The following is a 53,311-nucleotide window of genomic DNA, read 5'->3' as shown; positions in this document are numbered from 1 at the left end:
TCCTTGCAAAGGGCCGAAAGTGTAACCCATCTATCCGGAATGAACTGTCACCCATCTCTCGGGAAGGGCAGCGCTCTTCGAGCTTCGCAGGACAAGCCCAGACCTCCCCGCGAAGCAGGATGTCACCTTGCGCCAGCGCGGCAACAGCAACGCAACCATCAATCGAAAGATGGCTGCCCTCAGCAAACTGCTGCGCAAGGCTTACAAGATGGGGGATATTCACAGCCTGCCCGAGTTCCGTCGCCAGAAGGAACGGGCGGGGCGGATTCGTTTCGTGGATCGGGACGAAGAGGCGCGGCTATTCACCGCTATCAAGAGCCGCAGCGAGGATGCCTACAGGCTTTCCGTCTTCCTGGTCGATAGCGGCTGCCGTCTCGGCGAGGCGCTGGGGCTGATCTGGAACGACATCCAGGAGCATCGCGTCTCCTTCTGGATCACCAAATCCGGCCGCAGCCGCACCATCCCGATGACTGAGCGGGTCAAGGAGGTGATCAAGCTGCCTCCGGCCGAAGGCCGTCGGCCGAAAGGCCCATTCACCAAGCTCAGCCAGGCACGGTTCCGTGCCGTCTGGAACGAGGCGAAAGCCGAGGTCGGACTTGGCGCCGACGACCAGGTCGTGCCGCACATCCTGCGTCACACCTGCGCCTCGCGACTTGTCCAGGGCAGGCATCGACATCACGCGCGTGCAGATGTGGCTCGGCCGTCAGACCCTGTCGATGACCATGCGTTACGCGCATCTCGCCACCAACGATCTCGACGGCTGCGTCACTGTGCTGGAGACGCCTCGGTGCAATGGGGCGGGCGGCCGCAATTCATGGGGTCAAGATTTGACCCTAGGCTTCTTGCTTCGAGCCTCCCTGCCTTTCCGCACGGGCGAGAAAAGCCTCGATGTCGTCGGGCAAGCTGCCGGTTTCGAGAAAAGGGGCGTGACCCTGGCCCTCGACCGTGATCGTATCCATCATCGGATGGCGCTCTCGCATCCGCCGCAGCGTGTCCACCGACAGCAATCTCGAATTGGCGCCGCGTATGGCGAGCAAGGGGATCGCCGCCAACGCATCGAACTGCGGCCACAGGTCCGGCAATGGCTGAGACAGGTCGAGACTGGCGACCGTGTCGACCAGTTTCGGATCAAAGTCCGGCAACAGCCCTTGATCCGTCTCGCGGTAGAGCGCCCCTACCATCCGGGTCCAGTCGGCGTCGGTGAGCAGGGGGAAATCCTTGCCGTGAACGCTGCGCTGCGCATTCGTTACCTCGGCGACGGTATTCGGCTTCGGCGCGCGCTCGAGATAGGACTGGATATGCGCGAGGCCTGCCGGCTCGATCACCGGCCCGATGTCGTTTAGAACAATGGCTTTCAGCGCGGCTGGCCGCAGGGCGCCGAGCACATGGATGATCAGCCCGCCGCGCGAGGTGCCGATGAAGGCGGCCTCCTCGATGCCGAGCGCTGCCAGCCCGGCAAGCACGTCGCCGGCCTCGACGCCGACATTATAGTGGCTGAGATCGGGATCGTAGGCCGACTGCCCACGTCCGCGATAGTCGAAGGCAACCACCTTGCGTGGATTGGGTCCTGTCGACAGACGCAGCGCCAGCTCGTGAAAATCCCGCGCGTTGCGGGTCAGGCCAGGCAGGCAGACGACCGGCCAGTGTCCGGAATTCGCTTCGCCATAGACGCGCGCATGAAGTCTGAGCCCATCGGACGCGGCGTAGAAGAAGTCGGAAAAGCCTTCGTGGTTCGACATCGGAAAAAGACTCCTGGCCGGCTTGTTTCCGACTGCTACAGATGAGTGCAGGAGCGGTCAAATAGAAGGCGCGACGCCGAAGCTGCCAATCTCCCCCCTTGCGGGGGAGATGGCCGGCAGGCCAGAGGGGGGNCCCCCCTCTGCCTTGCCAGGCATCTCCCCCGCAAGGGGGGAGATCGGCAACTTTGGCGACGGTGTGCTTGCCGTCAACTCCGTCCGTTCACCAGATCGCCTACAATGTCGTATTTACCGGAAATACGCATCTTGTAGACCTCGTAATTCTCCATCACGCGCTGCACGTAACTTCTTGTTTCCGTGTAAGGAATCCGCTCGATCCAGTCCACCACGGCATCGATGTCCTTGCCGCGCGGGTCACCGTATTTCGCCACCCATTGGCTGGCCCGGGCCGGACCGGCATTGTAGCCGGCGAAGGTCAGCACATAGGAGCCGTTGAAGCGGTTGAGCTGTTCGCCAAGGAAGGCCGAGCCAAGCGTGGCGTTGTAGCCGGCATCGGTGGTCAGCCGTGTCTGCGAAAACTGCAATCCGGCCTTCTTCGCCAATTGCCTGGCGGTTCCCGGCATCAGCTGCAGCAGCCCGCGTGCTCCCGCGCTGGAGACGGCGCCGACGTTGAATTCGCTTTCCTGGCGAGCGATCGCATAGGCCAGCGCCTTGCCCGAACCGGAAATATTGGCCGAATCGGGAATGACGCCGAGCGGATGCGACAGCGCGCCGACATCGATGCCGCGGGCGCCGGCGATCTTGCCGACCTTCAACGCCATGAAATGGTTGTCCTGCTTCTCGGCAAGGACAGCGAGCAGTGCCAGTTCGCCGGGGCTGGTCAACTGTCCGGCAAGATCGCGATAGAGCGTTTCGGCATAGCGATCATAGCCTGCCTCCTGCAGGCGCTTGATGGCGCTCACCGCTTCACGGCCGGCAAAACTCTGCCGGTCGGCCGCACTTGGCGAGGGATAGACGATATTCAGCGCCTGCCGGCCGACACGCTCGGCGGCAAGCTGGCCGTAAAAAGTCGTGCCATAGTCAGCTGCGCGCCCAAAATAGTCCTTGGCATTGCCGGGGCCGCCGACTTCCGCGGCACGGCCGAGCCAGTAATAAGCGCGCGACAGGGTCATCGGCCCCTGGGCAAGGTCGGCGATGCGCGTGAAATGCGTTGCGGCAAGCTTGGGGTCGTTCAGGCCGCGCAACGCATACCAGCCGGCATGGAATTCGGCTTCCGCCGCATTAGCAGCACTTTCTGCGGCATGCATGGCGACGATCCGATAGGCCATCTTCATGTCGCCCTGGTCGACCAGTTCGCGCGACAGCACCCGGCGCTCGACCCACCAGGCATCCGGATCGACAAGTGCCTCGCGGTCCGTCGGCGCCTTCATGACAATGGCGGCGGCGCCGGCAAGATCCTCCTGCTTGCGCAAATACTCGGCCTGGGCGAAGAAATAACCGGCCGAACGCTGCGCCACCGGCACTGCCTTGAGCAGTTTCGGCGTGTTCTTGTCGCCCCTGTCGGCGGCGGCCCAGGCGTCCGCCAGCTGCTGGGCGCCGGCAAGGCCGGCGACGCGCAGGGCGGAATTCACCCTGTCGGCATAGAACATGCGCTCCATGCGAAAGCGATGGTCGGCGGCAGGGATCAGGCCGCCGAACTCCTTGATCAGCGCCGTCTCGTCCTTGGCTTCCAGGACTGCCGTGCGCCAGAACGGCGACAGCACCGAGCGCGCCGCCTTGATATCGCCGGATGCCACGTAGGCACGGGCTAAAACCATCACGCCTTCGAATGTCTGCGGCTGGCTGCCATCGAACGCCCGGACGACGATGTCGGGGGCGGGGTTTTCGCGATAAAGAGCGCGCTCGCTGTTCTTGCGCAGGGCAGCCGTGCCCGGCCAGTTGGGCAGCACCTTCGCGGCGTTGGCGATATCGCCGCTCGGTACCTTGTCGCCGCCATAAAGCGCGATTGCCCAGGCCAGAATGTGCTGGTCGAGTGCGTGAGCGGGCAGGGCGTCACGCACGCCGCGAGCGCGGGGAATATCACCGGCCGCCAGCGCATCCAGCCCTCTTTTCAGCAGGGCGACGCTGGGGGAGGGATCCTGCTGCGCCTCGTCTTGCCGGTTCGGGTCTTGCAGGTTCTGGTCTTGCAGATCCGGCATGGGGATGGCCGAGGTGACCCGCACATCGACGCTGCCGCCGATCGCCACGCCGGGCACCAGCACGGCAATGGCGCCAAGCAGCGCGAAGAAATGGGGCCGATTGGCCGGCATGATCTATGTCTTTCCTTGCTCTGGCATTTGCCAGCAGGCGAAGATGCCTCGAAGCCTAAACTTAGGTCGTGAAGGGCTCGTAAACAAAAGCTTATCGAGGCCGTTCGAATTGCGCTTGCTGGCACCACGGCAATGCTTGCCGCGCAACCATGTCGAGACTATGGTGCGCCGCTTCGCTTTCGGCTAGAAGGCGCGCACGACAAACCGATCGACAAAACACCGATGCATGTCGCCCAAAAGTGGTTACCGGTTTTGGGACAACGACATGCACAAACAAAGAAGTCCCAAGGAGTTGGACGATATGCTGAGAGGCTCGCTTACTGCGCTCGTGACACCGTTCGAAAAGAGCGGGCGTTTCGACGAGAAAGCCTTTCGCGCGTTTGTCGAATGGCAGCTCGGCGAGGGGACGGCGGGCCTTGTCCCGGTCGGCACCACGGGCGAGTCGCCGACGCTGTCGCATGACGAGCATCGCCACGTCGTCAAGGTCTGCATCGAGGTGGCCAAGGGCCGCGCTCCGGTCGTCGCAGGCGCCGGTTCCAACAACACCGAAGAGGCCGTCGGCCTCGTGCAATATGCCGAGAAGGCCGGCGCCGATGCCGCTTTGGTGGTCACGCCCTATTACAACAAGCCGACGCAGCGCGGGCTCTACGAGCACTTCGCCGCCGTCGCCAGGGCGACCAAGCTGCCGATCATCATCTACAACATCCCGCCGCGCTCGGTCATCGACATGATGCCGGAGACGATGGGACGGCTGGCGCATGACTTCAAGAACATCGTCGGCGTCAAGGATGCCACCGGCAAGGTCGAGCGTGTTTCCGAGCAGCGCATGACTTGCGGCAAGGATTTCATTCAGCTTTCGGGCGAGGATGCCTCCGCGCTCGGCTTCAACGCGCATGGCGGCGTCGGCTGCATCTCGGTGACGTCCAATGTCGCGCCGCGGCTCTGTGCCGAGTTCCAGGAAGCGACGCTTTCCGGCGACAGCGCCAAGGCGCTGGAATTGCAGGACCGTCTGTTGCCGCTGCACAAGGCCATTTTCATCGAGCCCGGCGTTTCCGGCGCCAAATACGCGCTGTCGAAGCTCGGCAAGGTCGAGAACGTGTTGCGTTCGCCGTTGGTTACGATCGAGCCTTCGACAGCCGAAAAGATCGATGCGGCCATGAAGCACGCCGGCTTGATTAATTAGGGATGAGGCGCCACCTCTCCGCATCATGAATCAAGTCAGAAAAGCCGATCCCAACAACAAGACCGTTGCGGAAAACCGCAAGGCGCGGTTTTCCTATGAGGTGCTCGACACGATCGAGGCCGGCCTTGTGCTGACCGGCACCGAGGTCAAGTCGTTGCGCCAGGGCCAGGCCAACATCCAGGACAGCTACGCTTCGGTCGAGGGCGGCGAGATCTGGCTGATCAACTCCTACCTGCCGGAATATCTGCAGGCCAACCGCTTCAACCACGAGCCCAGGCGGCGCCGCAAACTCCTGCTCAACAAGCGCGAGATGGCAAAGCTGGCGCAGAGTGTCGACCGCGAAGGCATGACCTTGGTGCCGCTGAAAATCTATTTCAACGACCAGGGCCGCGCCAAGCTGCTGCTTGCCGTCGGTCGCGGCAAGAAGCTGCACGACAAGCGCGAGACCGAGAAACAGCGCGACTGGTCGCGTGAAAAGGGCCGGCTCTTGAAGGAGCGCGGGTGAGAAACATCGGGCGATAGCCCTGGAAAAGCCAAGCGTTTGGCCTTCAGGTGCGAGCAGTGGAGCCAAGCTGATACCGGAGGAGACAGTCTTGAAGAACCGGATCATCCTCTGGGGATCGGTTAGCCTGGTTCTTGCAACCCTCATTGTCGCCGGCGGCTTCTTCTACTTTCAGAGCTATTCTCCCGACCGCGGCAAATATCCGCTCAGGGGCATCGATGTTTCCCATCATCAGGGCCAGATCGACTGGCGGCGCGTTGCCGCCGACGATGTCACCTTTGCCGTCATCAAGGCGACCGAGGGCGGCGATCATGTCGATGATGCCTTTGATCGGAATCTGCGGGAGGCTCGCGCGGCCGGCCTAGTCGTCGGCGCCTATCATTTCTTCACCTTCTGCCGGCCCGGCGCCGATCAGGCGAAGAACTTCATCTCGGTCGTGCCACGCGATCAGCCCTTGCTGCCGCCGGTCGTCGACGTCGAGTTCGGCGGCAATTGTCCGCAGCGCCCGTCGCCCGAACAGTTGAATGCCGAACTCCAGGCCTTCCTCGGACCTGTCGAGGCAGCGTTCGGCAAGCCGGCGATCGTCTATCTGACGGATGAGGCCGAGGCAGCCTATGCCGGGCAGATCGCGGCTCGTCCGCTCTGGCTTCGCTCGCTGCTCGTCGAGCCGGACCGCCACGACTGGGTCTATTGGCAGTATCACAACAGGGGCCGCGTCGACGGGATCGCGGGCGATGTCGACCTGAACGTTCTCCAAGGCGGGCAGGAGAGATTGGCGGCGCTGCTTGCATCCGCGCATTGAGGTGTTGGCGCGCGCCCGAATCTGTTTCTTCACAAGCCGAGCCATGTCATTGAATCCAATGACGATTGCGGTGGCACTTACCTATGCCTCGATCGGCGACGTGGAACCGGACGCACTGCTGCCGGTGTGAGCTTTGCCGGTCGCTGCCGCCACCGCCTCAAGCCGCACTGGGTGAGACGTTCGGTCCCATCAATGCCGCCAATCTAAAGCGTGCTCACGCGCTGATCGAGAGGGGCAGGCAAAGGGCAAGATCGTGCTGGAGGGTTCTGACGCAATTCCAGAAAAATTGTGAAACGGTTTCCCGTCCGGAATCGCGCTATTCCCGCAGGAATTCCGCGATCTCGCTGAAAACCTTGACGAACATCGCTTCCGTCAACACACCCGTATTGGTGTTGTAGCGCGAGCAGTGATAGCTGGAAAACAGCGTGATGCCGCCGGCCGGCAATTGCCCGCCATGCTTGAACGGGTAGGCGGCGACACGCTCGCCCAGCGCGCGCACTGTCGACTGGTGCGCGATCGATCCCAGCGCGAGCACGGCGCGCAAATTGGGGAAGCGGGCGATCGTCGGCACCAGGAACGTCCGGCAAGTGGCGATCTCGGCGCCCACGGGTTTGTTCTCCGGCGGCACACAGCGCACCGCGTTGGTGATCGCCGTGCCGACAAGCTCCAGACCGTCATCGGGCCGGGCCTTGAACTCGCCACGTGCAAAACCGTGCGCGATCAGCGTCGAGTAGAGCAGGTCGCCGGCATAGTCGCCGGTGAAGGGACGCCCGGTGCGGTTGGCGCCGCGCAGGCCGGGCGCCAGCCCGACGATCAGTAATCGAACCGCGGCGTCACCTTCCGGCGGCAAGAAAGTCGGTACCGGCGCGTTGAACCAGGACGGCTCGCGCTGCCGCCATTCGGCGATGAAGTCGTGCAGCCGTGGACAGAGCGGGCAGTCGCGGTCCGGCTCGGAAGCGGAAAGGGCCGTCAAGGCGACCGGCCTCAGTAGTCGTCCTCGTCGACTTCGGCCGGCTCGGGCCGGCGCACGGGCCTCTCCGAGGGATCGCGGCCGACCTCGTTCTTCAGCGTCACAAGGTCGATGAAATGGTCGGCCTGGCGGCGCAGGTCGTCCGATATCATCGGCGGCTGCGAGGCCATGGTCGAGACGATCGACACCTTCCGGCCACGCCGCTGCAGCGCCTCGACCAGCGTGCGGAAGTCGCCGTCGCCGGAAAAGATGACATAGTGGTCGACGACATCGGCGAGCTCCAGCGCGTCGACCGTGAGCTCGATGTCCATATTGCCCTTGATCTTGCGGCGGCCGGTCGAGTCCGTGAATTCCTTGGCGGGTTTGGTGACCACCTTGAAGCCGTTATAGTCGAGCCAATCGATCAAAGGGCGGATCGACGAGTATTCCTGATCCTCCACCAGCGCCGTGTAATAATAGGCGCGCAGGAGATAGCCGCGCTTCTGGAAGCTCGACAAGAGCTTGCGATAGTCGATGTCGAAGCCGAGCGCCCGCGACGTGGCGTAGAGATTGGCACCGTCGATGAATAGGGCGATCTTTTCACGAGGGTCGAACATGGAAAATATTCCTTTTCGAAAATGCGGGCCGTCTAAACGAAATGCGGTAGCGACTACCGGTCAGGCTCATAATAAACCGGCTGACCTTGTCCATCCGAGATAACGCCAGTTTGGTGGCAATCCAAGGCGTGATGGAGCACTGCAAGCAATTGTGATCGCTGCACCGAACGAAGGAGGCGGCCCGACTTTGCCAAATCCCCCGACTTTGCCAAATCCAATGTCTAAACAGGGGATTGAGCACCCAACAGCGCCGCCATTGCCAAGAAGCTTGTATTTCGGCGGCGTTCGGGTTATGGACCGCGCCTGTTTTCCGTCAAATCCAGGCATGAAAGGGGCAATCCATGGCCCGCGTAACCGTTGAAGATTGCATCGACAAGGTCGACAACCGCTTCGAGCTGGTGCTGCTTGCTGGCCACCGCGCTCGCCAGATCAGCCAGGGCGCGCAGATCACCGTGCCGCGCGACAACGACAAGAACCCGGTCATCGCCTTGCGCGAGATCGCCGACGAGACGCTGTCGCCCGACGATCTCAAGGAAGATCTGATCCACTCGCTGCAGAAGCATGTCGAGGTCGATGAGCCCGAGGCCGATGGCGAAGTGATTGCCGACCAGACCGGTGGTGCCGTTGCGGCCGCAGACACCGACGACGCCGAGGAGAATGTCACGTTCGACCGGATGACCGAGGAAGACCTGCTGGCCGGCATCGAGGGTCTGGTGCCGCCGGAAAAGAGCGACGACTACTAAGAGCGAGCTTCTGTTCCGGGGGGTGCTGGAATAATCTTCCGCACTTCCGTCCTGGCAGTTTCGTGGTTATCTATGACATGCGCCGTACAGCAGTGCGGCGCATGATTCATTTCATCGCCGAGAGATTCCGCCCATGATGCGTCAGTATGAGCTTGTCGAGCGCGTCCAGCGCTACAAGCCTGACGTCAACGAGGCATTGCTCAACAAGGCCTATGTCTATGCTATGCAGAAGCATGGCCACCAGAAGCGCGCTTCCGGCGATCCCTATTTTTCGCATCCGCTCGAAGTCGCGGCCATCCTCACCGAAATGCACATGGACGAGGCGACCATCGCGGTCGCCCTGCTGCATGACACAATCGAGGACACCACGGCGACGCGGGCCGAGATCGACGACCTGTTCGGCCCCGAAATGGGCAAGCTGGTCGAGGGCCTGACCAAGCTTAAGAAGCTGGACCTCGTGTCGAAGAAGGCCGAGCAGGCGGAAAACCTGCGCAAGCTGCTGCTGGCCATCTCGGAGGATGTCCGCGTGCTTCTGGTCAAGCTCGCCGACCGCCTGCACAACATGCGCACCCTCGACCATATGCCGGAGGCCAAGCGCCTGCGCATTGCCGAGGAGACCATGGACATCTATGCGCCGCTGGCTGGGCGCATGGGCATGCAAGGTATGCGCGAGGAATTGGAGGAGATCGCCTTCCGCTTCATCAATCCGGAAGCCTACCGCGCCGTCACCGCGCGGCTTGCCGAGATCTTCGAGCGCAACAAGGGCGTGCTGACCGACATTGAAAAGGCACTGTCTACGCTGTTCGAGAAGCATGCGATCAATGCCGGCGTCAAAAGCCGCCAGAAAAAGCCGTGGTCTGTGTTCCGCAAGATGGAGGCCAAGGCGCTGTCTTTCGAGCAGCTGTCCGACATTTTCGGCTTCCGCGTCGTCGTCGATACGGTCGAGGATTGCTATCGTGCGCTCGGCGCCATCCACACCACATGGTCGATGGTTCCCGGCCGCTTCAAGGATTACATCTCGACGCCGAAGCAGAACGACTACCGCTCGATCCACACCACCATCGTCGGCCCTTCGCGCCAGCGTGTCGAACTGCAGATACGCACCCGCGAGATGAACAAGATCGCCGAATATGGCGTCGCCGCCCATTCCATCTACAAGGATACCGGCGGCAAGGTGAACGGTGCCGCCCCCGCGATCTCGAAGGAAACCAACGCCTATGCCTGGCTGCGGCGCACCATCGAACAACTCGCCGAAGGCGACAATCCCGAGGATTTCCTCGAAAACACCAAGCTGGAGCTGTTCCAGGACCAGGTGTTCTGTTTCACGCCGAAGGGGATGCTGATTGCGTTGCCGCGCGGCGCCACGCCCATCGACTTCGCCTATGCGGTGCACACCGATGTCGGCGACACTTGTGTCGGCGCCAAGGTCAACGGCCGCATCATGCCGTTGATGACGGAACTGAAGAATGGCGACGAGGTCGAGATCATCCGCTCCAAGGCGCAGGTGCCCCCTGCCGCCTGGGAATCGGTCGTCGTCACCGGCAAGGCGCGCGCCGCCATCCGCCGGGCCACCAAGAACGCCATCCGCAAGCAGTATTCGGGCCTTGGCGCGCGCATTCTGGAGCGGGCCTTCGAACGGGCCGGCAAGACTTTCACCAAGGATAGCCTGAAGCCGGTGCTGCACAGGCTGGCGCGCAAGGACATCGAGGATGTCCTGGCCTCGGTCGGTCGCGGCGAACTGGCCTCGACCGACGTCATGAAGGCGGTGTTCCCCGACTACAAGGACGAGCGCGTCACGCCGGCCGCGCCCAAACAGCGCGAGGAGGGCTGGTCGAAGATCCGCAATGCCGCCGGCATGCTGTTCCAGATACCGGGCCGCGCCGCGCGCAAGGACAAGGACCAGCCGCGCGACGGTGCAGTTCCCATCCGCGGCGTGCGCGGCGATCTTCCGGTGCGCTTCGCGCCGGAAGGCGCCGTGCCTGGCGACCGCATCGTCGGCATCGTCCAGCCGGGCACCGGCATCACCATCTATCCGATCCAGTCGCCGGCGCTGCAGGCCTTCGACGACCAGCCCGAGCGCTGGATCGACGTGCGCTGGGACATTGACGAACGCACCAAGGAGCGGTTTCCCGCGCGTGTCTCGGTCACCGCCATCAACGCGCCGGGATCGCTCGCCGACATCGCCCAGGTCGTTGCCTCCAACGACGCCAACATCCATACGCTGTCGATGGTGCGCACGGCACCCGACTTCACCGAAATGCTGATCGATCTCGAGGTCTGGGATCTGAAGCATCTCAACCGGCTGCTGTCGCAGCTCAAGGACAATTCGAGCGTCAGCGACGCACGGCGTGTGAATGGGTGATAGTGAGTAGTGAATGGTGAAGGAAGTGCATTACCCTCTACCCTACCCTCTACTCACTACTCACTACTCACTACTCACTGGAGCGAACAATGAACACCGATGAAGTGCTGGGCATTTTCCGCGAGGCAGGTGCTGTTCTGGAGGGGCATTTCATCTTGACGTCCGGCTTGCGCAGCCCGGTTTTCCTGCAGAAGGCGCGCGTGTTCATGCATGCCGACAAGACCGAGCGGCTGTGCGAGGCGCTGGCGACAAAGATCCGCGCGGCGGTGCCGGGCAAGATCGACTATGTCGTCGGCCCGGCGATCGGTGGCCTGATCCCGGCTTACGAGACCTCGCGCCATCTTGGCGTGCCGGCGATCTGGGTCGAGCGGGAAGGGGGCGAGTTCCGCTTGCGTCGCTTCGAGATCGCGCGCGGGGCGCGTGTCGTCATTGTCGAGGACATCGTCACCACCGGCCTGTCGATCCGCGAAACCATCGACTGCCTGCGCGAGCTTGGCGCCGAAGTGGTCGCCGCCGCCTGCATCATCGACCGTTCGGCCGGCAAGACCCATGTCGGTGTGCCGCTGATCGCGCTGGCCGAGTATGAGGTCCCGGCCTATCCTGCGGACCGGTTGCCGCCGGAGCTTGCCGCCATACCGGCAATCAAGCCCGGCAGCCGCAACATCTGACGACGGGAGGTCGAGATGATCGTCGGGATCGATCATTTTGTTTTGACGGTGGCGTCGCTCGACGCGACCTGCGCCTTTTATCAGCGCGTACTGGGTTTTGAGCGCATCGATACGCCGGGCCAGCCGACAGCGCTGGCTTTTGGCAACCAGAAGATCAATGTCCACGAGATCGGTCGCACTTTCGAACCGAAGGCTAGGTTGCCGAGGGCCGGATCCGGCGATTTCTGCCTGATCACCGATCGCCCGCTCGGCGAAATCATCGCCAGTCTCGAGGCAAACACTGTGGTGGTGGAGCTGGGGCCGGTCGAACGCACCGGCGCCCGCGGCCCGATGATGTCGGTCTATTTCCGCGACCCCGACGGCAATCTTGTCGAGGTCAGCGAATACCTGCGGTAGGATTGCAAGCGTTGGGCTGCGACAAAAAGCCGACGCCCCTTCTCAAATTCGCCGTGATTGTCCGGTGTTGGAGGAGGCGAACCTTACCAGGATTATAGGCTGTATGGCCGCAGTTCGGATGGCATTTGGTTGTTGTCGGGGGTGCGCATGGCTATATCAAAGTCGCGATTGCCTTTAGGCGGCCGCAAAGCGCAAGATATGGCGGTCGAAGCCGGGCTGGAAGCAGCCGGTATGTAAGCTGTACGTTACCGGGAATAGGAAAGAGTGCTTTTTCGTCGCCGCAAGCCGGATGGTCTTCTCGAGCGGGTGCGTACCTATCTGTGGCCGCGCCGCTCGTTTTCACGCTCGCTGCAGTATTTCTCCAAGCGTATCCTGCGGCTGAAGGCCACGCCGCACGCTGTGGCGGCCGGGGTCGCCGCCGGCGTCTTTGCATCGTTTTTCCCGGTGGGCTTCCATTTCGCCATTGCCGCTATCGTGTGCTGGCTGATCGCCGGCAATCTGGTGGCGGCTGCCCTCGGCGCGGTTTTCTTCGGCAATCCGTTGACCTTTCCCCTGTTGTGGGGTGCCTCCTGGGAAACCGGCAAGCTGATCCTGCATGAGCGCCTGCCCAAGCACGGGCCGCCCGCGCAACTGGGCGACATGATGCATACGCTTTCGTTTGCGAAGCTGTGGCACCCCGTGCTGGAACCCATGCTGATCGGCGCCGTGCCGCTCGGGCTGGTGTTTGGCCTCTTGTTCTACGGCATCACGCGCTGGGGCATGAACGCTTTCCGCGAACAGCGTCGCAAGCGCCTTGCCGAGCGCGCACGCCGTCATGGCCAATCGTCCCATCCCACGGGAAGCATCGGCTCCGCCGCACGATGATCATTGGCATCGGCAGTGACCTGATCGATATCAGGCGCATCGAGAAGTCGCTGGAGCGCCACGGCCAGCGCTTCGTCCAGAGAATCTACACCGAGGTCGAACAGGCGCGTTCGGAAAACCGGCGCGCCCGCGCGGCCTCCTACGCCAAGCGCTTCGCTGCCAAGGAGGCTTGCGCCAAGGCCTTGGGAACGGGTCTGGCGCAAGGCGTCTTCTGGCGCGACATGGGTGTCGTCAACCTGCCCAGCGGGGCGCCGACGATGGCGCTGACTGGCGGCGCACTGGCGCGGCTGGAAAAGATCCTGCCCCGGGGACATCGCGCGGCGATCCACCTCACCATCACGGATGATTTCCCGCTCGCTCAAGCCTTTGTGATCATCGAAGCGTTGCCCGTCGAAGAAGCGCCACATTGATTGCCTCTGACGACCGGCATTGACGTTGCCCAGCGCGCGCCGAGACTCTATACCATCCAACGCACAATCGAGGACGACATGAGCGTGGCTGATAAATCCCAGAAGAAATCCGGCGGGCTTGGCGAAACCGTCAGCGTCGTCGTCCAGGCGCTTTTGCTCGCCCTGGTCATCCGCACGCTCTTGTTCCAGCCCTTTTCGATCCCATCGGGATCGATGCGGCCGACGCTCCTGGAAGGCGACTATCTGTTCGTCACCAAATGGTCCTACGGCTACTCGCGCTATTCGCTGCCTTTCGGCCCCGATATTTTTTCTGGCCGCATCTGGGGCTCCGAGCCCAAGCGCGGCGATGTCGTGGTGTTCAAGTTCCCGCCGGACCCTTCCGTCGACTATATCAAGCGCGTGGTCGGCCTGCCCGGCGACAAGATCCAGATGAAGGACGGCCAGTTGTTCATCAATGGCGTGGGCGTGCCGCGTGTGAAGACCGGCCAGATCGATAATCCCGACGTCACGGAAAAGGATTATCCGATCGACGTCTATCGTGAGACCCTGCCTAATGGTGTCAGCTACGACACGCTGGACCTGTCGCCGAATTCGATCGGCGACAACACCCGCGAATTCGACGTGCCGCCCGGCCATTATTTCATGATGGGCGACAACCGGGACAACTCCGCCGACAGTCGTTTCACGGTCGGCTATGTTCCGGCGGAAAACCTGGTTGGCCGCGCCAATCTCGTTTTCTTCTCGATCGCCGGCAAGGCAAGCCCACTCGAAATCTGGAAATGGCCGTCGCTGATGCGCGCGTCGCGCCTGTTCCACTTCGTCAATTAGGGATGGCAGCGGCAAAACGCCTGACCGCCGATGCGCTCGCCGAAGCGCTTGTGGAACGCACGGGCCATGCCTTTGCCGACCGCCAGCGCCTGCAGCGCGCGCTCACGCATGCCAGTGCCCGTGGGGCCAATGCCGGCATCGATTACGAGCGCTTCGAGTTTCTCGGCGACCGCGTTCTCGGCCTGGTCGTCGCCGACATGCTGCTGGCCGCGTTTCCCGATGCGGCGGAAGGCGAGCTGTCACTGCGGCTCAACGCGCTGGTCAACGCCGAGGCGCTTTCGGACATTGCTGAACATATCGGGCTGCCGGACTTGATCCGCGCCGGATCGGATATACGCGGGCTCGATGGGCGCAAGCGCGTCAATCTGCGCGCCGACGCCTTGGAATCGCTGATCGCCGTGCTCTATCTCGACGGTGGCCTGGAGGCGGCGCGGGCTTTCATCCACAAATACTGGCTGCCGCGTTCGCAGGCTTCGGGCGCGGCGCGCCGCGACGCCAAGACCGAATTGCAGGAATGGGCGCATCAGGCGGCGAGTGCGGTTCCCGCCTACCAGATCGACAGCCGCGAGGGGCCGGACCACGACCCGCTGTTCACGGTCAGCGTCAGGGTCGGCGCGTTTCAGCCGGCAGTCGGCAGCGGCCGTTCCAAGCGCGAGGCGGAGCAGGCGGCCGCGGCTGCCCTTCTGCTGCGCGAAGGTGTATGGAACGCGGCATGACCGATATCGAAACTGCTGAACCCCCCGCCACGCACTCCGGTTTTGTCGCGCTGATCGGCGCGCCCAATGCTGGCAAGTCGACGCTCGTCAACCAGTTGGTCGGCGCGAAGGTGTCGATCGTCACCCACAAGGTGCAGACGACACGTGCCATCGTGCGCGGCATCGCCACGCATGACAATGCGCAGATCGTCTTCGTCGACACGCCCGGCATCTTCAAGCCCAAGCGGCGGCTCGACACGGCAATGGTCACCACCGCCTGGGGCGGCGCCAAGGACGCCGACATCGTCTTGCTGCTGATCGATGCCGAGCGCGGCATCCGGGGGGATGCCGACGCCATCTTGGAACGGTTGAAGGACGTGCGCCAGCCGATGGCGCTGATCCTCAACAAGGTCGACCGGGTCAAGCACGAGACGCTTCTGGCCCTGTCCGCGGCGGCGAATGAGAAAGTGCCGTTCAAGCGCACCTTCATGGTCTCGGCGTTGACCGGTTCCGGCTGCAAGGACCTGCTCGACTATCTGGCGCAGGCGCTGCCGGCCGGCCCCTGGTACTNGTTGACCGGTTCCGGCTGCAAGGACCTGCTCGACTATCTGGCGCAGGCGCTGCCGGCCGGCCCCTGGTACTATCCGGAAGACCAGATTTCGGACCTGCCGATGCGCCAGCTCGCAGCTGAGATCACGCGCGAAAAGCTGTATCTGCGGCTCCATCAGGAATTGCCCTATTCCTCCCATATCGAGACCGAGAAATGGGAAGAGAAGCCGGACGGTTCGGTGCGCATCGACCAGACCATCTATGTCGAGCGCGACAGCCAGAAGAAGATCGTGCTCGGCCACAAGGGCGAGACCATCCGCGCCATCGGCCAGGCGGCGCGCATGGAAATCGCGGGCATTCTCGAGCAGAAGGTGCACCTCTTCCTGTTCGTGAAGGTGCGCGAAAACTGGGGTGACGATCCCGAGCGCTACCGCGAGATGGGACTGGAGTTCCCGCATTAAGGTCGAAATCGACACAGCGCTCGTCAGCTGGTTGGTCGCCACGCCATATAAGCTGTGAGATAACGGCACCGGATCTAACGTCGCCGTCCCAGCGCCAGCAATACGCCATTGACAAGATGCTCCGCGTCGACGGCGTTTTCGAACGGGACCACTGTTGTCGCATAGTCGACCGGCGAAAAATCGAAGCCACCGGCATTGATCAACGCCGCCTGGCGTGTTGCCGCCTCCATATTGCCGAGTTGCGCATAGCAGGCGGCCAGGCGCGTGCGGATCCACGGCGTTGGCCGCGTCGCCAGTTCCAATGCCTCCGCGGCCGGCCGGTATTCGCCCAGCATGTAGAGCGCCAGCGATCGATCGTATTGGTACCAGTGAGGATTGAGCGGGTCGATCCTGATGGCGCGCGCCAGCCAGCTGAGCGCCTCGAGCGGTCGGCCGCGCATCGTCAGAAGATGGCCCATCTGCTCGATGCATTCGGCGTCGCCAGGATTAAGCTCGAGCGCGATCCGCAAATGATGCTCGGCGGCCGGATGGTCGCGCATGCTGAGCCGGACCAGCGACTGAATGCGGTGCGCCGTCGCCTGGTCGGGAGACAGCGCGATACCCCTTTCCGCAAGATCGCGGGCTTTTGCCAGCACGGAACTGCTGGTGGGTCCGAATTCGCTGTTCAGCACATGGGACAGCGCCAAATACGTGTGGGCGAGCCCATAGGAAGGATCCTTCGAAATCGCCGCCTCGAACAGTGCCGCAGCTGCCTTCAGGTCGCTTTGCGCCGGGTCGCGCATCAAGGCGACGCCTCGCAATACCAACTCATAGGAGGCGAGGCTGGTCACCGGCCGCCGCGAGGCGCGCGTCAGTCCGGCATTGCTGACCTTGACCACCAGCCGACCGACGATCTGCTCGACGATGTCCTGCTGGATCGCGAACAGCCCGGCAGCCTCGGCCTGGTAGCGATCGCCCCAGAGCTGCGCTGAATTGGCGGCATCGACCAGACTGACCGCGGCGATGATGCGCTCCGCTTGTCGCCGCACCGAGCCTTCAACGAGATAATCGGCGCCGATGCGCGAGCGGATGGCTGGCCACTCGGCGGGCGAATGAGAGGCGAACGAAAAGCTCGAATTGCGCGCCAGCACTGTCACCGTGCCGAAGCGGGCAAGGCCATTGATGATGTCTTCTGCAAAACCGTCGACAATCTCCTGATTGGCTGGGACCGCGCCGTCGTTGCGAAATCTCAGCACCGCCACGATTGGCTGTGCACCGGATTCGGGTACTGCTTCCGTCTCCGGCACCAACATGTAGCCGCGTTTCGACACCGTCCGCACCCGTTCCTCACCCAGCACCTTACGAATTTCGCGCACCGACTGCGTCAGCGAATCCTCGGTGACGAAAACTCCAGGCCAGACCGTATCCATCAGCTCCGATTTCGGCACCACGCGGCCGATGTGGCAGGCAAGGTGGGTCAGCAACGCGTAGGCTTTCGGGCGCAGGAAGGCCGGCTGGTCGGCCCGGCTGAGCGTGCCTTTGCCCAGATCGAGCGTAAAACCGCCGAATTGAAAAACCTGACCGGTGGCCGAGACCGCCATCAAAGGCCCGCTCCTGAAGCCATGCCGGCATTGGGCTACGGCGAGCGGGCTGGGTCAAGGGCCAGTGCACTTTCATCGCCAGAAAGACGCAGCGCCTGGCTTCGGTCGCCGCGACAATTGCGTTTGCGTTAGACTGTGCCGGCGACGGCAAACCGCATCTTTGGCCTGCGCACGAAACTTTCCGTGCCATAGTGGGCGACAATGATGACCGCGATGACTGCCCAAATGCCGACACCGAGCCATTGCTGCTGTACGTAGTCGCCGCCCGTGAACACCTGGCCCAGGAAGCGCACGCTGTTCTGGTGGGTGAGGTGCATGATGAAGGCGAGAAGCACGCTGCCGGTATTCTGGTAGAGCCATGTGAAGACCACGGCAGCCAGCAAGACATTGATCGTGCCGTACAGGCTGAGGTCGCCGACCAGCCCAAGCGGAAAGTGCCAGACTGCCCAGATCACGCCGAGGATCAGGCTGCCGGCCAGCGCCGAATGACTGGCGAGCAGACGTGATGTCGCAAAGCCCCGCCAACCGGGCTCCTCTCCGAGCGGGCCGCTGAAGATGGCGTAGAGCGCGATGATCGGCACCATCTCGGAAAAGGCTGGAATATTGGCCCAGGCTGGTGCTGCGGCGCCAAATAGCGGATTGATCATGATGGAAGTCAGCTGTGTTGCGAACGGCAGGCCGAAGGCCACCAGGTACCATGTCGGATTCACCCGCCACTTTACCATCGAGGCGAGGATCGCCTTGACTGAAGTCCAACCTCCGGAAAGAGAGGCGACGATGAAGCCGGCGGCCATCGGGCCAAACGTAAACCAGGGAATACTGTCGCCATTCGACAGCCAGAACGGGATGAAGCCCAGCCAGGTCAGGCCAAGCGCCAGTGAAAAGAAGGTGGTCAGTTGGTGCCTTCGCACCGTGCTCAGGAGGGAAATCATGTCAGGTCCTCTCGACGGGCAGATTGGTCAGGAGAAGTCGCCGGGCTGCCCGATCGGTCGACCTGCATGTGGAAACGAGCCTAATGTGTCCGGCCGTTGATCGACCGCTCTGGCCGACCTGCCCTTATTGCTTCTTGTGCCGCCAAAAATCCCGAGCAGTTTCTGAAATATTTCCGACATTTCTGAAGGGCTGGCCTATTGCTCGGCAGCCGGGGCGGAGCCGATGTGGAATCCGGCCACGGACTGCTACCGGGCACCGCGTCCCGATTGGCGCCATCTCACAGTCTTGCCGGACGGCCTCCCGACCGTATCGCCGCAGATGCCAGGGCCGTCGGCGTTGCCGAAGGGACGAATGTCGCCTGGCGATGCGTGGGGCAAAAAAACAGCTGCGTATTAGTAATTTGGAACAGGCATGGCCTCACGAGTTCCGGTGTTTTGTGGCGGTACCATGCGTATACAGCTATTTAGCCAGGAAATTATCCGAATATATATTGAATATATGACGTTGTTCCGATTGTGCCATTCGCTAAAATGGCAAGTGTTATTTGTGCAACACAGGATTATTCTGTTAATGGAATCGACGTTATTTACGAAACCGTCATTGAAGGCGGACGATTGATGGGTATGTTCGCCGCGAAAAGGGGACGCGGTGCGAGCCTTTTTCGTTGTGGGGATGAGGCGGGAAAACATATCCGCCAGCCACAAATCCGAAGCCATTTTTAACTTTGACTGGAGAGGTCAGAAAATGAACATCAAGAGCCTCCTTCTCGGCTCAGCCGCGGCACTGATCGCGGTATCCGGCGCGCGCGCCGCGGACGCTGTCGTCGTCGCCGAGCCGGAACCGGCCGAATACGTCAAGATCTGCGACGTCTACGGCGCCGGCTACTTCTACATCCCGGGCACCGAGACCTGCCTGCGCATCGGCGGCTATGTCCGTTATGACATTGGCGTCGGCGACGCCGGCACGTTCGATGGTGTCAACCATGTCCCTGACCATCAGAGCGTCGGCGACACGCATTCGACCTATTACAAGAACACCCGCTTCACGCTGAAGACCTGGACCGGTCAGGAGACCGAACTCGGTACCCTGAAGACCTACACCGAGACCCGCTTCAACTACGGCAACAGCTCAGGTGATTATCTCAATCAAAAAGCCAGCAATGCCGACGACTGGCAAGGCCGCAACAAGTCTCTCTCGCTGCGTTTCGCCTGGATTCAGCTCGGCGGCCTGCGCGTCGGCAAGGACGACACGGCTTTCGATACGTTCATCGGCTATGCCGGGAACGTCATCCAAGACACGATCGTGCCCTATGGCGGGCAGGAGAGCAACGTCGTTCAGTACTACTTCGATGCAGGCAACGGGCTGACCGGGCTGGTCTCGCTCGAAGAAGGCGCCGGCAAGATCGGAACCATCGACAGCTATGTTCCGCATGTCGTCGGCGGCTTGAAGTACAAGGGCGACTGGGGTGCGATCACTGGCGTCGTCGCGTATGACAGCAACTACGAAGAAGTTGCCGGCAAGGTTCGTTTGGACGTGAACGTCAGCAAGGAATTTTCGCTGTTCGTCATGGGTGGTTACGGCACCGATGACAACCTCACCGATCCGACCAACGCCATCGATGCCAAAGGTCGCGGCTTCTACAAGCAGTGGGGCGGCAACTGGGCAATCTGGGGCGGCGGCACCTACAAATTCGACGCCAAGACCTCGTTCAACGCTCAGGTCTCTTACGACGACTGGAAAAACCTCGGCATCGCCGCTAACGTTGCCTATACCGTTGTGCCCGGCTTCACGGTCACGGCCGAAGTCGACTACCAGAATGTCGGCAATGACACCCCGGCGAACTCCATATGGGCCGGTGCCACCAAAAAGAGCAATGTCGGCGGCATTCTCCGCTTCCAGCGCAACTTCTAAAGGGTAGACTGACCTCACCACCCGCCCGCAGCACATATCGCTGCGGGCGGTTTTTTATGCGTTGTTGCGAAAGCCGGCTCCGGCGCAAGCCCATATCTTGATTTCGCCACCCGATCGGTGAAAAGCTCTAGAAATGGAATGGCGCGACGAGGGAATCATTCTCGGCACCCGCAAGCATGGCGAAACCAGCGCCATTCTCGAGGTGATGACGCGCACGCATGGCCGCCATCTCGGTCTCGTTCGCGGCGGCCGTTCGCGCAAGCAGCAGCCTGTCCTGCAGCCAGGCAATCGCGTCGATCTCTTGTGGCGGGCACGTCTTGACGAGCATCTCGGCACCTTCCAGGCCGAGCCGATCGAGATGAACGCCGCGCGGCTGATGGACAGCGCCATCGCCGTCTACGGATTGCAGACGATGGCGGCACATCTGCGTCTGCTGCCGGAGCGCGACGCCCATGGCGGCCTTTACGAGGCGCTTTCGGTGATGATCGTCCATCTCGACGACGCCGATGCCGCCGGCGAACTGGTGGCACGCTTCGAGCTTCTGATCCTCGATGAACTCGGCTTCGGCCTCGATCTCAGCCGCTGCGCCGCCACCGGCACGCAACAGGACCTCGCCTATGTCTCGCCGAAGTCGGGGCGCGCGGTGTCGCGTGAAGCAGGCTTGCCGTGGCGCGACAAGATGCTGGCGCTGCCGGCCTTTCTGCAGCGCGGTTCCGGCCTGCGCGCGGATCCCGGAGCTGTCGAGGACGCCTTCCGGCTCACCGGCTTCTTCTTCACCCGCCACGTCTATGAGCCGCGCGCCATCGAGCAGCCGGATGCCCGCCTCGGCTTTCTTGCCGCACTGCGCAAGCATCATGCAGCGCGCAAGACCATTGCCGGAGAGAATGCCGCCAGAGAAATCATCACATGAGCGAGGTTGAACTCTATCCGGGCCGCGTCTCGCCGCTCGGCTTGGGCACGATCCCGCACGCCGACATCCTGGAGTACACCGGCCTGGAATTGCTGCAGCGCATCGTCGATGGCAAATATCCGGCGCCGCCGATCTCATTTCAGCTGAATTTCACCCTCACCGAAGTCTCGGAAGGGCGCGCTGTTTTTCACGGCATGCCGGGCGAGCGTCACCTCAATCCGCTGGGCAGCGTGCATGGCGGCTGGGCGGCGACGCTTCTCGATTCGGCTTTGGCCTGCGCCGTGCAGACACTGCTCGAAAAGGGCGAGGCCTATACGACCGCGGAATTCAAGGTCAATCTGACACGGCCGATCACGCCCAGGACCGGCGAGGTGGTCTGCGAAGGCAAGGTGGTCCACAAAGGCCGTACGCTTGCCGTTTCGGAAGCGACGCTGAAGGATGCCGGCGGCAAGCTGCTGGCTTTCGGCACCGAGACATGTTCCATATTTCCAGCCGCCATTCTGGCGGCACGTTGAGTTTTCCAGCCGTCCAGTTGCCGCCTAGCCGCCGTATTTGAATGTCAGTGAGACGAAACGTCAGTGAAAACTGGCCTGGTTTGGGGGAACCGCCATGTTTGAGAGCCTGATCGGCCTTGTCGCCATCATCGCCTTGTTTGTCATCATTTCGCGCCAGCAAGGCCGCATCGGCCTGATCGAGCGCGAACTTGGTGCGTTGCGCAGCCTTGTGCTTTCAGGCGCCGTGCCATCAGCGGTCAAGCCGTCCGAACTGGCGGCCACCGATGGCAAGGAGGACGCGGCGCCGGTGCCGGCGGCAGCGGCCGATCTAGCTCCAGCAGCAGTGAGCGAGCCGACCGCCGCACCGATGCCCGCTGCAGAAGCGGAAGCTCCGTCCGGCGAGATCATGTCCGGGCCATGGACCGCGGGCGAGCCGAAGGCAACGGAGCCCACCGAACATGCCACAACGCCGAAAGCCGCCCGCCAATCCGATGTCGAAACGGCGCTCGGCACCCGCTGGGCGGTCTGGGTGGGCGGCATCGCGCTGGCGCTGGGCGGGTTGTTCCTGATCCGCTACACCATCGAGGCCGGCATTTTCGGTCCCGGCGTGCGGCTCACCATGGCCGCGGTGCTCGGGCTGGTGCTGGTCGCGGGCGGCGAGTTCATCCGCCGCACCGGCTTCAAGATGCCCGTGCAAGGCGCCGCGGGCGCCTACATTCCGGCAATCCTGACAGCGGCGGGTGCCTTCATCCTGTTCGGCACCGTCTACGCCGCCCATGGCATTTACGGTTTCATCGGGCCGGCGCTCGCCTTCACGCTGCTCGGCGCCATCGGTGTGGCGACCATCGCGGCCGCTCTCGTCCACGGCCAGGCGCTGGCGGGCATCGGCCTTGTCGGCGCCATGGCGACGCCCGTGCTGATCGCCTCGCAGGCGCCCAATCCCTGGGCGCTGTTCGGCTATCTGGCGATCGTGCTTGCCGCCATCGGCGTCATCGCCCGCATGCGCGATTGGAAGCTGCTGATGGCGGCGGCCTTTTTCGGCACCGGCATCTGGACCATCCTCTACATGTCCGACGCACCGGGGGCGAACCTCTCCGCCATCCTGTTCATCAACGCGGCCACGCTCGCCGTGCTCGCTTTTGTCTGGCTCGGCCGTCGTGGCGACGAGACCGGACCGGCCAGGGTTTTCGACTGGCCGTCGATCGTGCCTGGGCTGTTCGTCGCCTTCTCGGCGCTGGGCCTGTCGGTCGACCCGGTCTTCGCCGCCGCCGGCGATGCCTTGCCGGCGGCAGTGCTGCTTGCCGTGATGGTGGCCGTCGCGCTCTGTCGACCGCTGGCGCTGCCCCTGCTTTTCGCCGCCGGATTGGCGACGGTGCTGATCTATCTCGGCATCATCCCGCCGACCTCGATCGCTTCCGATTTTTCGGGCGGCGCATTGGGTGTCGATGGACTGCCGCTTGCAACCTCCAACGCGCTGACATGGCGCATCGGCATCGCGCTGGGCCTGGTCTTCATTGGCGCCGGTTTCTGGGCAGCCCGGAAGTTCGCGGCCTCCTCCTGGCCGCGGTCCGCCTCCTGGGCGGCATCGGCCGTCATCGTGCCGCTGGTCATCCTGCTGGCGCTCTGGTTCACCTTCGGCAATCTCGACCGCGACTTTGTTTACGCCGCCATCGCGGCACTGCTGGTGGTGATTTTCGCCGCCGGCGGCGAGTGGATCGCAAGGGCCGAAGCGCCGCCGCTCAAGGGTGGAACGGCTGTATCATTTGCCTTGGGCGGCGCGGCAATCGCCGGCCTCCTGATGCTGCACATGGCTTTTGGCTCGGGCTGGACGACCATGTTGCTGGGTGCCGCGGCCATCATACCGGCGCTGGCGACACGCTGGCGTTCTTATCCGGCGCTCGGCTGGATTTCTGTCGGCGCCGTGATCGCGGTGCTCGGCCGCGTCGCCTTCGATCCGACAGTCGTCGGCGCTGAATTTCTCTCCACCACACCGGTGTTCAACTGGCTGCTGCCGGGTTACGGGATACCGGCGCTGGCCTTCGGCTTCGCCGCCTGGCAACTCGCCCGCACCACCGATGGCCGGCCGCGCCTCGCCATGGAAGCGGCCGCGGCGCTGTTTGCGCTGCTAACCGTTGCCATGCTGGTGCGTCACGCCATGCATGGCGGCGTCATCGACACGGGTGCCATGACGCTCGCCGAACAGGCGATCTACACGCTGACCGCGATCGGCGCCGGCGCCATCCTGGTCGCCATCGACATGCGCTCGCCAAGTTCGGTGCTGCGCTATGGTTCGATGGCCGTCGGCGTGGTCTCGGTCGCCTTCATCGTTGTCAGGCATTTCGTGGTGCTGAATCCGCTGCTCACGGACGAATCGACAGGCCGGATCCCGGTGTTCAACCTGTTGTTCCTCGCCTATCTCCTGCCGGCGGTCGCCGCCGGCGGGCTGGCGCTGTACGCCAGGGACAAGCGGCCGAAATGGTATGCGCAGATGTTGGCGCTGGTGGCGGAGCTGCTTGCCTTTGCCTATGCCACGCTGTCGGTGAGGCGCCTGTTCAAGGGCGAGTTCATCGGCCTGTGGAGCGGGCTTGGCCAATTGGAAACCTACACCTATTCGGCGCTCTGGCTGGTCATCGGCGTGGCGCTGCTCACCGCCGGCGTCTGGCTGAAGTCGCAGGTGCTGCGCATTGCCTCCGCCGGACTGATCGCTGTCGCCGTGCTGAAGGTCTTCCTCTTCGACATGTCCGAACTGGAGGGCGTGCTCAGGGCGCTATCCTTTATCGGGCTTGGTGCCGTGCTGATCGGCATCGGTCTGTTTTACCAGCGACTTTTGACGCGGGCGGCGAAGGAGGGAAGCGTAGCATCTTGAAGGAATATGCAAGGTAGAATATATGAATATCCATTGGAGGATATTTCCATGCCGCTCTACATCCGTGACGATGAGGTGGATGCGCTGGCAACCAAATTGCAGCGCGAGACCAACGCCCCGAGCAAAACGGAGGCGGTTCGGATCGCGTTGGTACACGAACTTGAGCGCAATCGCGCCACGGTGCCGCTTCGCGATCGGATTGCGAGGTTGCAAGCCGAGGCCAGGAAGCTTGGCCTGCCCAACCCCGATTTCGACATGAAGAAATTCACCGACGAGATGTGGGAAGACTGATGTTCGTCGACGCCTCGGTGATCGTCGGAATTCTCAATTGGGAACCTGGGTGGGAGGAACTGGTCAAGCGGCTTTCCGGTTTTGCCGGCCCGCTCTACGTATCTGCGCTGGTGCGTTTCGAGGCGACGCAGGCAGTGGCGCGCGCAGCCACGGGCTCCCACAGGCCGGATGCTGAAACCCTTCTCAGGGCCCGCGATCTGATCGATCGTTTCATTGTGGAAATTGGCGCGGAAAATGTGGTCATCGGCGAAGACATTGGCTCCCAGGCCATTGATGCAAGTGGGCGCTATGGCAAGGCTGTCGGCCATCAGGCCCAACTGAATTTCGGCGACTGTTTCGCCTACGCTTGTGCCAAAAGCCTCAATGTTCCGCTGCTCTACAAGGGCAATGATTTCCCGTTTACCGATTTGGGATAATTCGGCTTTCTTGTTGATTGCCGGGAATAAATCGGCCGACGGGCTCGTTATCTCATTGCTTGGGTGACCGGGGCGGCGGACCGCTTCGCGCTGGCCGCTTGCGCCGCGCCGGGAAGGCGCGTTCAATCGAGATCAACAAAGGCGACCTCAGAAACCAGCGGTCATGGACGAAAAGAAGGCAGCAATCCTTGGCGAAATACCGCGCCTGCGCCGCTACGCACGCTCGCTTTTGCGCGACCGCGATTCTGCCGACGACCTCGTCCAGGACTGCCTCGAACGCGCACTGCTGCGGCTCGAGAACTGGCAGACGGGAGAGAGCCCCAGGAGGTGGCTGTTTACGATCATGCATCATTTGTTCATCGACCAGATGCGCAAGGTGAACCGCCGTGGCGAGGCGGCGATGCTGCCGCTGGAAGCGGGCGAGGCGGTTGCCCAGCCGGCCGAACAGTTGGAGGGCATCGCCTCGCGCGAGATCATCAATGCTTTGCAGGCGATCAGCCCCGATCGTCGCGCCGCGCTTGTCATGGTCGCGATCGAGGGCTTTTCCTATGCCGAAGCCGCCAACATCCTGGGCGTGCCCGCCGGCACGTTGATGTCACGCATCGCGCGTGGGCGTGAGGAATTGCGCGGGTTGCTGGATGATACGGCGCGCCGCCGCACGATAAGGATCGTCGAGAAATGATCCGCCGCGATTTTTCCGAACGTGACATCCACATGGCGCTCGACGGCGAGCTGCCGGCCGACGAGCGTGCCGCCTACGATGCCTGGCTCGAAGCCAATCCCGAGATGAAGGCCAGGAGCGTCCGCTTCACCGCCGACCGGGAGGCATTGCGCGCCGCCTTTGGCGGTGTGCTGGATGAGGCTGTACCCCTGCGTTTGCGCAAGGTGGTGCTCGGCGAGGCACCGCTCAGGGTCGCCGCGCCACGCTCGCGCTGGTGGCTTGCTGCTGCCGCGGCCGTGCTTCTGGCCGCGGGCGGATTTGGCGGCTACTTTGCCGGCATCGACGGCATCGGGCAGGAGGATCCGGCTGAAGACAGGCTCGCCGAACAGGCGATCGCCGCCCATGTCATCTTCGCCGCCGAGAAGCGGCATGCCGTGGAAGTGCCTGCCAGCGACAAGGATCATTTGCAGACCTGGCTGTCCAATCGGGTCGGCTTGAGGCTGGTCGCCCCGGACCTGACCGCCAACGGTTTTCAACTGATCGGCGGCCGGCTGCTGCCGGCCGGCGAAAGCAAGGCCGCGATGCTGCTCTACGAGGACGACAAGGGTGAGCGCATATCCCTCTTCGTCACCGCGGAATCGACGGAGAACGCCAAGGGCACCTATGCTGCGGCGCAGGACGGGCCGCAGGCCGTCTATTGGCTGGACAAGGGCTATGGCTGCGCCGTCGTCGGCTCGCTGCCGCGCGAGCAATTGGCGGTCGTGGCCAAAAATGCCTATGGCCAGCTTTTGGCTGGTCTCGCGAGCTGAGCGGGCTGTGATCTTCCGCAACGGGCAGGCTTCAAACGGCGACCTTGCGCAAAGCTTGCCGGCTTCGCTGCCGTCACCGAAACTGTCACAATTCGGCCCTAATCAAGGAGCGATAGCGCTTGATGAATACCGGCGCTTCGGCCGGTGTTCGCGACGCTTTTGACCGGGGCCGTTTCCGCAACGCAATCGAGGTTTCCTCAAGCCGCATGCCTGCCGAGATCCGCACGGCCCGCGCGTCCGACGTCGATGATCTCGCCGCCATCGAGAAAGCTGTGTTCTCGAGCGACCGCATCTCCCGCCGCTCCTTTCGCCAGTTCATCGAGCGTGAGACAGCCGAAGCGCTGGTCGCCGAAATCGATGGCCGCGTCGCCGGCTATTCGATCGTGCTGTTTCGCAAGGGCAGCGGGGTCGCGCGGCTCTATTCCATAGCTGTCGGCCCGTTTTTCGGGGGACTCGGTGTCGGCCGCCAGCTGCTGTCGGCGGCCGAGGAGGCAGCCTTCGAGCACGACCGCATGATGCTGCGCCTCGAAGTGCGCGAGGACAACGGCCGGGCCATCCGCATCTACGAACAGGCCGGCTATCGCAAGATCGGCCGCGAGCCGGGCTACTACTCCGACGGCGAGACCGCGCTTCGCTATGAAAAGACACTGCGCGGCGATCTCCCGGTCGCCACCAAGGTGCCGTTCTATCAGCAGACCTGCGAGTTCACCTGCGGTCCGTGCTGCCTGATGATGGCCATGGCCAATTTCGACCAAGGCTTCGTGCCGGACCCGGTGATGGAAATCCGCCTCTGGCGCGAGGCGACGACCGTCTTCATGATGTCTGGACCTGGCGGCTGCGAGCCGTTCGGCCTGGCGGTCTCGGGTTACGAAAGCGGACTCGCGGCGGAGATTTTCGTTTCCTTCTACGGCGCGCTGTTCCTGCAGTCGGTGCGCAGCGAGGACAAGCGCCGGGTGATGGAGCTGGCCCAGGTCGACTTTCGCCGCCGCGCGGAACTTTACGGTATCCCGGTGAATTACCGTCCGTTCAGCATCGACGATATCAGAACCGCGATCGCTGGGGGAAAGCTAGTGCTGGTGCTGATCAGCGGCTTCCTGATGTTCGGCAAGAAGGTGCCTCACTGGGTACTGGCCATCGGCGACGATGGCGACCATATCCTGATCCACGATCCCTGGGTCGAGGATGAAAGGCAGGAAACCATCCTTGATGCCGCCAACATTCCCGTGCCTTACGGCATCTTCATGAACATGGCGCAGTTCGGCCGCGACGGACTGCGTGCCGCCATCACTTTGGGAAAGAGATAATGACCTGGGTCATTCTTACCGGCAGGCAGAGCGANGAGCGATCTCGACCAGGTGGCGACACCGCACAAGATCATCACCAATCGCGAGTATCTCGCGCATCCCTCGCTGTTCCGCGGCCAGCGGCCCAAGGTCATCAACCTGTCGAACAACTACGGTTACCAGAGCCGCGGCTACTATGCCTCGCTGCTGGCGGGCTCGCGCGGCCATAAGGTCATCCCGACCGTCGAGACGATGATCGACCTGTCCGAGCGCAAGCTCTACGAACATGCGCTGCCTGAACTGGAATTGGCGCTCAACAAATGCCGCAAGGATCTCGGCGGCGCCTTTCCGGCGAAGGTCTGCATCTTTTTCGGCATCGGGCCGTCGAAAGTGTGGGACCGCTTCGCCAAGCTGTTGTTCGACTGGTTCCGGGCACCGGCGCTCGAGGTTCACATCAAGGACAGCGCCGAATGGGCCTCGATCCGCAAGATCGGCTTCCACCCCTTGGCACGCATGACCGAGGACGAGGAAAAAAGCTTCATCCAGTGCCTGGAGACCTACACCAACCGCGAGTGGCGCGACACCAAGGGCCGCACGCCGGCGCGCTACACCTTCGCAACGCTTGTCGATCCGCATGAGGAACTGCCGCCGTCGGAAATCTCGTCGTTGCGCTACTGGGCCAAGATCGCCGAAAAGATGGGGGTCGAAATCGAGCCCATCACCAGGAAGGATCTCGCCAAGCTCGCCAACTACGATGCGCTGTTCATCCGCGAGACCACCTCGATCTCCAACCACACCTATCGTTTCGCCCGCCGCGCCCAGCAGGAGGGCATGCCGGTCATCGACGACCCGCTGTCGATGATCCGCTGCACCAACAAGGTCTATCTCAACGAGTTGATGGCCTACAACAAGGTGCCGGTGCCTCCCACGGTGATGATCGCCGGCACATCGGACCTTGAGCTCGCTGCGCAGACGCTGGGCTTTCCGTTGGTTCTGAAGATCCCGGACTCCTCCTTCTCGCGCGGCGTCAAGAAATGCGCCAACCTCGAGGAGCTGACGCGGCTCGCGACCGAGTGGCTGGAGGATTCCGATCTTCTGATCGCGCAGAAATTCATCCCGACCGAGTATGACTGGCGTGTCGGCGTGCTCGGTGGGCAGCCTCTATTTGCGGTCCATTACCTGATGGCCAAGAAGCACTGGCAGATCGTCAACCACAAGGCCAATGGCAAGCCCGACCAGGGTGGCATCAAGACCTTCACGCTGAAGGAGACGCCGCCCCATGTCGTCGAGACCGCGGTCAAGGCGGCGCGCTGCATCGGCGACGGCCTCTATGGCGTCGACCTCAAGGAGACCAAGGATGGTGTCTTCGTCATCGAGGTCAACGACAATCCCAACCTCGACCATGGCTGGGAGGATTCCGGCGAGAAGGATGAAGTCTGGGTGCGGTTGACGCAGTGGTTCCTGGAGCGGCTGGACAGGCCGGGACGGTAATTCAACCGAGGAGAAACCATGCAGTTCATCGTGATCGAGGATTTCACCGGCAGCGACCGCAAGGAGATCTACCGCCGTTTTCGCGATCGGGGCCGCCTGAAGCCGGATGAGCTTGTCGTGCACCACAGCTGGATCGCGGCGGATATGAGCCGCTGCTTCCTGCTGGTCGAAGCCGATGACGTCACACTGCTGCAGCGTTGGGTCATCGAATGGGCGGATCTGGTCGAGTTCGAGATCGTTCCCGTGGCAACCAGCAAGGATATGACGCAAGCATTGAGCGGGCACCTCTGATCGTCTCGCCGCCTGCTGTGTCAACGGAATGCCGGCGAACCCACTGCGCGCTGGCATTCACGGATCAGCCAATCGCGGAACGCCGCCACGACGTCGCGCCGGCCGCTTCTTTCCGGGATCGTCAGGCAATAGGGCTGGCGCAGCGCGATCGCCCTGGCGGCGGGCCGGACCAACCTGCCGTCCTCCAGAGCCTCGGCACAATAGACCCCTTGCGCCAGCGCCACGCCCAACCCCGAAATGGCAAGGTCGAGCGCCGCGCGTGACGAGTTGGCCGAAAGGCCGCGCTGCGCTGCCCGGTCGGGCTGGATGCCGGCCGCGTCGGACCAGTTGCCCCAGGACGGAAAAGACGCGCCGGTCGGCCCCCAGTCCGTGTGGATCAGCGGCAGCCCGGCGAGCGGTCCGCCATCTGCCTTGACCATGCTGGCGAGCTTTGGCGCGCAAACGGGATAGACCGCGTCACGGACGATGTCCTCGGTCGGGTGCTCGCGATAATGCGGGCCGTAAGACAGCCTGATATCGATCAGCTCGCGATCGAACGGCACCGGATCGTCATCGCCCCGGAGCGAAACATCGGCGGCGCCATGGCTTGCGACGAAGCCGGCCAGGCGCTGCGAAAGCCAACCCATGGCCATGGATGGCGGGACCGACACCACCAGGCGCGGGCGGAAGACGTCGCCGCCCAGTTCGCGCGCGACGCTGCCGATTTCCTGGAAGGCCATGGTTAGCCGTGGCAGCATTTCCACGCCCGCCTCGGTGAGGACGACGCGGCGGTTGACACGATGGAACAGCTTGCGGTCCATCTGTTCTTCGACCGAGCGGACGAGCTGGCTGACCGCGGCAGGCGAAACCGAAAGCTCTTCCGCCGCCGCGGCAAAGCTGCCTGTGCGCGCCGCGGCCTCGAAAGCCTGCAGTCCTTTCAGCGATGGAGATGTAACCATGATCACCGGATAGATAAGTTCACCTTATCTAAATCGCAGAAATCGTCGTTTTTGGAAAGTTTTTTCATCGGCTACAATGGATGTCATCAAATCCCAGCCAGGATCGAAGCCGATGGACCATCGCGACATCATCGCGTCATTGACCCCGGAAGAGCGCAATCGTCTGACCGCCAAGTCCGACGCCGTGGGTCTCGTTCAGCTTGGTGCCCATTGGGGCGCGATCGCGGTCATTGGAGCGCTGATTGCGGCCAAGGTGCCATTCTGGCCGCTGCTGATGCTGCCGCAAGGCATCCTGATCGTGTTCCTGTTCACGCTCCTTCATGAGACGGTTCATCGCACGGCGTTTGAGACCCAAAGGCTGAACGATGCGGTGGCGCGGGTGTGCAGCTTGGCGATCGCGCTGCCGGCCGACTGGTTCCGCTACTTCCATTTCGCCCATCACCGCTTCACACAGGATCCGGACAACGACCCGGAACTGGCGTCCCCGAAACCGGAGACGCTGCGGCAGTACCTCGTGCATGTTTCCGGCATTCCGGTGTGGTGGGGCCATTTCAAGACGCTCTACGCCAATGCCATTGGACGCGGCCAGGACAGCTATGTGCCGCCGAAAGGCCGCCCCAAGGTACGGGCCGAGGCGCGCGCCATGATTGCCATCTATGCCGTGGTCATTCTGCTCGCCGTCTATTTCCGGCTCTCCGTGCTTCTCTATGTCTGGATCGTTCCCGTTTTGCTCGGACAGCCATTCCTGCGCCTCTACTTGCTGGCCGAGCACGGCCGCTGTCCCTTCGTCGCCAACATGCTGGAGAACACCAGGACGACACTGACCAACTGGCTTGTCCGCAAGCTCGCCTGGAACATGCCCTTTCATGCCGAGCATCATGCCTATCCCGGCGTGCCGTTTCATCAGCTGCCGCGGTTTCATGCGCTGATCGAGCGGCATCTCAAGGTGGTCGAACCCGGCTATGTCAGCTTCCACGAGAAATACATTGAGACACTGCGTTGAGCGGCCTGTCTCAGCCGGTCTGGCTGCGCGGCGCACGCGACTTCAACAGGCGCTGGATGTCCGCCGCCTTCGACGGCACGCCGATCAGATAACCCTGCGCCTCCGTGCAACCATTGTCGCGCAGCATGTCGAGTTGCAGCTCGGTCTCGACGCCCTCGGCCGTGACGACGATGCCAAGCTCCGTACCGAGCCCGATGATGGTGCGAACGATCGCCGCCGTGTCGCGATTGCCGATGTCGCGGATGAACGAACGGTCGATCTTGATTTTGTCGACCGGGAACCGCCTGAGGTAGCCGAGCGAGGAATAGCCGGTGCCGAAATCATCCAGCGCGATGCGAATGCCGAGGTCACGCAATTGCCGCAGCGCCTTCAAGACGGCTTTGCTCTCGTCCATCAGCACGGTTTCAGTGATTTCCAGTTCCAGCTGCCCGGCCGGCACCCCAGAAAAAGCCAGTGCCGAGATGACGCTGCGGGCAAATCCGTCGCTTCTGAGCTGCACGGCCGAGACATTGACCGCTATACGCAGGCCTGGTGGCCAGCCGGCCGCCGCCGCGCAGGCCTTCCTCAGCGCCCACTCGCCGAGCGGCACGATCAGTCCGATGTCTTCGGCGACCGGAATGAATTGGTCCGGCGCGACAGTCCCCCGCACCGGGGAATGCCAGCGCATCAAGGCCTCGGCGCCGGTGATCTCGCCGGAGGCGATGTTCATGATGGGCTGGAAATCGAGATCGAATTCCTGACGCGGCAACGCTGTCTCGAGGTCGACTTCAAGCGCCCGGCGGGTCTGCACCATGGCGTCCATCTTGGGTTCGAAGAAGCGATAGAGGTTTCGTCCTTCGCTCTTCGCCCGATAGAGTGCCGTATCGGCGTTTTTCAACAGCGCATCGGCGTCCCTGCCGTCGTCGGGGAAAACGGCGATGCCCAGGCTGATGCCGACATGCATGTCCCGGCTCTTGTCGCGAAACGGCTTTGCGACCGCTTCGATGATGCGCTTCGCCAGTTTCTCGGCATCGGCGATGCCCTTGAAATTGAACTGCATGACAACGAACTCGTCGCCGCCGAAGCGGGCGACAATGTCTGTCTCATTGCGCAGGCAACGCTGCAGCCTCTCGGCGACGCATTTCAACAGCCAATCGCCGGCCGGGTGCCCCCAGCTGTCGTTGATCGCCTTGAAGCGGTCGAGATCGAGCGAGAAGATCGCCAACCGTGCGGCCGCCGCGTCTTCCAGGGCGAGGTCGAGCCGTTCGCGAAACATCGAGCGGTTGGGCAGCCCGGTCAGCATGTCGTGATGCGCAAGATGGGTCATACGCTCTTCGGTGCGGCGGCGCTCTGTGACGTCGTCGAAAGTCGCCACCCAGCCGCCGCCGCTCATTGGCCGGCGTGTGACCAGGATTGTCCTGCCGTCGGCAAGATGCCGATAGGCCGAATGGATTTTTCCCGCCCGCCGGCAGGCTTCCGTCTTGGCAACTTCGCTGTCGACGTCGATCTGCGTATAGATGCCGAGTTCAAGCAACCGTTCGAGCGCGTCGCGATGCGTTGTTCCAAGCGGGAAATCCGCTGCCTTGACCTTGTAAAGCTCCAGAAAACGCTCGTTGCGCACGATCATCTTGCCGTCGGCGTCGTACATCAGCAGGCCTTGCGACATGTTGGCGAGCGCGGCGTCGAAGCGGCGATGCTGCTCCTTCAGATCCTGCTCGGCGCGCCGCTGTTCGGTGATGTCCTCATAGATCGAGACCCAGCCGCCCAAGGCCAGCGGGCGGTGCGAGATGCGGATGATGCGGCCGTCCGCCAGCGCCTCCTCGTAGGTCGAGGGTTTCGCCTGGTCGATATAGGGCTTGCGGATGGCGTAGAGTTCATTGGCGCTTTGCGACGCGATGCCGATGTCGACGCTGTGCCGCAGGATGTCGATGAAACGGATGCCGGGCCGCACCACCTTGGCGTCGAGGCAGAAGATGTCGATGTAGTTGCCGTTGCAGATGATCATGCGCTCGTCGGCGTCGAACATGCAAAGGCCGTGCGACATGTTCTCGACAGCAGCCGAAAAGCGTTCGTTCTGTTCGCGCAGTTCGTCTTCCATGCGGCGTGAGCGTTCCATGCCTTCGGCCGCCCGTTCCGGGACGATCGAACCATCCTTGACGTCCACGACGGGCATGGGGCGCGCCTGCGGTGCGTGATCGAACATCACACTGTTGACGCTTCCGGTTAATTTAGCGTTTTCTACCCTATCGCGGATGCCGGGGCCTGATGCCGCGATTTTTCGATCGCCGAAAACCGCTTCAGGAAGGCATTCTGTGCCCAGGTCACCGAACGCGGTGCGAAATCGAAACGTTCGGCGGAAAAACCGCGCGGGCGGCCGAAGAACTCCGTTGCCTCGGCGGTCGAAAAGCCCGCGAGCAGCGTTGCCTCGAAATAGGCGGCGATCTGGTCGGCGCGCTTGATTTCCTTGCGCAACGCCGCCGCCAGGTCGGGAGGCAGCGAGAAGCGCAGATGGATGGCGCGCTGCAAGCGCAATTCGCAGTCCTTGTAGCTGCCGCCCATCACCGACTTGAACGGCGAGATCATGTCGCCGATGACATATTCGGGTGCATCGTGCAGCAGCGCCGCCAGCCGGTCGTCGGCCGAAGCCGTGGGCATCAGTTCGTTGAACAGCGCCTCCACCAGCAGCGAATGCTGGGCGACCGAAAAGGCATGCTCGCCGCTGGTCTGGCCGTTCCATCGGGCAACGCGGGCGAGCCCATGGGCAATGTCCGAAACCTCGATGTCGAGCGGCGATGGGTCCAGCAGGTCAAGCCGGCGGCCGGACAGCATGCGCTGCCAGGCGCGTTGCGGCGCGCCGGTGCGGTCCGCCGCCATCAGGCTTCCTCCGCGCTGACGGTTTCCTGCGGGAAACTGAATTTGGCCCAGGCGGGAATGGTGAGCGTCACCGGCACGTCGCCCGCCAGGATCGGCCGGCCGGCGTCCAGCGCCGCCTTGACCCTGTCGATGCGCGCGATGGCAAGCCCAATCGTGCCAGCACTCGAGCCGAGCGCGCCGACCGGCCGTCCCTCGACGGTCAGCTCGGTGCCCGCGGCGGGCAGGGGAAGCTCGGACTGGACAATCAACACACGCCGCCTGGCCGTGCCGCGATGCTGCATGCGCGAGACGACTTCCTGGCCGACATAGCAGCCCTTCCTGAAGCCGACGCCGCCTGTCTCGTCGAGCAGCACGTCGTGCGGGAAAGCATCGCCGAGCGCATAGTCAGCCCCGCTTTCGGCAATGCCGTGGGCGATGCGGAAGGCCTGCCATGCGGCGCCATCATCGGCTTGCGCAGCGCCGGCATAGGAGCGCGTGACGCTCTCGTCATCAAAGCGCCTGTCGGCAACCGCCGTTGAATCACTTTGTGAGGCGATTGACTCGTTTCCCCATGCAACAGAGACAAGTCCCTGTTCCGACTTGGCAATCTCGACCTTGGCGCGAAGCTTGTAGAGCATCAGCCGGCGAACGAAATCATCCGAGATATCGGCACGGCATTCGAGCCGGAAGGCGTTTTCACCAGCACGCGAGATCAGGAAGTCGAACAGGATCTTGCCTTGCGGCGTCAACAGCGCGCCCGGTCTTGCCTCGCTTTCACCCAGCGCATCGAGGTCGGTGGTGAGGATGTTCTGCAGGAAGTGCTCGGCATCCGGACCCGAGACGGAAATCAGCGCGCGGTCTTTCAGAAGGGTAAAGGGCATGGGGCGAATAAAAGCCTGATCTTGCAAAACGGTTGGCCATTACGTAAGCCGCTGGCACTCCCCCCGCAAGAGAGCATGACCATGACCTACGACCTCATCCTGACAGGCGGCACCGTGGTCAACCATGATGGCGAGGGACTTCGCGACGTCGGCGTGAAGGGCGGGCGGATCGCCGCGATAGGCGATCTCGGTCAAGCCTCGGCCGGCGAGACGATCGACTGCCGCGGCTTGCATATCCTGCCGGGCGTCGTCGACAGCCAGGTGCATTTTCGCGAGCCTGGACTGGAGCACAAGGAGGATCTGGAAACCGGCTCGCGGGCAGCGGTGCTCGGCGGCGTCACAGCCGTGTTCGAGATGCCCAACACCAATCCGTTGACCACCAGCGAGGCAACGCTTGCCGACAAGGTTCGGCGCGGCAGTGGCCGCATGCATTGCGATTTTGCGTTCTGGGTCGGCGGTACACGCGAGAACGCCAAGGATGTTGGCGAACTTGAGCGGTTGCCCGGTGCGGCGGGCATAAAGGTCTTCATGGGATCGTCAACCGGCGATCTGCTGGTCGAGGATGATGAAGGCGTCGCCTCGATCCTGCGGAATACCCGCCGCCGTGCGGCCTTTCACTCGGAGGATGAGTTCCGGCTGCGCGAGCGCCTTAGCGAACGCATCGAGGGCGACCCGTCATCGCATCCGGTCTGGCGTGACGAGATCGCCGCCTTGCGCTGCACCGAACGGCTGGTGCGCGTTGCGCGCAGCGTTCGCGCCCGCATCCATGTCCTGCACATTTCGACCGCCGAGGAGATCCTGTTCCTCGAACAGCACAAGGATGTCGCGACCTGCGAGGCGACGCCGCACCATCTGACGCTGAGCGCCGACGACTATGCGCGGCTCGGCACGCTGATCCAGATGAACCCGCCGGTGCGTGCCGCACGCCACCGCGACGGCATCTGGCATGGCATCGCGCAAGGCATCGTCGACGTGCTCGGCTCCGACCATGCGCCCCACACATTGGCCGAAAAGGCAAAAACCTATCCAGCTTCGCCCTCGGGCATGACTGGCGTACAGACGCTGGTGCCGGTCATGCTCGACCACGTCAATGCCGGCCGGCTGACCTTGCAGCGCTTCGTCGACCTGTCCAGCCACGGCCCGCAGCGCATCTTCGGCATGGCTGGAAAAGGCCGCATCGCCGCCGGCTATGACGCCGACTTCACCATCGTCGATATGAAGCGGCGCGAAACGATCACCAACGCGCAGGCCGGCTCGAAGGCGGGCTGGACACCCTATGACGGCAAGCAGGTCACCGGCTGGCCGGTCGGCACCGTCATTCGTGGACGCCGCATCATGTGGGAAGGCGAAATCGTCACGCCAAGCCAGGGCAGGCCGGTCGAGTTTTCCGAGGCGCTGCCGGCATAGGCTTGGACCGAAGGCCCGCTTAGTGGCGGCGTCATACCTGCCCAGCTGTTCCATGGCGACCGTTCCCTGGGGAGGTAAGCCCGCTCAATCTCCGGCGACGAAGAAGGTCCACTGCCCGGCGGGCGTGATGCCGACGCGGTAGAAGATGTAGGCGCCGAACTGCTTCATGTCGTCGAAATCGCCGGCGGTGACGATCTTGAACAGCTCGACCCGCTGCTTGGCGTCGAGCTTGTCGAGCGGCAGCGCGAAGAAATATGGCCAGACATAGAGTTCCTGCGGCGTCCCGGCGTCGACATGGACATAGCCGGCACTGAGCACTTCTTCCAGAATGGCCAGGATTTCCTGGCCGTCCGGGTCGCCGGAGAGCCCCTTGAGGAAGGCGATGGCGTCGCCGTCGATGTCGGCCAGCGACAGTTGGGTCATGCTGTCGCCCGTGCCGATCAACGGCCTGAGCTTTTCGATGTCGCCGGTCCTGCAAGCCTCGATAATCAGGTCGTGCATGCGCCGCACGGGCTCGGGCAGCTTGGCGAGGTCGTAGACCACCTCCGGCAGGGGCGCTTCGGGGTCGACACGCGGCCTGTTGCTGCTGCCATCCGATGGGCTGTCGGGTTCCGCCGCGTCCGGAGCAGCCGGCTGGCTGGTCGAAGGCGTTCCCACGGGATCCGGCATCGGGACCGTGCTTCCGGGCGCCGGACTGTCGCTATCCGTCGGCGGCGTCACAGGGGAGGGAAGCTCTTCGCGCTGGATCTGGCTCAACGCATGGGCAGGGCTGCTCTCAAGGCAAGCCACCAGTGTAAACGCGGCACAGCAAGCAGCGAGACGGATGTAAAGGACCAAGCCCTTCGGCTTGCCTGACATCGGAAAATTCACTGCCCGTATCTCCCTGATTCCGGGCATGATGCCCGAACGGCACTTGATGGTCAAAGAACCTGATATCGGTTCAGTGCCGCAGCCGCTCGGGTTCGAAGGCGCCAGCAATCACCTTCTCGCGCATGCGGTCGAGCAGGGCAAGGGCCGATGTCTCGCCATTGGCGCGCAACATTTCACCGAATGCGGTCTCGAGCGCCGCCTCGGCAATGATCTCGGGCTCGATGCCGGCCGAAAGGCCTTCCGCCCAAGCTTCGCTGTGGCTCTCCACCGCCGTCAGGCGCTTTTCTTCCCTGACCAGCGCGTCGATGTCGTTGACACCATGTTCCATAGCGATGTCCACCCTTTCAAGCGGCGATCCATCCGTGTGAATCAGGCTTGATCTGTTTCGTTTACACGCAGCCCCAAGTAAGTATTTGTAAATACGACATTTTTTTGATCGTGCTTTACAAAGGGACAGCTGCGCCTGGCGAAGCTGTATTCAACTCGGATCAAACTTAGCCGATTAGGTCGGCCTGCGGGGCGAAAACCTTCAGTTTGAGTTAATTCCACATTTGTGCGCTAACGTTTGATTAACGTTGTTGCAGAAGTGCAACATCAGGATTGCACCAAGACACTGGATGGCACAAGCCGGATATGTCCGCTGCCACTCTCAACTGCCCGGATATCTGTTGATGGACGCCTGGAGAGCTTCGCCGTTGTCCCCAGAGAAAACCGCGTCACACTTTTTCTGGAATTGACCTAATTGCCGTAGCGCGAGGCGATGTCGCGCGTCAGCGTCTCGCCTTCCTTCATGTAGCGGCTGATGGCTTCGGTGGCTGATGCAGTGCATTGCGTATAGGTGCCGCCGAAAGAGCGGTAGCCGCGGTTGAAGCTGGCGATGAAGCGGGCCCGCCGTTCGGCATCCGGATTTTCCGAATCGAGCAGTTTTTCCATCTCGACGCGCCACTGGTCGCCCTTCTCGCCACACAGATTACGCAGGAAATGCAGCGATCCCAAAACCTCGGCCAGCCGCATCAAGCCAGGCTCGAACGGCGCCTCCGCGCTCGATGCCGGCCGCACCGCTAGGCCCGTGCTGGCGGCAAGGCACAAAACGACGAGAAGGGAAGTGCGGCTCATACGTCTATCTGGCCAAACAATTTGTCGCCTGCAAGGCGTTTCCAGCGGGACGGTTGCGGATTTCAGCGGCTTGCAGGGGAACCGTCGGGTCGACCCAGCAGATCCTGTGCCACCGCGAACACCGAACCGGCGAGCGGCAACGCCGCCATCTCACTGAGCGTATAGAAGGCGGCCGTCTCGGCGTCGTCGCTGGCCACTGCCTCGCCGCCGGTATAGGCAGCGCCGAAGACCGTGAGGCGGTAGTCGACCGGATGGCTCTCATCCCTGCCGTCGATATGGATTTCCCGAAGCGGGCGAAAACCGGCGGCGTGCAAACCGGTTTCTTCCAGCAACTCGCGCTTCGCGGCATCCTCCAGTGTCTCGCCGGCTTCGACCTTGCCGCCCGGAAAGGCGTAGAGCCCCTGCGAAGGCGGCCTTGCGCGCTTGACCAAGAGCACGGTGTCACCACGCACCACCGCGACCGAGACTGCCGGCAGTATCTTTCGTTGTTCGTTCATGGCTCCCAACCGTTCGATCGCCGCAGCCCGCTGTGGACGGCCAGTGCCGGACAGCTTTAGCGGTTGCAGTGCGGCTGTTCCATCGCCACTTTCTTGCGGAACCATTCGGCGGAATTATTCGAGAGCCACGATCGATCATGTGCGGACGCTTTGCCTTGACCGCCACGCCGGGCCAGACCGCCGCCTTTCTGGGCTTGGCTGAGCTGGAGGAATTTCCGGCGCGCTACAACATCGCGCCGACGCAGCCAGTGCTGATGGCGCTCTCCGGGGTGCCGCGGGCGCCAGGCTCCAACCTGCCGGACCGCCAGTCGATGCTGGTGCGCTGGGGCCTCATTCCCACCTGGGTCAAGGACACCAGGGAGTTTCCGCTGCTGTTCAACGCGCGCTCGGAAGGCGCGATCGAGAAGGCCTCGTTCAAGGCGGCCATGCGCCATCGCCGCGCTCTGGTGCCGGCATCCGGCTTCTACGAGTGGCGGCAAACCGGCGGCAAGAAGGGGCAACCCTACTGGATACGGCCCCGGCATGGCGGGTTGGTGGCCTTTGCCGGCCTGATCGAAACCTATGCCGAGCCGGGCGGTTCGGAAATGGATACCGGCGCGATCCTGACCGTCAACGCCAATGCCGACATCGCCCATATCCACGACCGGATGCCGGTGGTCGTCGATCCCGGGGATTTCGCCCGCTGGCTGGATTGCCGCACGCTCGAGCCGCGTGATGTCGCCGACCTGCTGCGGCCGGCGCAGGTTGATTTCTTCGAAGCGATTCCCGTGTCCGACCTCGTCAACAAGGTCGCCAATACCGGACCGGAAATTCAGGAGAGGGGCGAGACCGGACCGGAGCCCGAGAAGGTCAGGCGCCAGAAGCCTGGTGCGCACGACGATCAGATGACGCTGTTCTAGCCAAGCCCGTCGAGGGCTTCATTTCCAAGGCGCCTGTTCGCGCCCTGATCGCCGGCGGTTGCGCCGGCTGCGCATCGCTTCAGGCGGCGCGGGGCGATACGATCTTCTGCGCCGGCTTCTTCTTCTTAGCGGTGTGAAGAAGGGCGGCGACGATCGCGGCCGGACCGATTGCGCGATAGTGGCTGGCCAGCGCCGGTTGCTTGGCGCGGTTGGCGTCTTGCTTGCTTCGAGGCATCTTTCTCTTCCCTGGTAACGTCTTCGTGTCTGCGTTTGATGGTTGATTCCGACCAAATCGTGACGCTTGGTGATCTAGCCGGCGAATGTTTCATGACTGTGCCGACATGTTTAATAAAATGTTTCACTGCCTGATTCCGCGTGATCGAGCGACGCGCTTACCCGTCTTTATGACGTTTTTCCTGGGATCAGCGACTTGACGGCAACACTGGCCAAGGCGATAAAGCCGCCCATGAAAACGTCTTTCGCCATTTGTGGCATTTGCATTATTGGCTAGCCTCGCGCTGGTCCGGACGTTTTCGCCTCATCTTCCCCTAGATTGGACAAACGCCCCGGCCAGCAGGCTGGAGCCTGATTTGCGCCTCGGCGCGGGGCCGGCTCCATCCAGACAAAAAGTTCGGAACCGGGAAGGCATGGAATGTCTGACGCATCTAAGGGCCTGCGCCTCTACAACACGCTGACGCGGACGAAGGCGGACTTCACGCCGATCGATGCGCTGAATGTGCGCATGTATGTCTGCGGCCCGACCGTCTACGATTTCGCCCATATCGGCAATGCCAGGCCGGTGATCGTTTTCGATGTGCTGTTTCGCTTGCTGCGCCATGTATACGGCGAAACGCATGTCACGTATGTGCGCAACATCACGGATGTCGACGACAAGATCAACGCGCGCGCGCTGCGCGATTTCGGCGACGAGATATCAGCCGGAAAGCTGTCGCTCAACGAAGCGATCCGGCGGGTGACCGAAAAGACCGCCGACCAGTTCCACAGCGATGTCGCCACGCTTGGCTGCCTGGAGCCGACCGTCGAACCGCGCGCCACCGAATTCGTCGAGCCCCGCGCCGACGGCAAGGCCGACATGATCAGCTTGATTCAAAGCCTGATCGAACGCGGCCATGCCTATGTCGCTGCAGGTGAAGTTCTGTTCGACACGGCGTCGATGCCTGACTACGGCCAGTTGTCGAAGCGCAATCTCGACGAGCAGCAGGCTGGTGCCCGCATCGCCGTCGACGCGCACAAGAAGAACCCTGGCGATTTCGTGCTGTGGAAACTGTCTTCGCCCGAAGAGCCGGGTTGGAAGAGCCCGTGGGGCAGGGGCAGGCCAGGCTGGCACATCGAATGCTCGGCGATGTCGGCGGCTTATCTCGGCGAAGTCTTCGACATCCATGGCGGCGGCCTCGACCTGATCTTCCCGCACCATGAGAACGAGATCGCCCAGTCGCGCTGCGCCCACGGCACCGATGTCATGGCCAATGTCTGGATGCACAACGGCTTCCTGCAGGTCGAAGGGCAGAAGATGTCGAAGAGCCTCGGCAATTTCTACTCGATCCACGAACTGCTGGAGACCGAGACCTTCGGCGGCCGCAACTGGCCGGGCGAGGTTCTGCGGCTGGCGATGCTGATGACGCACTACCGCGAGCCGATCGACTTTTCGATGCGCAAGTTGGAGGAGGCGGAGAACACGTTGCGCAAATGGAAACGCGCGGCCGATCTGGCGCCGGCGGCGGGACAATTGCCGGCTAAGGTCGTGGAAGCCCTTTCCGACGACCTGGCCACTTACGCTGCCTTCCAGCAATTGACCCAGCTTGCCGGCGAGGCCAGCGAAGTCGAAGGCCATGGCGGGAACGCCGCCGCCGCTTCGCTGAAAGCCGCACTTCTCTTCCTCGGCTTCGACATCGGCGCGGCCAGGGTCGACGAGGCCGAGGTCGCGAGATTGATCGCCAGGCGCCTGGAATTGATCGCCGCCAAGAACTGGGCCGAAGCCGACCGCATCCGCGACGACCTTTTGGCGCAAGGTGTACAGCTGAAGGACGGCAAGGATCCGGTGACCGGCGAACGTGTCACGACGTGGGAGGTGAAGCGGTGAGGGTGGCGCCAAGCGCCTTTGCAAGGTTGGCGGAGGCGCTGGCGACAGCCGATCTCCCCCCTTGCGGGGGAGATTGCCTATCATCGGCGATTTCGCCAATCTTCAGCGTAAAGGTGATTGATGGGGCACGACCTCGTTCCGTCGCGACAGCGCAAGAATGCAAAATCCATGCGGCGCGCCATGACCGATGCCGAGCTGAAGCTTTGGAACGAGTTGCGCGCCCACCGACTGATGGGAATGAGCGTTCGCCGGCAAGTGCCGATCGGCCCTTACATTGTTGATTTCGCTTGCTCGGCCTGTCGCCTCGTTGTTGAGGTCGATGGCAGCCAGCATGCAGATGCCGAACATCTGCGGCATGACGAGGCGCGAAGCGCCTATTTGAAAGCCAGCGGCTGGACCGTCCTCCGCTTCTGGAACGATGACGTCATTCGCGATATCGACAATGTTTGCCAGCACATCGTCGTCGAGGCCGGCCTGGGCAATGCCGCGATACCGGCGGGCGAACCAGCAAGGGAGGCTGTTCCATGATCGATCATCTCGGCATCACCGTTGCCGATTTCGATGTTTCGAAGGCTTTCTACGACAAGGCGATGGCGCCGCTTGGTGCGTCGTTGCTCTATATGGTGCCGCTGGAATACACCGGCGGCGCCAAGGTCGGCGGCTATGGCCGCGACCGGCCGGTGTTCTGGTTGAGTACCGGCAAGAACAAGCCGAGAGACCACCAGCACGTTGCCTTCACCGCGCGCAGCCGTGCCGAGGTCGATGCCTTCCATGCGGCGGCCCTTGTCGCCGGCGGCAAGGACAATGGCGGGCCTGGTCTGCGCCCGCACTATCATCCGAGCTACTATGGCGCCTTCGTCTTCGATCCCGACGGCAACAATGTCGAGGCGGTTTGCCATGACCCGGAGTGAGCAACGATGAGCCTCGACAACCGGCCGGTCTACACAGGCGGCTGCCAGTGCGGCGCGGTGCGCTTCCGCGTCGAGGGCGCGCTTGGCGATGCCTCGGTCTGCCACTGCCGCATGTGCCAGAAGGCGTTCGGCTCGTTCTACGCACCGTTGGTATCGGTGCGCGGCGCCAAGTTCGAGTGGACGCGCGGCGAGCCGAAATATTTCCGCTCGTCCAGCCATGTCGATCGAGGGTTTTGCGCCAATTGCGGGACGCCGCTGACCTTTACCGCGCCTGATGGTGTCGGTCTCGCCATCGGTGCGTTCGACAATCCGGCGGAGATCGTGCCGTCGATCCAGTGGGGCACCGAGGCAAAACTGCCCTATGTGGACGCCATCCCGAAACTGCCGGGCGAGGAGACGATGGCCGATATATCATCGGCTCCGTATCTCGCCGATCTCGTCTCATATCAGCACCCGGACCACGATACGGAACAGTGGCCGCCAAAGGAAAAGTCATGACCGATCAGGTTCGAACCGGCGGCTGCCAATGCGGCGCGGTGCGCTTCCGCATCAAGGGGGCGCTCGGGCGCCCGTCCATCTGCCACTGCCGGATGTGCCAGAAGCAGTTCGGCTCCTTCTTCGGCGCTTTGGTGACCGTGCCGAAGGACGGCGTCGAATGGACTCACGAGGAACCGAGCTATTTCCAGTCGTCGGTCAATATCGATCGCGGCTTCTGCGCCCGCTGCGGCACGCCGCTGACCTACCGCCAGCCAGGCGGGCTCGAGATCGCCATCGGCGCCTTCGACGACCGCTCGGATCTGGCGCCGCAGATCCAGGTCAATTACGCCGCGCGGCTGCCCTGGGTGGAGACGATCTTCGACCAGCCCATTCACCAGGATCCAGACTTCTACGCTAGGCAGGAGCAGATCATCTCCTTCCAGCATCCCGATCACGAAACGGCCAACTGGCCGCAACAGGGCCTGAAACTATGAGCTTGCGTACCCTCTATCCGGAAATCGAACCATTCGACTCAGGCATCCTCGATGTCGGCGACGGTCATCAAGTCTATTGGGAACGTTCCGGCACAAAGGGAGCCAAGCCGGCGGTGTTCCTGCATGGCGGACCCGGCGGCACCATTTCGTCGAAGCACCGGCGGCTGTTCGACCCCAAACTCTACGACGTCATCCTGTTCGACCAGCGCGGCTGCGGAAAATCGACGCCGAACGCCTCGCTGGAAGCCAACACGACCTGGCATCTGGTCGCCGATATCGAGCGCCTGCGCGAAATGGCGGGCTTCGACAAATGGCTGGTGTTCGGCGGCTCCTGGGGCTCGACGCTGGCGCTCGCCTATGCCGAGACCCACCCCGATCGCGTCAGCGAACTGGTGGTGCGCGGCATCTACACGCTGACCCGCGCCGAACTCGAATGGTACTATCAGTTCGGCGTCTCCGAGATGTTTCCCGACAAGTGGGAACGCTTTCTGGCGCCGATTCCCGAAGCCGAACGCGGCGACATGATGGCGGCCTACCGTAAAAGGCTGGTTGGCACAGACCGCATGGCGCAAATCGAGGCCGCCCGCGCCTGGAGCCTGTGGGAGGGCGAGACGATCACGCTGCTGCCGGAACCGGAGACCAGCGGGCCATTTGGCGAGGACGACTACGCCGTCGCCTTCGCCCGCATCGAGAACCACTATTTCGTCCATGCCGGCTGGCTGGAGGAGGGGCAGCTTCTGCGCGACGCGCACAAGCTCAAGGACATCCCCGGCACCATCGTCCATGGCCGCTATGACATGCCGTGTCCGGCGCGCTACGCCTGGGCGCTGCACAAGGCCTGGCCGAAGGCGGATTTCCACCTGATCGAGGGCGCCGGCCACGCCTATTCGGAGCCGGGCATCCTTGACCAACTGATCCGGGCGACCGACCGGTTTGCGGGGAAGGTATAGTCGATGCACGGCGATCCTTCACACCCCCCTCTGTCCTGCCGGACATCTCCCCCGCAAGGGGGGAGATTGGATGTCGCCTTCGCTTTCGCCAATCGTCGACGTTGCAGGACCAGCGCTGTCATCAAAGCTGCCGATCTCCCCCCTTGCGGGGGAGATGGCCGGCAGGCCAGAGGGGGGTGCTCAAGCACCTTGCCATCATGAAAAAGCAACGCCTCTATCTCTTCGACACCACACTGCGCGATGGCCAGCAGACGCCGGGCATCGACTTTTCGGTCGAGGACAAGATCGCCATCGCAAGGCTGCTCGATGAATTCGGCTTCGACTATGTCGAGGGCGGTTATCCCGGCGCCAATCCGACCGACACCGCATTCTTTCAGCAGAAACGCACGGCGAAGGCCAAATTTGTCGCCTTCGGCATGACCAAGCGGGCAGGCGTCTCGGCTTCCAACGATCCCGGCCTTGCCGCCCTTGTGCAATCGAAGTCGGACGCCATCTGCTTCGTCGCCAAGAGCTGGGATTACCATGTCCGTGTCGCGCTCGGCTGCACCAACGAGGAAAACCTCGATGCCATCAAGGCCTCGGTCGAGACGGCCGTCGCTTCGGGCAAGGAAGCGATGGTCGACTGCGAGCATTTCTTCGATGGCTTCAAGGCCAACCCGGACTATGCGCTGGCCTGCGCCAGGACGGCATACGACGCCGGCGCGCGCTGGGTGGTGTTGTGCGACACCAATGGCGGCACGCAGCCATCGGAAGTGCGCGCCATCGTCGAGAACGTGATCGCCTCCGGCATCCCCGGCGACCATCTCGGCATCCATGCCCATGACGATACCGGCCAGGCCGTGGCGAATTCCCTTGCCGCCGTCCAAGCCGGCGTGCGCCAGATCCAGGGCACGCTGAACGGCATCGGCGAGCGCTGCGGCAACGCCAATCTGGTGTCGATCGTGCCGACGCTGGCGCTGAAGCCGGCTTTCGCCGATCGCTTCGAGACCGGCGTTTCGGCGGAAGCGCTGACCGGCATCTCCAGGCTGTCACGCGCCTTCGACGAACTCCTGAACCGTGCGCCTGAGGCGCAGGCGCCCTATGTCGGCGCCTCGGCCTTCGCCACCAAGGCCGGCATCCACGCCTCGGCGCTGGCCAAGGAGCCGGCGACCTATGAGCACGTGCCGCCGGAAACGGTCGGCAACCGCCGCCGCGTCATGGTTTCCGACCAGGGCGGCAAGGCCAATTTTCTCGCCGAGCTGAAGCGGCGTGGCATCGATGTGCCCAGGGACGATCACCGGCTCGACGCGCTGATTGCCGTGGTCAAGGAGCGCGAGGCCGAAGGCTATGCCTATGAGGGCGCCGACGCCTCCTTCGAACTGCTGGCCCGCAAGATGCTGCATGGCCTGCCGGAATTCTTCAACGTCACCTCGTTTCGCTGCATGGTCGAGCGGCGCTTCGACGCCAATGGCCAGTTGAAGACGGTGTCCGAAGCGATCGTGAAAGTGCTGGTCGACGGCGAAGAGAAGATGTCGGTGGCCGAAGGGCATGGCCCAGTCAACGCGCTCGACATCGCGCTGCGCAAGGATCTGGGCAAATACCAAAGCGAGATCGTCGATCTCGAACTCGCCGATTTCAAGGTGCGTATCCTCAATGGCGGCACCGAGGCCATCACCCGGGTTCTGATCGAATCGCATGACGGCACCGGCGCGCGCTGGTGGACCGTCGGGGTTTCCGAAAACATCATCGACGCGTCCTTCCAGGCGCTGATGGATTCGATCGTCTACAAACTGATGAAGAACCGGGAGATGGCGGGCCTGGTTGCGGCCGAGTAAGTTTGAACCATCAGCGAAAGTCCATTGATCCATCACAACTTTGCGATGGTCTTGCGGAGATGACTGCGCCATAGCGTTGGCCCATGGTCACTGAAGTAATTATGCTCGACGCGGATTCGAAGGCCCGGCGCGGTTTCCTGTTGGCGCTGGGTGCTTACCTCTTGTGGGGGTTGCTGCCGTTTTACATGAAGGCAGTGGCGCATCTGCCGCTCGCCGAGGTGATCGCGCACCGCATCGTCTGGTCGGTGCCGATCGCCGCTGCGGTTCTCATCTGGGCTGGCCGCACAGCGGACTTCAAAGCGGCATTGCGCTCGCCGCGCACCATTTCCATGGCCGCGCTGACGGCGGCGCTGATCTCAGTCAACTGGGGCATCTATGTCTGGGCGATCGCCGTCGACCGCACCGTCGAGACCGCGCTTGGCTATTACATCAACCCGCTGGTCAGTGTGGTCGTCGGCGCGCTGCTGCTTGGCGAACGGCTCGACCGCTTGCAGATCGCCGCGGTTGTGCTTGCGGCGGTCGCCGTCGCGGTGCTGACGATCGAGGGCGGCAAGCTGCCCTGGGTATCGCTGGCGCTGGCGTTTTCCTTCGCCGCCTACGGCTTCTTCCGCAAGACGCTGCCGATCGGGCCAAGCCAGGGCTTTCTGCTCGAAGTGCTTTTGCTGTCGGTGCCGGCGCTTGGCTATATCGTCTACCTGATCGCGACCGGACAGGATCACATCGTGTCCAGTAACAGCACCGACACGGCGTTGCTGATCGGCTGCGGTCCGGTCACATCGGTGCCGCTGTTGCTGTTTGCCTTCGGCGCCAAGCTGTTGCGGCTCTCCACCATCGGCATCATGCAGTATATCGCGCCGACCATGGTGTTCCTGATCGCCGTGCTGATCTTCGATGAGCCGTTCGGCACCATCCAGGCGCTCGCCTTCGCGCTGATCTGGACGGCACTGGCGATCTATTCCTGGTCGATGCTGACATCGGCACGCAAGGCCTCCGCCCGATAGGGATTTCGATGTACCAGCTGCACATTGCCAACAAGAACTATTCCTCGTGGTCGCTACGGCCATGGATCTTGATGCGAGCGCTGGACATTCCATTCGAGGAGCGGCTGATGCCGTTTCCGACCGGATCGAGCTGGAGCCTTTACCGATCGTTCTCGCCGAACGGGCGGGTGCCTTGCCTGACCGACGATGGCTGGGCGGTCTGGGATTCGCTTGCCATTGTCGAATATCTGGCCGAGCGGCATCACGGTGTCTGGCCTGTCGAGGCCAAAGCGCGTGCCTGGGCGCGTTCGGCCGCCGCCGAAATGCATTCGAGTTTCACAGCTTTGCGCGGCGCATGCCCGATGAGCTGCGGCGTGCGCGTCGAACCGTTTCCAATGTCCGACGCGTTGAAGCAGGATCTCTTCCGCCTCGGCGACCTCTGGAACGATGGCCTTGCCCGTTTCGGAGGGCCGTTTCTCGCCGGCGCGCATTTCACCGCCGCCGATGCCTTCTTTGCCCCGGTGGCGTTCCGGGCCCAATCCTACGGGCTCTCTTTCGAGGGCGCGGCTTCCGCCTATCCGGCGCAATTGCTGGCCCTGCCGGCGATGCGCGAATGGTACGCTGCGGGCCTGGCCGAGACCTGGCGCGAGCCCGACCACGAAGCGGAAGTCCGCGCGGCCGGCACCATCATCGAGGATCTTCGCGCCTTGGGGTGAAACCGCGGGCTGCCGTTACAATCCCCGGCCAAGCCTCCTGACGAACAGATAGGTGGCCGCCGCGATAACCAATGACACCGCCGTCACCACCCAGAAGCCTATTGGTGTATCGACGAGCGGCAGCCCGCCGACATTCATGCCGAACAGGCCGGAGATGATGGTCATCGGCAGCAGCACCGCCGTCATGACGGAGAGAACATAAAGCAACTGGTTCGACTGCATGGTCAGCTTGGCCATCAGCTCGTCCTGCAGCAGCCTGGTGCGCGCCTGCAACTGCTCGCCGTCATTGTAGAGCGTGAAGGCGCGGTGCGAGAGCCTGGCCGCCATGTCGTTGATCAGGTCGGGCAATTCGTCGCGATGCGAATGGTCGAGATGCCGGAACAGGTTGGTCAGCGTCGCCATCTGCCGATGGATCACCACCAACTGCCGGCGCGCCTCGACCAGCGCCTGGCGCTCATTGTGCCATGCGTCGCGCACCACGCGGTCCTCGATGCCGTCGAGCGTGTCGGCGAGCTTGCCGAGTTCTGCCGCCATGCCGTCGAGTGACTGGCCCATCACCGCCTCGATCAGCTCCGCCGGCGAGCGGAATTTCCGCGATCCGTTCTCCACCGCCTTGCGCACCGCGTCGACCGACTCCAGCGGCTGCTTGCGGGCGCCGATCAGCATCGTGTCGTTGAAGGCAAAGCGGAAATGGACGAGCCCGCGCGCCTCCGAAAAATCGTGCCTGAGATCAGGCAAATCGCCAAAGAGCCAGTTGTCCTCGTAGTCGATATGGCAGCCATGGCTGGGCGCGAGGAAGGCATCGCGCGCCGGCGCCGGCAACGCCTTTTCGGCGCCGATCTCCTGGCGGGCGTGCAAGTCGGTGATCTGATAGCTGCGCCAGGTCCACTGCGCTTGCGCAGGATCCTTGGTGCGCAGGCCACTGGCGGTGAAATGATAGATGAAGAACAGCCCGTGCTCGTCGGGCAGATAGGGCGACAGGTCGGTGCCTTCGGGGAGGGCGACATCCATTGGGCGCAGTGCCAGATACGAGTTGCAAGGCGGCGCCGCGCAGCGGCACCTGACCGGGATTTCTAGCACGCACGAACCCGCTTCCGTGTGACGGTTTCTTGACAGCCGATCACAGAGTGTCGGGCAGGCGGCAATGCGGTGACGGCGCCTTTCACCGCCACCGCATTGCAATTGCGACGGTTCAGCGCTTTGGCCCAAACCCGGGATAGGGGTTGAGCGGTACCATCGCCGCGACGTCCATCATGCCGGCTTTGACCAATGGCAGAGTGGCGAGATGGCCACGCACTTCGGCGTCGTCGGTCGCCTCGAACATCATGCCGCTGCCGGGAATATCGCCGCGATTCCAGACCTGGCGCACCGCGCCTTCGGCGTAGAGCGTGCGCCGCTGCTCGGCCTCGCCGGGCAGAAGCGGTGCGAAGTCGGCGTCGCTGAACTTGGCGGTGTTGCGGGTGAGAAGGGCAAAGAACTGCATGTCGGTCTCCTTGGTTGGGATGGCCGAGTATCTCTTTTCGATGGTCAGACTGTCCAAGACTGACTAGGCTAAAGTTGAGACCCGTGAGGAATTAGAGCTTCGAAGAAAAATGTTCGACCTGCGCCAGATCAGATACTTCGTCACCGTTGCGGAAACCGGCAACGTCGGCCGCGCCGCCGAAATCCTGCATATTTCACAATCGCCGCTCAGCCGGCAGATCATGCAGCTCGAGGCGCAACTGGGCGTCGCTCTGTTCGAACGCGCGAAGCAGCGCGTCCACCTCAATGCCGAGGGCCGCGCTTTCCTCACCGAGGCCCGCGCGCTGCTCGCCGATGCGCGGCGCGTGGAGGAGTTCGGCCGCAACCTTGCCAGCGGCGCGGTCGGCCGTCTCGCCATCGGCTATGTCGAGGGCGCGGTGCATGCCGGGCTGGTCGCCGACATGCTCAGGCAGTTCCGCCGCGAGCGGCCGGATTTCCATCTTCAACTCAGGAGCCGGCGCACGGCCGCGCAGTTCGATGACCTGCGGCAGCGTGTGCTCGATCTCGGCTTCGTCTACGCTCCGGCCCCAGCCGACGATCCGGACATCGACAGCATGCTGGTGCGGCGCGAGCCGCTGGTGCTGGCTATCCCCGAGGATGATCCGCTTGTCGCGCTAGCCGACATCGGGCCGCGGCATCTCGACGGCCGCACCTGGATCACCGTGGTGCGCCAGCCCGACGACACCAATCGCGGCCAGTTCCTCGCCGCCTGTGCAAAGGCCGGCTTTCTGCCCGACATCGCCTATGAAACAGCCGATCCGCTGACCTCGCTCGGCCTGGTCAGCGCCGGCCTCGGCATGGCGACGGTTCAGTCCAGCCTGCGTGCCGCCGCACCGCCGCGGGTGGTGTTTCGCGATTTGCCATGGTTCGAACGCACGGTGTCGCTCCATCTGGCCTGGCGCCGGCATGACCGGCGGGCGGTGATTGGGGATTTGCGGAAGGCAGTAGGCAGTAGGCAGTAGGGCAGTAGGGCAGTAGGGCAGGCGTCGATGCGCCTTGATTTCCCCTACTGCCTTATTCCCTTATTCCCCTACATCTTATCGATCACCGACTGCACACCCTCGGTCGGGGCGTCGACGGAGGAGCCTGCCACCATGATGGCGGCGACGATGGCCTCGGGGTCGTTGACGACCAGCGGCTTGACCCTTTGCGCGGTGTGAATGAAGCCTTCCGCCGCCATATGATCAAGCAACGTCAGCATCGGATCCCAGAAGCCACCGACATTGCCGAAGACGATCGGCTTGCGATGATGGCCGAGTTGCGCCCAGGTCATGACCTCGACGATCTCCTCGACAGTACCGATACCGCCCGGCAGCGCCACAAAGGCGTCGGATTTCTCGAACATCTTATGTTTGCGCTCGTGCATATTGTCGGTGATTACCAGCTCGTCGAGGCGGTCAAGCGCGGTTTCGGTCGCTTCCCTGTTGATCAGGAAGCGCGGAATGATGCCCGTTACCTTGCCGCCGGCCTTGAGCGCGCCGTCGGCGACGGCGCCCATGATACCCTTGGTGCCGCCGCCATAAATCAGCCTGAGGCCGGAGCGTGCAAGCGAGCGCCCGAGCAGGTGACCGGCCTTGACATAGGTTTCATCACGGCCCGGAGACGAGCCGCAATAGACGCAGACGGATCGAATCGTGTTCATGCCGACGATTGGTGATTGGGTCTGAAAGCGGGGTCAAGCCCCAAGGGTAATAAGGCCGGGCTTTTTCTTGTCGGCCCCTTTTTCTTGTCGGCCCCTTTTTCTTGTCGGCTTTGGGAAAACACGCTAGACCGGCATTAGGTGGCTAAGGGGTAGGGAAATATGGCAATTAATCCACTGAAGGCGTTCCTGTTCGCGGCGGGTGGGACCGTCGCGGCTGCGGGAACCGCCTATGTATCGGGTGCACTCGACCCGTATCTTCATCCAACGCCACCGGCGCAGGTAGCGGCCTTGACGCCGCCCGAGGCGAAGCCGGCGGATCCCGGCACGGAAGGGCGGTTGCCAGCACCGGCGGTGCCGGCCGCTCCCGCCGCGGCACCACAGGCGACGGCTCCGGCAGCGGATGCAATGGCAGCGCCCGCGGCGGCAGGTCCGATCGCGCCGACATTCGACGTCGTGCGCGTCGAGGGCAACGGCTCGATCGTGGTTGCCGGCAATGCGGCGCCCAATTCGAAGGTCGAGATCCTGAACGGCACCACAGTGCTTGGTTCGACGGTGGCGGGTCCCGATGGAGCCTTTGTCATCGTGCTCGACGATCCGCTGAAGCCGGGCGACTATACGATTGCCATGCGTTCGACGGTCGGTACCGTGGTGACCGCCTCGGTGCAGACCGCCGTCGTTTCGGTTCCCAAGGATGCCGCCGGCCAGGTGCTGGCGATGGTCGAGGAGCCGGGCAAGCCGGCCGAACTGCTGACAGTCCCGGCGCCCGAAACCAAACCGGCCGCACCGGCCACTGGCGACCAGGCTGCCGCGCCGGCTGCACCAGCGCCGGCTCCGGCCGCTGAAGCGCCGGCGGCTGTTGCTCCGGCGCCGGCAACATCGCCCGCCGCAGCCGCGGCTGAGCCCAAGATTGTTGTTGAAGCGGTCGAGATCGATGGCAGCAAGATCTTTGTCGCCGGCCTTGCCGATCCGGGCCGCAAGGTGCGCGCCTACGCCAATGACATTTTGCTCGGCGACGCCCAGACATCGCGCGACGGTCATTTCCTCGTCGAAGCGACCCGCGACATTCCGGTCGGCAGCTACACCATCCATGTCGATGGCCTTGATGCCGATGGCGTGAAGGTGGTCACCCGCGCCGCTGTTCCGTTCGAACGCGAGCCGGGTGACACGGTTGCCGCCGTGGCGCCCGCCCAGACCAAGCCAGCAGCGACGAAGCCAGCAGAGACCAAGCCTGCCGCCCCGGCCTCTGCAGCCGAAGCGCCAGCCGTTGCGGCCGCTCCGGCTGAGTCGGCAC

General features: G+C 63.0%; 55 protein-coding genes and 2 pseudogenes. 38 read left to right on the top strand and 19 right to left on the bottom strand.

What is annotated here, in order from left to right; translation table 11 throughout:
* A partial coding sequence (locus X743_RS1000000173150) for a hypothetical protein (RefSeq protein WP_210164644.1) occupies positions 1-223 on the bottom strand: 223 nt, incomplete at its 3' end.
* Between X743_RS1000000173150 and X743_RS1000000171305 the strand changes: the two are divergent.
* Positions 125-788 (top strand): annotated as a pseudogene (locus X743_RS1000000171305) (site-specific integrase); the annotation flags it as partial. The gene X743_RS1000000173150 and the pseudogene X743_RS1000000171305 overlap by 99 nt on opposite strands.
* Before the next feature lie 45 nt (positions 789-833).
* Here the strand turns inward: X743_RS1000000171305 and X743_RS142505 are convergent.
* Positions 834-1,739 (bottom strand): alpha/beta hydrolase, encoded by a 906-nt coding sequence (locus X743_RS142505; RefSeq protein ID WP_023768490.1) that lies wholly within the window; start codon positions 1,737-1,739, stop codon positions 834-836.
* 206 nt (positions 1,740-1,945) lie between these two features.
* On the bottom strand, positions 1,946-4,006 hold the full coding sequence (locus X743_RS142510; RefSeq protein ID WP_023768489.1) for a lytic transglycosylase domain-containing protein: 2,061 nt from the start codon (positions 4,004-4,006) through the stop codon (positions 1,946-1,948).
* A 301-nt stretch (positions 4,007-4,307) separates the two neighbouring features.
* Between X743_RS142510 and dapA the strand changes: the two genes are divergently transcribed.
* From dapA to X743_RS142525, 3 genes are all read left to right on the top strand, one after another.
* Positions 4,308-5,189, top strand: a complete 882-nt coding sequence (dapA, locus tag X743_RS142515; protein ID WP_023768488.1) for a 4-hydroxy-tetrahydrodipicolinate synthase — start codon at positions 4,308-4,310, stop codon at positions 5,187-5,189.
* Between the two features lie 25 nt (positions 5,190-5,214).
* Complete coding sequence (gene smpB / locus X743_RS142520) at positions 5,215-5,694, top strand: SsrA-binding protein SmpB (protein WP_023768487.1); 480 nt, start codon at positions 5,215-5,217, stop codon at positions 5,692-5,694.
* A gap of 88 nt (positions 5,695-5,782) precedes the next feature.
* The gene (locus X743_RS142525; protein ID WP_023768486.1) at positions 5,783-6,493 is read left to right on the top strand and encodes a GH25 family lysozyme; all 711 of its coding nucleotides are present in this window, start codon (positions 5,783-5,785) and stop codon (positions 6,491-6,493) included.
* Positions 6,494-6,809: 316 nt separating this feature from the next.
* Here X743_RS142525 and X743_RS142530 read toward each other — a convergent pair whose 3' ends face one another.
* A complete protein-coding gene (locus X743_RS142530) occupies positions 6,810-7,466 on the bottom strand; it encodes a uracil-DNA glycosylase (protein WP_023768485.1) in 657 nt (218 codons plus the stop codon).
* A gap of 11 nt (positions 7,467-7,477) precedes the next feature.
* Entirely contained in the window at positions 7,478-8,059 is a 582-nt protein-coding gene (locus X743_RS142535) for an NYN domain-containing protein (RefSeq protein WP_013896383.1), read from the bottom strand.
* A 341-nt stretch (positions 8,060-8,400) separates the two neighbouring features.
* Between X743_RS142535 and rpoZ the strand changes: the two genes are divergently transcribed.
* The 9 genes from rpoZ (at position 8,401) to era (ending at position 16,035) form a co-directional block, all read left to right on the top strand.
* Positions 8,401-8,802 carry a DNA-directed RNA polymerase subunit omega gene (rpoZ, locus tag X743_RS142540; RefSeq protein WP_013896382.1) on the top strand — a complete coding sequence of 134 codons (402 nt, stop codon included), beginning with the start codon at positions 8,401-8,403 and terminating at the stop codon, positions 8,800-8,802.
* Positions 8,803-8,935: 133 nt separating this feature from the next.
* A complete protein-coding gene (locus X743_RS142545) occupies positions 8,936-11,164 on the top strand; it encodes a bifunctional (p)ppGpp synthetase/guanosine-3',5'-bis(diphosphate) 3'-pyrophosphohydrolase (protein WP_013896381.1) in 2,229 nt (742 codons plus the stop codon).
* 89 nt (positions 11,165-11,253) lie between these two features.
* Complete coding sequence (pyrE, locus tag X743_RS142550; protein WP_023768484.1) at positions 11,254-11,832, top strand: orotate phosphoribosyltransferase; 579 nt, start codon at positions 11,254-11,256, stop codon at positions 11,830-11,832.
* A gap of 15 nt (positions 11,833-11,847) precedes the next feature.
* Positions 11,848-12,228, top strand: coding sequence for a VOC family protein (locus X743_RS142555; RefSeq protein ID WP_023768483.1), 381 nt, complete (start codon positions 11,848-11,850; stop codon positions 12,226-12,228).
* Positions 12,229-12,492: 264 nt separating this feature from the next.
* On the top strand, positions 12,493-13,092 hold the full coding sequence (locus tag X743_RS142560) for a DUF2062 domain-containing protein (protein ID WP_023768482.1): 600 nt from the start codon (positions 12,493-12,495) through the stop codon (positions 13,090-13,092).
* The gene (gene acpS / locus X743_RS142565) at positions 13,089-13,502 is read left to right on the top strand and encodes a holo-ACP synthase (protein WP_023768481.1); all 414 of its coding nucleotides are present in this window, start codon (positions 13,089-13,091) and stop codon (positions 13,500-13,502) included. The genes X743_RS142560 and acpS overlap by 4 nt, the downstream gene beginning before the upstream one ends.
* Positions 13,503-13,580: 78 nt before the next feature.
* Positions 13,581-14,330 (top strand): signal peptidase I, encoded by a 750-nt coding sequence (gene lepB / locus X743_RS142570; protein ID WP_013896376.1) that lies wholly within the window; start codon positions 13,581-13,583, stop codon positions 14,328-14,330.
* A 2-nt stretch (positions 14,331-14,332) separates the two neighbouring features.
* Positions 14,333-15,046, top strand: a complete 714-nt coding sequence (rnc, locus tag X743_RS142575) for a ribonuclease III (RefSeq protein WP_023768479.1) — start codon at positions 14,333-14,335, stop codon at positions 15,044-15,046.
* Positions 15,031-16,035: a GTPase Era gene (era, locus tag X743_RS142580; RefSeq protein WP_023768478.1), complete on the top strand. Its 1,005-nt coding sequence runs from the start codon at positions 15,031-15,033 to the stop codon at positions 16,033-16,035. Before rnc ends, era begins: the two co-directional genes overlap by 16 nt.
* Before the next feature lie 74 nt (positions 16,036-16,109).
* Here the strand turns inward: era and X743_RS142585 are convergent, their stop codons facing one another.
* Positions 16,110-17,615 (bottom strand): winged helix-turn-helix domain-containing protein, encoded by a 1,506-nt coding sequence (locus X743_RS142585; RefSeq protein ID WP_023768477.1) that lies wholly within the window; start codon positions 17,613-17,615, stop codon positions 16,110-16,112.
* Positions 17,616-17,743: 128 nt separating this feature from the next.
* Positions 17,744-18,547 carry a type II CAAX endopeptidase family protein gene (locus tag X743_RS142590; protein ID WP_023768476.1) on the bottom strand — a complete coding sequence of 268 codons (804 nt, stop codon included), beginning with the start codon at positions 18,545-18,547 and terminating at the stop codon, positions 17,744-17,746.
* Between the two features lie 745 nt (positions 18,548-19,292).
* Between X743_RS142590 and X743_RS142595 the strand changes: the two genes are divergently transcribed.
* The 11 genes and pseudogenes from X743_RS142595 to X743_RS142640 all read left to right on the top strand — a co-directional run bounded on the left by X743_RS142595 (position 19,293) and on the right by X743_RS142640 (position 29,971).
* A complete protein-coding gene (locus X743_RS142595; RefSeq protein WP_023768475.1) occupies positions 19,293-20,459 on the top strand; it encodes a porin in 1,167 nt (388 codons plus the stop codon).
* 133 nt (positions 20,460-20,592) lie between these two features.
* A complete protein-coding gene (gene recO / locus X743_RS142600) occupies positions 20,593-21,369 on the top strand; it encodes a DNA repair protein RecO (RefSeq protein WP_013896370.1) in 777 nt (258 codons plus the stop codon).
* On the top strand, positions 21,366-21,884 hold the full coding sequence (locus X743_RS142605) for a PaaI family thioesterase (RefSeq protein ID WP_023768474.1): 519 nt from the start codon (positions 21,366-21,368) through the stop codon (positions 21,882-21,884). The genes recO and X743_RS142605 overlap by 4 nt, the downstream gene beginning before the upstream one ends.
* A 94-nt stretch (positions 21,885-21,978) precedes the next feature.
* The gene (locus X743_RS142610) at positions 21,979-24,729 is read left to right on the top strand and encodes a DUF2339 domain-containing protein (RefSeq protein ID WP_023768473.1); all 2,751 of its coding nucleotides are present in this window, start codon (positions 21,979-21,981) and stop codon (positions 24,727-24,729) included.
* Positions 24,730-24,777: 48 nt separating this feature from the next.
* Positions 24,778-25,020 carry a type II toxin-antitoxin system VapB family antitoxin gene (locus tag X743_RS142615; RefSeq protein ID WP_023768472.1) on the top strand — a complete coding sequence of 81 codons (243 nt, stop codon included), beginning with the start codon at positions 24,778-24,780 and terminating at the stop codon, positions 25,018-25,020.
* Complete coding sequence (locus tag X743_RS142620) at positions 25,020-25,436, top strand: type II toxin-antitoxin system VapC family toxin (RefSeq protein ID WP_023768471.1); 417 nt, start codon at positions 25,020-25,022, stop codon at positions 25,434-25,436. Before X743_RS142615 ends, X743_RS142620 begins: the two co-directional genes overlap by 1 nt.
* A gap of 163 nt (positions 25,437-25,599) precedes the next feature.
* A complete protein-coding gene (locus X743_RS142625; RefSeq protein WP_013896365.1) occupies positions 25,600-26,118 on the top strand; it encodes an RNA polymerase sigma factor in 519 nt (172 codons plus the stop codon).
* Entirely contained in the window at positions 26,115-26,906 is a 792-nt protein-coding gene (locus X743_RS142630; RefSeq protein WP_023768470.1) for an anti-sigma factor, read from the top strand. Before X743_RS142625 ends, X743_RS142630 begins: the two co-directional genes overlap by 4 nt.
* A gap of 206 nt (positions 26,907-27,112) precedes the next feature.
* Complete coding sequence (locus tag X743_RS142635) at positions 27,113-28,210, top strand: GNAT family N-acetyltransferase/peptidase C39 family protein (RefSeq protein ID WP_031258522.1); 1,098 nt, start codon at positions 27,113-27,115, stop codon at positions 28,208-28,210.
* A pseudogene (locus X743_RS04985) lies at positions 28,210-29,680 on the top strand (RimK family protein). Before X743_RS142635 ends, X743_RS04985 begins: the two are co-directional and overlap by 1 nt.
* 18 nt (positions 29,681-29,698) lie before the next feature.
* Positions 29,699-29,971 carry a DUF3303 family protein gene (locus X743_RS142640; protein ID WP_023768467.1) on the top strand — a complete coding sequence of 91 codons (273 nt, stop codon included), beginning with the start codon at positions 29,699-29,701 and terminating at the stop codon, positions 29,969-29,971.
* Positions 29,972-29,991: 20 nt separating this feature from the next.
* Here X743_RS142640 and X743_RS142645 read toward each other — a convergent pair whose 3' ends face one another.
* Positions 29,992-30,909 (bottom strand): LysR substrate-binding domain-containing protein, encoded by a 918-nt coding sequence (locus tag X743_RS142645; RefSeq protein WP_031258521.1) that lies wholly within the window; start codon positions 30,907-30,909, stop codon positions 29,992-29,994.
* Between the two features lie 112 nt (positions 30,910-31,021).
* Here X743_RS142645 and X743_RS142650 point away from each other — a divergent pair, with 112 nt between their 5' ends.
* Positions 31,022-31,912 carry a fatty acid desaturase family protein gene (locus X743_RS142650; RefSeq protein WP_031258520.1) on the top strand — a complete coding sequence of 297 codons (891 nt, stop codon included), beginning with the start codon at positions 31,022-31,024 and terminating at the stop codon, positions 31,910-31,912.
* A 10-nt stretch (positions 31,913-31,922) separates the two neighbouring features.
* On the opposite strand, the gene X743_RS142655 is transcribed toward X743_RS142650, so the two are convergent.
* From X743_RS142655 to X743_RS142665, 3 genes are all read right to left on the bottom strand, one after another.
* On the bottom strand, positions 31,923-34,064 hold the full coding sequence (locus tag X743_RS142655) for an EAL domain-containing protein (RefSeq protein WP_031258518.1): 2,142 nt from the start codon (positions 34,062-34,064) through the stop codon (positions 31,923-31,925).
* Positions 34,065-34,129: 65 nt separating this feature from the next.
* Entirely contained in the window at positions 34,130-34,765 is a 636-nt protein-coding gene (locus X743_RS142660; protein ID WP_023768463.1) for an HD family hydrolase, read from the bottom strand.
* Positions 34,765-35,625 (bottom strand): folate-binding protein YgfZ, encoded by an 861-nt coding sequence (locus X743_RS142665; protein WP_023768462.1) that lies wholly within the window; start codon positions 35,623-35,625, stop codon positions 34,765-34,767. Before X743_RS142665 ends, X743_RS142660 begins: the two co-directional genes overlap by 1 nt.
* A 75-nt stretch (positions 35,626-35,700) precedes the next feature.
* On the opposite strand from X743_RS142665, the gene X743_RS142670 reads away from it, so the two are divergent.
* The gene (locus X743_RS142670) at positions 35,701-37,032 is read left to right on the top strand and encodes a dihydroorotase (RefSeq protein ID WP_023768461.1); all 1,332 of its coding nucleotides are present in this window, start codon (positions 35,701-35,703) and stop codon (positions 37,030-37,032) included.
* Between the two features lie 84 nt (positions 37,033-37,116).
* On the opposite strand, the gene X743_RS142675 is transcribed toward X743_RS142670, so the two are convergent.
* The 4 genes from X743_RS142675 to X743_RS142690 form a co-directional block, all read right to left on the bottom strand.
* Entirely contained in the window at positions 37,117-37,902 is a 786-nt protein-coding gene (locus X743_RS142675) for a hypothetical protein (protein ID WP_031258516.1), read from the bottom strand.
* Between the two features lie 70 nt (positions 37,903-37,972).
* On the bottom strand, positions 37,973-38,230 hold the full coding sequence (locus tag X743_RS142680) for a hypothetical protein (RefSeq protein WP_008874920.1): 258 nt from the start codon (positions 38,228-38,230) through the stop codon (positions 37,973-37,975).
* A 410-nt stretch (positions 38,231-38,640) separates the two neighbouring features.
* Positions 38,641-39,018 carry a TIGR02301 family protein gene (locus X743_RS142685; protein WP_023768459.1) on the bottom strand — a complete coding sequence of 126 codons (378 nt, stop codon included), beginning with the start codon at positions 39,016-39,018 and terminating at the stop codon, positions 38,641-38,643.
* A 62-nt stretch (positions 39,019-39,080) separates the two neighbouring features.
* On the bottom strand, positions 39,081-39,515 hold the full coding sequence (locus X743_RS142690) for an NUDIX hydrolase (protein WP_023768458.1): 435 nt from the start codon (positions 39,513-39,515) through the stop codon (positions 39,081-39,083).
* Positions 39,516-39,652: 137 nt separating this feature from the next.
* Here X743_RS142690 and X743_RS142695 point away from each other — a divergent pair, with 137 nt between their 5' ends.
* Positions 39,653-40,414, top strand: coding sequence for an SOS response-associated peptidase (locus X743_RS142695; RefSeq protein ID WP_023768457.1), 762 nt, complete (start codon positions 39,653-39,655; stop codon positions 40,412-40,414).
* 79 nt (positions 40,415-40,493) lie between these two features.
* Here X743_RS142695 and X743_RS1000000171300 read toward each other — a convergent pair whose 3' ends face one another.
* Positions 40,494-40,649, bottom strand: a complete 156-nt coding sequence (locus X743_RS1000000171300; RefSeq protein ID WP_013896350.1) for a hypothetical protein — start codon at positions 40,647-40,649, stop codon at positions 40,494-40,496.
* A gap of 417 nt (positions 40,650-41,066) precedes the next feature.
* Here X743_RS1000000171300 and cysS point away from each other — a divergent pair, with 417 nt between their 5' ends.
* The 9 genes from cysS (at position 41,067) to X743_RS142740 (ending at position 48,857) form a co-directional block, all read left to right on the top strand.
* Entirely contained in the window at positions 41,067-42,515 is a 1,449-nt protein-coding gene (gene cysS, locus X743_RS142700) for a cysteine--tRNA ligase (protein WP_023768456.1), read from the top strand.
* A gap of 120 nt (positions 42,516-42,635) precedes the next feature.
* Positions 42,636-43,043 carry a DUF559 domain-containing protein gene (locus X743_RS142705; protein ID WP_023768455.1) on the top strand — a complete coding sequence of 136 codons (408 nt, stop codon included), beginning with the start codon at positions 42,636-42,638 and terminating at the stop codon, positions 43,041-43,043.
* Positions 43,040-43,426, top strand: a complete 387-nt coding sequence (locus X743_RS142710) for a VOC family protein (RefSeq protein ID WP_023768454.1) — start codon at positions 43,040-43,042, stop codon at positions 43,424-43,426. Before X743_RS142705 ends, X743_RS142710 begins: the two co-directional genes overlap by 4 nt.
* A 6-nt stretch (positions 43,427-43,432) precedes the next feature.
* A complete protein-coding gene (locus X743_RS142715; protein WP_023768453.1) occupies positions 43,433-43,924 on the top strand; it encodes a GFA family protein in 492 nt (163 codons plus the stop codon).
* On the top strand, positions 43,921-44,397 hold the full coding sequence (locus tag X743_RS142720) for a GFA family protein (protein ID WP_023777851.1): 477 nt from the start codon (positions 43,921-43,923) through the stop codon (positions 44,395-44,397). The genes X743_RS142715 and X743_RS142720 overlap by 4 nt, the downstream gene beginning before the upstream one ends.
* Positions 44,394-45,347 carry a prolyl aminopeptidase gene (gene pip, locus X743_RS142725; protein ID WP_031258514.1) on the top strand — a complete coding sequence of 318 codons (954 nt, stop codon included), beginning with the start codon at positions 44,394-44,396 and terminating at the stop codon, positions 45,345-45,347. The genes X743_RS142720 and pip overlap by 4 nt, the downstream gene beginning before the upstream one ends.
* 197 nt (positions 45,348-45,544) lie before the next feature.
* A complete protein-coding gene (gene cimA / locus X743_RS142730; RefSeq protein WP_031258513.1) occupies positions 45,545-47,161 on the top strand; it encodes a citramalate synthase in 1,617 nt (538 codons plus the stop codon).
* Between the two features lie 83 nt (positions 47,162-47,244).
* Positions 47,245-48,162 carry an EamA family transporter RarD gene (rarD, locus tag X743_RS142735; protein ID WP_031258512.1) on the top strand — a complete coding sequence of 306 codons (918 nt, stop codon included), beginning with the start codon at positions 47,245-47,247 and terminating at the stop codon, positions 48,160-48,162.
* Positions 48,163-48,170: 8 nt separating this feature from the next.
* A complete protein-coding gene (locus X743_RS142740; protein ID WP_023768448.1) occupies positions 48,171-48,857 on the top strand; it encodes a glutathione S-transferase family protein in 687 nt (228 codons plus the stop codon).
* Positions 48,858-48,872: 15 nt separating this feature from the next.
* On the opposite strand, the gene X743_RS142745 is transcribed toward X743_RS142740, so the two are convergent.
* Together X743_RS142745 and X743_RS142750 are read right to left on the bottom strand one after the other, a co-directional pair.
* Positions 48,873-49,868, bottom strand: a complete 996-nt coding sequence (locus X743_RS142745; RefSeq protein ID WP_023768447.1) for a transporter — start codon at positions 49,866-49,868, stop codon at positions 48,873-48,875.
* Positions 49,869-50,049: 181 nt separating this feature from the next.
* Positions 50,050-50,340, bottom strand: coding sequence for a muconolactone Delta-isomerase family protein (locus X743_RS142750; RefSeq protein ID WP_031258511.1), 291 nt, complete (start codon positions 50,338-50,340; stop codon positions 50,050-50,052).
* Positions 50,341-50,449: 109 nt separating this feature from the next.
* Between X743_RS142750 and X743_RS142755 the strand changes: the two genes are divergently transcribed.
* A complete protein-coding gene (locus tag X743_RS142755) occupies positions 50,450-51,340 on the top strand; it encodes a LysR substrate-binding domain-containing protein (protein ID WP_023768445.1) in 891 nt (296 codons plus the stop codon).
* A 68-nt stretch (positions 51,341-51,408) separates the two neighbouring features.
* Here X743_RS142755 and X743_RS142760 read toward each other — a convergent pair whose 3' ends face one another.
* Positions 51,409-52,020 carry a TIGR00730 family Rossman fold protein gene (locus X743_RS142760; protein WP_023768444.1) on the bottom strand — a complete coding sequence of 204 codons (612 nt, stop codon included), beginning with the start codon at positions 52,018-52,020 and terminating at the stop codon, positions 51,409-51,411.
* 159 nt (positions 52,021-52,179) lie between these two features.
* Here X743_RS142760 and X743_RS142765 point away from each other — a divergent pair.
* The coding region (locus X743_RS142765; RefSeq protein WP_023768443.1) for a LysM peptidoglycan-binding domain-containing protein at positions 52,180-53,311 on the top strand (1,132 nt) is incomplete at its 3' end.

The organism is Mesorhizobium sp. LNHC232B00 (assembly GCF_000502435.1).
GTDB lineage: Bacteria > Pseudomonadota > Alphaproteobacteria > Rhizobiales > Rhizobiaceae > Mesorhizobium > Mesorhizobium opportunistum.
Note: the sequence above shows the minus strand (reverse complement) of the source record. Positions and strands in the feature narration are given on the sequence as shown.

What these genes read in the sequence shown, in the direction of transcription:
- X743_RS142545 (WP_013896381.1), top strand. Translation starts at nt 8,936, where the DNA reads ATGATGCGTCAGTATGAGCTTGTCGAGCGCGTCCAGCGCTACAAGCCT.
- X743_RS142695 (WP_023768457.1), top strand. Translation starts at nt 39,653, where the DNA reads ATGTGCGGACGCTTTGCCTTGACCGCCACGCCGGGCCAGACCGCCGCC.
- X743_RS142705 (WP_023768455.1), top strand. Translation starts at nt 42,636, where the DNA reads ATGGGGCACGACCTCGTTCCGTCGCGACAGCGCAAGAATGCAAAATCC.
- X743_RS1000000171300 (WP_013896350.1), bottom strand. Translation starts at nt 40,649, where the DNA reads ATGCCTCGAAGCAAGCAAGACGCCAACCGCGCCAAGCAACCGGCGCTG.
- X743_RS142505 (WP_023768490.1), bottom strand. Translation starts at nt 1,739, where the DNA reads ATGTCGAACCACGAAGGCTTTTCCGACTTCTTCTACGCCGCGTCCGAT.
- X743_RS142605 (WP_023768474.1), top strand. Translation starts at nt 21,366, where the DNA reads ATGAGCGAGGTTGAACTCTATCCGGGCCGCGTCTCGCCGCTCGGCTTG.
- recO (WP_013896370.1), top strand. Translation starts at nt 20,593, where the DNA reads ATGGAATGGCGCGACGAGGGAATCATTCTCGGCACCCGCAAGCATGGC.
- X743_RS142590 (WP_023768476.1), bottom strand. Translation starts at nt 18,547, where the DNA reads ATGATTTCCCTCCTGAGCACGGTGCGAAGGCACCAACTGACCACCTTC.
- dapA (WP_023768488.1), top strand. Translation starts at nt 4,308, where the DNA reads ATGCTGAGAGGCTCGCTTACTGCGCTCGTGACACCGTTCGAAAAGAGC.
- X743_RS142670 (WP_023768461.1), top strand. Translation starts at nt 35,701, where the DNA reads ATGACCATGACCTACGACCTCATCCTGACAGGCGGCACCGTGGTCAAC.
- X743_RS142625 (WP_013896365.1), top strand. Translation starts at nt 25,600, where the DNA reads ATGGACGAAAAGAAGGCAGCAATCCTTGGCGAAATACCGCGCCTGCGC.
- X743_RS142510 (WP_023768489.1), bottom strand. Translation starts at nt 4,006, where the DNA reads ATGCCGGCCAATCGGCCCCATTTCTTCGCGCTGCTTGGCGCCATTGCC.
- X743_RS142640 (WP_023768467.1), top strand. Translation starts at nt 29,699, where the DNA reads ATGCAGTTCATCGTGATCGAGGATTTCACCGGCAGCGACCGCAAGGAG.
- X743_RS142650 (WP_031258520.1), top strand. Translation starts at nt 31,022, where the DNA reads ATGGACCATCGCGACATCATCGCGTCATTGACCCCGGAAGAGCGCAAT.
- X743_RS142635 (WP_031258522.1), top strand. Translation starts at nt 27,113, where the DNA reads ATGCCTGCCGAGATCCGCACGGCCCGCGCGTCCGACGTCGATGATCTC.
- X743_RS142690 (WP_023768458.1), bottom strand. Translation starts at nt 39,515, where the DNA reads ATGAACGAACAACGAAAGATACTGCCGGCAGTCTCGGTCGCGGTGGTG.
- rarD (WP_031258512.1), top strand. Translation starts at nt 47,245, where the DNA reads ATGGTCACTGAAGTAATTATGCTCGACGCGGATTCGAAGGCCCGGCGC.
- X743_RS142595 (WP_023768475.1), top strand. Translation starts at nt 19,293, where the DNA reads ATGAACATCAAGAGCCTCCTTCTCGGCTCAGCCGCGGCACTGATCGCG.
- X743_RS142715 (WP_023768453.1), top strand. Translation starts at nt 43,433, where the DNA reads ATGAGCCTCGACAACCGGCCGGTCTACACAGGCGGCTGCCAGTGCGGC.
- X743_RS142535 (WP_013896383.1), bottom strand. Translation starts at nt 8,059, where the DNA reads ATGTTCGACCCTCGTGAAAAGATCGCCCTATTCATCGACGGTGCCAAT.
- X743_RS142750 (WP_031258511.1), bottom strand. Translation starts at nt 50,340, where the DNA reads ATGCAGTTCTTTGCCCTTCTCACCCGCAACACCGCCAAGTTCAGCGAC.
- rpoZ (WP_013896382.1), top strand. Translation starts at nt 8,401, where the DNA reads ATGGCCCGCGTAACCGTTGAAGATTGCATCGACAAGGTCGACAACCGC.
- X743_RS142630 (WP_023768470.1), top strand. Translation starts at nt 26,115, where the DNA reads ATGATCCGCCGCGATTTTTCCGAACGTGACATCCACATGGCGCTCGAC.
- X743_RS142615 (WP_023768472.1), top strand. Translation starts at nt 24,778, where the DNA reads ATGCCGCTCTACATCCGTGACGATGAGGTGGATGCGCTGGCAACCAAA.
- acpS (WP_023768481.1), top strand. Translation starts at nt 13,089, where the DNA reads ATGATCATTGGCATCGGCAGTGACCTGATCGATATCAGGCGCATCGAG.
- pip (WP_031258514.1), top strand. Translation starts at nt 44,394, where the DNA reads ATGAGCTTGCGTACCCTCTATCCGGAAATCGAACCATTCGACTCAGGC.
- X743_RS142655 (WP_031258518.1), bottom strand. Translation starts at nt 34,064, where the DNA reads ATGCCCGTCGTGGACGTCAAGGATGGTTCGATCGTCCCGGAACGGGCG.
- X743_RS142745 (WP_023768447.1), bottom strand. Translation starts at nt 49,868, where the DNA reads ATGGATGTCGCCCTCCCCGAAGGCACCGACCTGTCGCCCTATCTGCCC.
- X743_RS142620 (WP_023768471.1), top strand. Translation starts at nt 25,020, where the DNA reads ATGTTCGTCGACGCCTCGGTGATCGTCGGAATTCTCAATTGGGAACCT.
- X743_RS142665 (WP_023768462.1), bottom strand. Translation starts at nt 35,625, where the DNA reads ATGCCCTTTACCCTTCTGAAAGACCGCGCGCTGATTTCCGTCTCGGGT.
- pyrE (WP_023768484.1), top strand. Translation starts at nt 11,254, where the DNA reads ATGAACACCGATGAAGTGCTGGGCATTTTCCGCGAGGCAGGTGCTGTT.
- rnc (WP_023768479.1), top strand. Translation starts at nt 14,333, where the DNA reads ATGGCAGCGGCAAAACGCCTGACCGCCGATGCGCTCGCCGAAGCGCTT.
- X743_RS142610 (WP_023768473.1), top strand. Translation starts at nt 21,979, where the DNA reads ATGTTTGAGAGCCTGATCGGCCTTGTCGCCATCATCGCCTTGTTTGTC.
- lepB (WP_013896376.1), top strand. Translation starts at nt 13,581, where the DNA reads ATGAGCGTGGCTGATAAATCCCAGAAGAAATCCGGCGGGCTTGGCGAA.
- X743_RS142660 (WP_023768463.1), bottom strand. Translation starts at nt 34,765, where the DNA reads ATGGCGGCGGACCGCACCGGCGCGCCGCAACGCGCCTGGCAGCGCATG.
- X743_RS142755 (WP_023768445.1), top strand. Translation starts at nt 50,450, where the DNA reads ATGTTCGACCTGCGCCAGATCAGATACTTCGTCACCGTTGCGGAAACC.
- X743_RS142680 (WP_008874920.1), bottom strand. Translation starts at nt 38,230, where the DNA reads ATGGAACATGGTGTCAACGACATCGACGCGCTGGTCAGGGAAGAAAAG.
- smpB (WP_023768487.1), top strand. Translation starts at nt 5,215, where the DNA reads ATGAATCAAGTCAGAAAAGCCGATCCCAACAACAAGACCGTTGCGGAA.
- X743_RS142710 (WP_023768454.1), top strand. Translation starts at nt 43,040, where the DNA reads ATGATCGATCATCTCGGCATCACCGTTGCCGATTTCGATGTTTCGAAG.
- cysS (WP_023768456.1), top strand. Translation starts at nt 41,067, where the DNA reads ATGTCTGACGCATCTAAGGGCCTGCGCCTCTACAACACGCTGACGCGG.
- X743_RS142555 (WP_023768483.1), top strand. Translation starts at nt 11,848, where the DNA reads ATGATCGTCGGGATCGATCATTTTGTTTTGACGGTGGCGTCGCTCGAC.
- X743_RS142685 (WP_023768459.1), bottom strand. Translation starts at nt 39,018, where the DNA reads ATGAGCCGCACTTCCCTTCTCGTCGTTTTGTGCCTTGCCGCCAGCACG.
- X743_RS142585 (WP_023768477.1), bottom strand. Translation starts at nt 17,615, where the DNA reads ATGGCGGTCTCGGCCACCGGTCAGGTTTTTCAATTCGGCGGTTTTACG.
- X743_RS142740 (WP_023768448.1), top strand. Translation starts at nt 48,171, where the DNA reads ATGTACCAGCTGCACATTGCCAACAAGAACTATTCCTCGTGGTCGCTA.
- X743_RS142720 (WP_023777851.1), top strand. Translation starts at nt 43,921, where the DNA reads ATGACCGATCAGGTTCGAACCGGCGGCTGCCAATGCGGCGCGGTGCGC.
- X743_RS142760 (WP_023768444.1), bottom strand. Translation starts at nt 52,020, where the DNA reads ATGAACACGATTCGATCCGTCTGCGTCTATTGCGGCTCGTCTCCGGGC.
- cimA (WP_031258513.1), top strand. Translation starts at nt 45,545, where the DNA reads ATGAAAAAGCAACGCCTCTATCTCTTCGACACCACACTGCGCGATGGC.
- X743_RS142645 (WP_031258521.1), bottom strand. Translation starts at nt 30,909, where the DNA reads ATGGTTACATCTCCATCGCTGAAAGGACTGCAGGCTTTCGAGGCCGCG.